This window comes from Bacillus sp. DJP31, from assembly GCF_049310945.1.
Lineage (GTDB): Bacteria > Bacillota > Bacilli > Bacillales > SA4 > Bacillus_BS.
Genome location: NZ_JBMERO010000018.1, coordinates 1 through 55,036 on the forward strand (window position 1 = coordinate 1; position 55,036 = coordinate 55,036).

The 55,036-nt window shown below is 37.8% G+C and carries 67 protein-coding genes, 1 tRNA gene and 3 pseudogenes (1 of these 71 cut by a window edge); 27 read left to right on the forward strand and 44 right to left on the reverse strand.

Features of this window, described 5'->3' with window-relative positions; translation table 11 throughout:
- The first annotated feature begins 404 nt into the window (after positions 1-404).
- Positions 405-593, forward strand: coding sequence for a hypothetical protein (locus tag ACOI1C_RS15385; RefSeq protein WP_422511390.1), 189 nt, complete (start codon positions 405-407; stop codon positions 591-593).
- A 7-nt stretch (positions 594-600) separates the two neighbouring features.
- On the opposite strand, the gene ACOI1C_RS15390 is transcribed toward ACOI1C_RS15385, so the two are convergent.
- Positions 601-1,503 carry a DMT family transporter gene (locus ACOI1C_RS15390; RefSeq protein ID WP_422511391.1) on the reverse strand — a complete coding sequence of 301 codons (903 nt, stop codon included), beginning with the start codon at positions 1,501-1,503 and terminating at the stop codon, positions 601-603.
- A 110-nt stretch (positions 1,504-1,613) separates the two neighbouring features.
- Here ACOI1C_RS15390 and ACOI1C_RS15395 point away from each other — a divergent pair.
- Positions 1,614-3,281: pseudogene (locus ACOI1C_RS15395) on the forward strand (AMP-binding protein).
- Positions 3,282-3,302: 21 nt separating this feature from the next.
- Here ACOI1C_RS15395 and ACOI1C_RS15400 read toward each other — a convergent pair.
- Together ACOI1C_RS15400 and ACOI1C_RS15405 are read right to left on the reverse strand one after the other, a co-directional pair.
- The gene (locus ACOI1C_RS15400) at positions 3,303-3,617 is read right to left on the reverse strand and encodes a hypothetical protein (RefSeq protein WP_422511392.1); all 315 of its coding nucleotides are present in this window, start codon (positions 3,615-3,617) and stop codon (positions 3,303-3,305) included.
- Positions 3,618-3,738: 121 nt separating this feature from the next.
- On the reverse strand, positions 3,739-4,041 hold the full coding sequence (locus ACOI1C_RS15405) for a DUF4359 domain-containing protein (protein WP_422511393.1): 303 nt from the start codon (positions 4,039-4,041) through the stop codon (positions 3,739-3,741).
- Positions 4,042-4,165: 124 nt separating this feature from the next.
- On the opposite strand from ACOI1C_RS15405, the gene ACOI1C_RS15410 reads away from it, so the two are divergent.
- Positions 4,166-4,238 (forward strand) — tRNA-Ala (locus ACOI1C_RS15410).
- Positions 4,239-4,713: 475 nt separating this feature from the next.
- Here the strand turns inward: ACOI1C_RS15410 and ACOI1C_RS15415 are convergent.
- Both ACOI1C_RS15415 and ACOI1C_RS15420 read right to left on the reverse strand, forming a co-directional pair.
- Complete coding sequence (locus ACOI1C_RS15415) at positions 4,714-5,532, reverse strand: alpha/beta fold hydrolase (protein WP_422511394.1); 819 nt, start codon at positions 5,530-5,532, stop codon at positions 4,714-4,716.
- Positions 5,525-6,067 (reverse strand): PadR family transcriptional regulator, encoded by a 543-nt coding sequence (locus ACOI1C_RS15420; RefSeq protein WP_422511395.1) that lies wholly within the window; start codon positions 6,065-6,067, stop codon positions 5,525-5,527. The genes ACOI1C_RS15415 and ACOI1C_RS15420 overlap by 8 nt, the downstream gene beginning before the upstream one ends.
- 326 nt (positions 6,068-6,393) lie before the next feature.
- On the opposite strand from ACOI1C_RS15420, the gene ACOI1C_RS15425 reads away from it, so the two are divergent.
- The gene (locus ACOI1C_RS15425; protein ID WP_422511508.1) at positions 6,394-7,005 is read left to right on the forward strand and encodes an HD-GYP domain-containing protein; all 612 of its coding nucleotides are present in this window, start codon (positions 6,394-6,396) and stop codon (positions 7,003-7,005) included.
- Positions 7,006-7,100: 95 nt separating this feature from the next.
- Here the strand turns inward: ACOI1C_RS15425 and ACOI1C_RS15430 are convergent, their stop codons facing one another.
- The 5 genes from ACOI1C_RS15430 to ACOI1C_RS15450 form a co-directional block, all read right to left on the reverse strand.
- Entirely contained in the window at positions 7,101-7,682 is a 582-nt protein-coding gene (locus ACOI1C_RS15430) for a hypothetical protein (RefSeq protein ID WP_422511397.1), read from the reverse strand.
- A 177-nt stretch (positions 7,683-7,859) separates the two neighbouring features.
- Complete coding sequence (locus ACOI1C_RS15435) at positions 7,860-9,299, reverse strand: aldehyde dehydrogenase family protein (RefSeq protein ID WP_422511399.1); 1,440 nt, start codon at positions 9,297-9,299, stop codon at positions 7,860-7,862.
- Positions 9,300-9,422: 123 nt separating this feature from the next.
- Entirely contained in the window at positions 9,423-10,670 is a 1,248-nt protein-coding gene (locus ACOI1C_RS15440) for an EAL and HDOD domain-containing protein (protein WP_422511401.1), read from the reverse strand.
- A gap of 162 nt (positions 10,671-10,832) precedes the next feature.
- Positions 10,833-11,012, reverse strand: coding sequence for an H-type small acid-soluble spore protein (locus tag ACOI1C_RS15445; protein WP_422511402.1), 180 nt, complete (start codon positions 11,010-11,012; stop codon positions 10,833-10,835).
- 89 nt (positions 11,013-11,101) lie between these two features.
- Positions 11,102-11,242, reverse strand: a complete 141-nt coding sequence (locus ACOI1C_RS15450; RefSeq protein ID WP_422511404.1) for a hypothetical protein — start codon at positions 11,240-11,242, stop codon at positions 11,102-11,104.
- Positions 11,243-11,376: 134 nt separating this feature from the next.
- On the opposite strand from ACOI1C_RS15450, the gene ACOI1C_RS15455 reads away from it, so the two are divergent.
- Complete coding sequence (locus ACOI1C_RS15455; RefSeq protein ID WP_422511405.1) at positions 11,377-11,646, forward strand: atypical membrane-integrating protein (Mistic protein); 270 nt, start codon at positions 11,377-11,379, stop codon at positions 11,644-11,646.
- Positions 11,643-12,635, forward strand: coding sequence for a potassium channel family protein (locus tag ACOI1C_RS15460; RefSeq protein ID WP_422511406.1), 993 nt, complete (start codon positions 11,643-11,645; stop codon positions 12,633-12,635). Before ACOI1C_RS15455 ends, ACOI1C_RS15460 begins: the two co-directional genes overlap by 4 nt.
- On the opposite strand, the gene ACOI1C_RS15465 is transcribed toward ACOI1C_RS15460, so the two are convergent.
- The 3 genes from ACOI1C_RS15465 to ACOI1C_RS15475 form a co-directional block, all read right to left on the reverse strand.
- Complete coding sequence (locus ACOI1C_RS15465) at positions 12,632-13,039, reverse strand: YugN-like family protein (RefSeq protein WP_422511407.1); 408 nt, start codon at positions 13,037-13,039, stop codon at positions 12,632-12,634. The genes ACOI1C_RS15460 and ACOI1C_RS15465 overlap by 4 nt on opposite strands.
- Before the next feature lie 340 nt (positions 13,040-13,379).
- Positions 13,380-14,729, reverse strand: a complete 1,350-nt coding sequence (locus ACOI1C_RS15470; protein WP_422511409.1) for a glucose-6-phosphate isomerase — start codon at positions 14,727-14,729, stop codon at positions 13,380-13,382.
- Between the two features lie 152 nt (positions 14,730-14,881).
- Positions 14,882-16,045 (reverse strand): iron-containing alcohol dehydrogenase, encoded by a 1,164-nt coding sequence (locus ACOI1C_RS15475; RefSeq protein WP_422511410.1) that lies wholly within the window; start codon positions 16,043-16,045, stop codon positions 14,882-14,884.
- A gap of 159 nt (positions 16,046-16,204) precedes the next feature.
- Between ACOI1C_RS15475 and ACOI1C_RS15480 the strand changes: the two genes are divergently transcribed.
- A complete protein-coding gene (locus tag ACOI1C_RS15480; RefSeq protein WP_422511412.1) occupies positions 16,205-16,438 on the forward strand; it encodes a DUF378 domain-containing protein in 234 nt (77 codons plus the stop codon).
- A gap of 50 nt (positions 16,439-16,488) precedes the next feature.
- Here ACOI1C_RS15480 and yugI read toward each other — a convergent pair whose 3' ends face one another.
- Positions 16,489-16,878 carry a S1 domain-containing post-transcriptional regulator GSP13 gene (yugI, locus tag ACOI1C_RS15485; protein ID WP_422511414.1) on the reverse strand — a complete coding sequence of 130 codons (390 nt, stop codon included), beginning with the start codon at positions 16,876-16,878 and terminating at the stop codon, positions 16,489-16,491.
- Between the two features lie 300 nt (positions 16,879-17,178).
- Here yugI and ACOI1C_RS15490 point away from each other — a divergent pair, with 300 nt between their 5' ends.
- Complete coding sequence (locus tag ACOI1C_RS15490; RefSeq protein WP_422511416.1) at positions 17,179-18,009, forward strand: alpha/beta fold hydrolase; 831 nt, start codon at positions 17,179-17,181, stop codon at positions 18,007-18,009.
- A 35-nt stretch (positions 18,010-18,044) separates the two neighbouring features.
- On the opposite strand, the gene ACOI1C_RS15495 is transcribed toward ACOI1C_RS15490, so the two are convergent.
- Both ACOI1C_RS15495 and ACOI1C_RS15500 read right to left on the reverse strand, forming a co-directional pair.
- On the reverse strand, positions 18,045-18,299 hold the full coding sequence (locus ACOI1C_RS15495) for a DUF1871 family protein (RefSeq protein WP_422511417.1): 255 nt from the start codon (positions 18,297-18,299) through the stop codon (positions 18,045-18,047).
- 105 nt (positions 18,300-18,404) lie between these two features.
- On the reverse strand, positions 18,405-18,956 hold the full coding sequence (locus tag ACOI1C_RS15500) for a superoxide dismutase family protein (RefSeq protein WP_422511509.1): 552 nt from the start codon (positions 18,954-18,956) through the stop codon (positions 18,405-18,407).
- Positions 18,957-19,415: 459 nt separating this feature from the next.
- Here ACOI1C_RS15500 and ACOI1C_RS15505 point away from each other — a divergent pair.
- The 3 genes and pseudogenes from ACOI1C_RS15505 to ACOI1C_RS15515 form a co-directional block, all read left to right on the forward strand.
- Positions 19,416-19,697: pseudogene (locus tag ACOI1C_RS15505) on the forward strand (NIPSNAP family protein); the annotation flags it as partial.
- Between the two features lie 586 nt (positions 19,698-20,283).
- On the forward strand, positions 20,284-20,583 hold the full coding sequence (locus ACOI1C_RS15510) for a hypothetical protein (RefSeq protein ID WP_422511418.1): 300 nt from the start codon (positions 20,284-20,286) through the stop codon (positions 20,581-20,583).
- Positions 20,584-20,598: 15 nt separating this feature from the next.
- On the forward strand, positions 20,599-20,901 hold the full coding sequence (locus ACOI1C_RS15515) for a hypothetical protein (RefSeq protein WP_422511420.1): 303 nt from the start codon (positions 20,599-20,601) through the stop codon (positions 20,899-20,901).
- A 33-nt stretch (positions 20,902-20,934) separates the two neighbouring features.
- Here the strand turns inward: ACOI1C_RS15515 and ACOI1C_RS15520 are convergent, their stop codons facing one another.
- The 3 genes from ACOI1C_RS15520 to ACOI1C_RS15530 form a co-directional block, all read right to left on the reverse strand.
- Positions 20,935-21,648 (reverse strand): protein rep, encoded by a 714-nt coding sequence (locus ACOI1C_RS15520; RefSeq protein WP_422511511.1) that lies wholly within the window; start codon positions 21,646-21,648, stop codon positions 20,935-20,937.
- Positions 21,649-21,983: 335 nt separating this feature from the next.
- Positions 21,984-22,190 (reverse strand): hypothetical protein, encoded by a 207-nt coding sequence (locus ACOI1C_RS15525; RefSeq protein WP_422511421.1) that lies wholly within the window; start codon positions 22,188-22,190, stop codon positions 21,984-21,986.
- A gap of 29 nt (positions 22,191-22,219) precedes the next feature.
- Positions 22,220-22,954, reverse strand: coding sequence for a peptidylprolyl isomerase (locus ACOI1C_RS15530; protein ID WP_422511423.1), 735 nt, complete (start codon positions 22,952-22,954; stop codon positions 22,220-22,222).
- Between the two features lie 100 nt (positions 22,955-23,054).
- Here ACOI1C_RS15530 and ACOI1C_RS15535 point away from each other — a divergent pair, with 100 nt between their 5' ends.
- The gene (locus ACOI1C_RS15535; protein WP_422511425.1) at positions 23,055-23,435 is read left to right on the forward strand and encodes a kinase-associated lipoprotein B; all 381 of its coding nucleotides are present in this window, start codon (positions 23,055-23,057) and stop codon (positions 23,433-23,435) included.
- Between the two features lie 270 nt (positions 23,436-23,705).
- Positions 23,706-24,915, forward strand: a pseudogene (locus ACOI1C_RS15540) (MFS transporter).
- Between the two features lie 178 nt (positions 24,916-25,093).
- Here the strand turns inward: ACOI1C_RS15540 and ACOI1C_RS15545 are convergent.
- Complete coding sequence (locus ACOI1C_RS15545; RefSeq protein ID WP_422511427.1) at positions 25,094-25,480, reverse strand: hotdog fold thioesterase; 387 nt, start codon at positions 25,478-25,480, stop codon at positions 25,094-25,096.
- Between the two features lie 112 nt (positions 25,481-25,592).
- Here ACOI1C_RS15545 and ACOI1C_RS15550 point away from each other — a divergent pair, with 112 nt between their 5' ends.
- The 4 genes from ACOI1C_RS15550 (at position 25,593) to ACOI1C_RS15565 (ending at position 28,565) form a co-directional block, all read left to right on the forward strand.
- Positions 25,593-26,246: a hypothetical protein gene (locus ACOI1C_RS15550; RefSeq protein ID WP_422511428.1), complete on the forward strand. Its 654-nt coding sequence runs from the start codon at positions 25,593-25,595 to the stop codon at positions 26,244-26,246.
- A 73-nt stretch (positions 26,247-26,319) separates the two neighbouring features.
- Positions 26,320-26,988 carry a response regulator transcription factor gene (locus ACOI1C_RS15555; protein WP_422511429.1) on the forward strand — a complete coding sequence of 223 codons (669 nt, stop codon included), beginning with the start codon at positions 26,320-26,322 and terminating at the stop codon, positions 26,986-26,988.
- Complete coding sequence (locus ACOI1C_RS15560; protein WP_422511431.1) at positions 26,985-28,319, forward strand: sensor histidine kinase; 1,335 nt, start codon at positions 26,985-26,987, stop codon at positions 28,317-28,319. Before ACOI1C_RS15555 ends, ACOI1C_RS15560 begins: the two co-directional genes overlap by 4 nt.
- A 75-nt stretch (positions 28,320-28,394) precedes the next feature.
- Positions 28,395-28,565, forward strand: coding sequence for an asparagine synthase (locus ACOI1C_RS15565; RefSeq protein ID WP_422511433.1), 171 nt, complete (start codon positions 28,395-28,397; stop codon positions 28,563-28,565).
- A gap of 85 nt (positions 28,566-28,650) precedes the next feature.
- Here the strand turns inward: ACOI1C_RS15565 and ACOI1C_RS15570 are convergent, their stop codons facing one another.
- Positions 28,651-28,812, reverse strand: coding sequence for a hypothetical protein (locus ACOI1C_RS15570; RefSeq protein ID WP_422511434.1), 162 nt, complete (start codon positions 28,810-28,812; stop codon positions 28,651-28,653).
- A 54-nt stretch (positions 28,813-28,866) separates the two neighbouring features.
- Complete coding sequence (locus ACOI1C_RS15575; RefSeq protein WP_422511435.1) at positions 28,867-29,439, reverse strand: GNAT family N-acetyltransferase; 573 nt, start codon at positions 29,437-29,439, stop codon at positions 28,867-28,869.
- A gap of 212 nt (positions 29,440-29,651) precedes the next feature.
- Between ACOI1C_RS15575 and ACOI1C_RS15580 the strand changes: the two genes are divergently transcribed.
- Both ACOI1C_RS15580 and ACOI1C_RS15585 read left to right on the forward strand, forming a co-directional pair.
- Positions 29,652-30,575: a DMT family transporter gene (locus ACOI1C_RS15580; RefSeq protein WP_422511513.1), complete on the forward strand. Its 924-nt coding sequence runs from the start codon at positions 29,652-29,654 to the stop codon at positions 30,573-30,575.
- Positions 30,576-30,690: 115 nt separating this feature from the next.
- Positions 30,691-30,876 (forward strand): hypothetical protein, encoded by a 186-nt coding sequence (locus ACOI1C_RS15585; protein ID WP_422511436.1) that lies wholly within the window; start codon positions 30,691-30,693, stop codon positions 30,874-30,876.
- Between the two features lie 516 nt (positions 30,877-31,392).
- Here the strand turns inward: ACOI1C_RS15585 and ACOI1C_RS15590 are convergent.
- The 10 genes from ACOI1C_RS15590 to ACOI1C_RS15635 all read right to left on the reverse strand — a co-directional run bounded on the left by ACOI1C_RS15590 (position 31,393) and on the right by ACOI1C_RS15635 (position 39,856).
- The gene (locus tag ACOI1C_RS15590; RefSeq protein ID WP_422511438.1) at positions 31,393-31,701 is read right to left on the reverse strand and encodes an MGMT family protein; all 309 of its coding nucleotides are present in this window, start codon (positions 31,699-31,701) and stop codon (positions 31,393-31,395) included.
- A 16-nt stretch (positions 31,702-31,717) separates the two neighbouring features.
- A complete protein-coding gene (locus tag ACOI1C_RS15595) occupies positions 31,718-32,317 on the reverse strand; it encodes a sulfite oxidase-like oxidoreductase (protein WP_422511439.1) in 600 nt (199 codons plus the stop codon).
- Between the two features lie 19 nt (positions 32,318-32,336).
- Positions 32,337-33,137 carry an SDR family NAD(P)-dependent oxidoreductase gene (locus ACOI1C_RS15600; RefSeq protein WP_422511441.1) on the reverse strand — a complete coding sequence of 267 codons (801 nt, stop codon included), beginning with the start codon at positions 33,135-33,137 and terminating at the stop codon, positions 32,337-32,339.
- Positions 33,134-33,523, reverse strand: coding sequence for a MaoC family dehydratase (locus ACOI1C_RS15605; protein WP_422511442.1), 390 nt, complete (start codon positions 33,521-33,523; stop codon positions 33,134-33,136). Before ACOI1C_RS15605 ends, ACOI1C_RS15600 begins: the two co-directional genes overlap by 4 nt.
- Positions 33,520-33,921, reverse strand: coding sequence for an FAS1-like dehydratase domain-containing protein (locus ACOI1C_RS15610; RefSeq protein ID WP_422511444.1), 402 nt, complete (start codon positions 33,919-33,921; stop codon positions 33,520-33,522). Before ACOI1C_RS15610 ends, ACOI1C_RS15605 begins: the two co-directional genes overlap by 4 nt.
- 12 nt (positions 33,922-33,933) lie before the next feature.
- Positions 33,934-35,070, reverse strand: coding sequence for a thiolase family protein (locus tag ACOI1C_RS15615; protein ID WP_422511446.1), 1,137 nt, complete (start codon positions 35,068-35,070; stop codon positions 33,934-33,936).
- Positions 35,067-36,488 (reverse strand): AMP-binding protein, encoded by a 1,422-nt coding sequence (locus ACOI1C_RS15620; RefSeq protein ID WP_422511447.1) that lies wholly within the window; start codon positions 36,486-36,488, stop codon positions 35,067-35,069. Before ACOI1C_RS15620 ends, ACOI1C_RS15615 begins: the two co-directional genes overlap by 4 nt.
- A gap of 72 nt (positions 36,489-36,560) precedes the next feature.
- A complete protein-coding gene (locus ACOI1C_RS15625; protein ID WP_422511448.1) occupies positions 36,561-37,130 on the reverse strand; it encodes a biotin transporter BioY in 570 nt (189 codons plus the stop codon).
- A gap of 781 nt (positions 37,131-37,911) precedes the next feature.
- Positions 37,912-39,411, reverse strand: coding sequence for a leucyl aminopeptidase (locus tag ACOI1C_RS15630; RefSeq protein WP_422511449.1), 1,500 nt, complete (start codon positions 39,409-39,411; stop codon positions 37,912-37,914).
- 64 nt (positions 39,412-39,475) lie between these two features.
- The gene (locus tag ACOI1C_RS15635) at positions 39,476-39,856 is read right to left on the reverse strand and encodes a DUF309 domain-containing protein (RefSeq protein WP_422511514.1); all 381 of its coding nucleotides are present in this window, start codon (positions 39,854-39,856) and stop codon (positions 39,476-39,478) included.
- 92 nt (positions 39,857-39,948) lie between these two features.
- On the opposite strand from ACOI1C_RS15635, the gene ACOI1C_RS15640 reads away from it, so the two are divergent.
- Positions 39,949-40,434, forward strand: coding sequence for a divergent PAP2 family protein (locus tag ACOI1C_RS15640; RefSeq protein ID WP_422511450.1), 486 nt, complete (start codon positions 39,949-39,951; stop codon positions 40,432-40,434).
- Between the two features lie 7 nt (positions 40,435-40,441).
- The gene (locus tag ACOI1C_RS15645; RefSeq protein WP_422511451.1) at positions 40,442-41,254 is read left to right on the forward strand and encodes a cobalamin-binding protein; all 813 of its coding nucleotides are present in this window, start codon (positions 40,442-40,444) and stop codon (positions 41,252-41,254) included.
- Positions 41,255-41,285: 31 nt separating this feature from the next.
- Here ACOI1C_RS15645 and ACOI1C_RS15650 read toward each other — a convergent pair whose 3' ends face one another.
- From ACOI1C_RS15650 to ACOI1C_RS15670, 5 genes are all read right to left on the reverse strand, one after another.
- Positions 41,286-42,008 carry a 3D domain-containing protein gene (locus ACOI1C_RS15650; RefSeq protein WP_422511452.1) on the reverse strand — a complete coding sequence of 241 codons (723 nt, stop codon included), beginning with the start codon at positions 42,006-42,008 and terminating at the stop codon, positions 41,286-41,288.
- 196 nt (positions 42,009-42,204) lie between these two features.
- Positions 42,205-42,528, reverse strand: coding sequence for a YuiB family protein (locus ACOI1C_RS15655; RefSeq protein WP_422511454.1), 324 nt, complete (start codon positions 42,526-42,528; stop codon positions 42,205-42,207).
- Between the two features lie 256 nt (positions 42,529-42,784).
- Positions 42,785-42,907 (reverse strand): YuiA family protein, encoded by a 123-nt coding sequence (locus tag ACOI1C_RS15660; protein WP_422511455.1) that lies wholly within the window; start codon positions 42,905-42,907, stop codon positions 42,785-42,787.
- Between the two features lie 156 nt (positions 42,908-43,063).
- Positions 43,064-43,552 (reverse strand): NUDIX domain-containing protein, encoded by a 489-nt coding sequence (locus tag ACOI1C_RS15665; protein WP_422511457.1) that lies wholly within the window; start codon positions 43,550-43,552, stop codon positions 43,064-43,066.
- Between the two features lie 93 nt (positions 43,553-43,645).
- On the reverse strand, positions 43,646-44,860 hold the full coding sequence (locus ACOI1C_RS15670) for an NAD(P)/FAD-dependent oxidoreductase (RefSeq protein WP_422511459.1): 1,215 nt from the start codon (positions 44,858-44,860) through the stop codon (positions 43,646-43,648).
- 450 nt (positions 44,861-45,310) lie between these two features.
- Here ACOI1C_RS15670 and ACOI1C_RS15675 point away from each other — a divergent pair, with 450 nt between their 5' ends.
- On the forward strand, positions 45,311-46,300 hold the full coding sequence (locus ACOI1C_RS15675) for an NAD(P)/FAD-dependent oxidoreductase (protein WP_422511460.1): 990 nt from the start codon (positions 45,311-45,313) through the stop codon (positions 46,298-46,300).
- A 196-nt stretch (positions 46,301-46,496) separates the two neighbouring features.
- A complete protein-coding gene (locus tag ACOI1C_RS15680) occupies positions 46,497-47,720 on the forward strand; it encodes an MFS transporter (protein ID WP_422511462.1) in 1,224 nt (407 codons plus the stop codon).
- 48 nt (positions 47,721-47,768) lie between these two features.
- On the opposite strand, the gene ACOI1C_RS15685 is transcribed toward ACOI1C_RS15680, so the two are convergent.
- Positions 47,769-48,122, reverse strand: a complete 354-nt coding sequence (locus ACOI1C_RS15685) for a HesB/IscA family protein (protein ID WP_422511463.1) — start codon at positions 48,120-48,122, stop codon at positions 47,769-47,771.
- A gap of 73 nt (positions 48,123-48,195) precedes the next feature.
- Complete coding sequence (gene dapF / locus ACOI1C_RS15690) at positions 48,196-49,053, reverse strand: diaminopimelate epimerase (protein ID WP_422511464.1); 858 nt, start codon at positions 49,051-49,053, stop codon at positions 48,196-48,198.
- A gap of 221 nt (positions 49,054-49,274) precedes the next feature.
- Here dapF and ACOI1C_RS15695 point away from each other — a divergent pair, with 221 nt between their 5' ends.
- Positions 49,275-49,976, forward strand: a complete 702-nt coding sequence (locus tag ACOI1C_RS15695) for a DUF2225 domain-containing protein (protein WP_422511466.1) — start codon at positions 49,275-49,277, stop codon at positions 49,974-49,976.
- A gap of 39 nt (positions 49,977-50,015) precedes the next feature.
- On the opposite strand, the gene ACOI1C_RS15700 is transcribed toward ACOI1C_RS15695, so the two are convergent.
- Together ACOI1C_RS15700 and ACOI1C_RS15705 are read right to left on the reverse strand one after the other, a co-directional pair.
- Positions 50,016-50,252, reverse strand: coding sequence for a YuzB family protein (locus tag ACOI1C_RS15700; RefSeq protein ID WP_422511467.1), 237 nt, complete (start codon positions 50,250-50,252; stop codon positions 50,016-50,018).
- A 132-nt stretch (positions 50,253-50,384) separates the two neighbouring features.
- Positions 50,385-50,930, reverse strand: a complete 546-nt coding sequence (locus tag ACOI1C_RS15705) for a GNAT family N-acetyltransferase (protein WP_422511468.1) — start codon at positions 50,928-50,930, stop codon at positions 50,385-50,387.
- Positions 50,931-51,312: 382 nt separating this feature from the next.
- Here ACOI1C_RS15705 and ACOI1C_RS15710 point away from each other — a divergent pair, with 382 nt between their 5' ends.
- Positions 51,313-52,377 carry an NAD(P)/FAD-dependent oxidoreductase gene (locus ACOI1C_RS15710; protein WP_422511469.1) on the forward strand — a complete coding sequence of 355 codons (1,065 nt, stop codon included), beginning with the start codon at positions 51,313-51,315 and terminating at the stop codon, positions 52,375-52,377.
- 37 nt (positions 52,378-52,414) lie between these two features.
- On the opposite strand, the gene ACOI1C_RS15715 is transcribed toward ACOI1C_RS15710, so the two are convergent.
- Complete coding sequence (locus ACOI1C_RS15715; RefSeq protein WP_422511471.1) at positions 52,415-52,738, reverse strand: YuzD family protein; 324 nt, start codon at positions 52,736-52,738, stop codon at positions 52,415-52,417.
- Between the two features lie 132 nt (positions 52,739-52,870).
- On the opposite strand from ACOI1C_RS15715, the gene ACOI1C_RS15720 reads away from it, so the two are divergent.
- On the forward strand, positions 52,871-53,098 hold the full coding sequence (locus tag ACOI1C_RS15720) for a NifU family protein (RefSeq protein WP_422511473.1): 228 nt from the start codon (positions 52,871-52,873) through the stop codon (positions 53,096-53,098).
- A 55-nt stretch (positions 53,099-53,153) separates the two neighbouring features.
- Here ACOI1C_RS15720 and yutH read toward each other — a convergent pair whose 3' ends face one another.
- Entirely contained in the window at positions 53,154-54,158 is a 1,005-nt protein-coding gene (gene yutH / locus ACOI1C_RS15725) for a spore coat putative kinase YutH (protein WP_422511475.1), read from the reverse strand.
- A gap of 138 nt (positions 54,159-54,296) precedes the next feature.
- Between yutH and ACOI1C_RS15730 the strand changes: the two genes are divergently transcribed.
- Positions 54,297-54,806 carry a phosphatidylglycerophosphatase A gene (locus tag ACOI1C_RS15730; RefSeq protein ID WP_422511476.1) on the forward strand — a complete coding sequence of 170 codons (510 nt, stop codon included), beginning with the start codon at positions 54,297-54,299 and terminating at the stop codon, positions 54,804-54,806.
- A 45-nt stretch (positions 54,807-54,851) separates the two neighbouring features.
- Here ACOI1C_RS15730 and ACOI1C_RS15735 read toward each other — a convergent pair whose 3' ends face one another.
- On the reverse strand, positions 54,852-55,036 hold the 3' end of the coding sequence (locus ACOI1C_RS15735) for a TIGR01457 family HAD-type hydrolase (RefSeq protein WP_422511477.1). Its footprint extends 586 nt past the window's final position; the window shows 185 of its 771 coding nt (coding positions 587-771); the start codon falls outside the window, past its right edge — the gene reads right to left on this strand; it ends in the stop codon at positions 54,852-54,854.

The following is a 55,036-nucleotide window of genomic DNA, read 5'->3' on the forward strand; positions in this document are numbered from 1 at the left end:
TCACTAACAGGATTGGTCTGTCTATTTTTGGATAATCAACACGCCTGAGAAATTGTTTCTATCTTTAGATAGTAAAAATTTATTCATTTCTCTAATTGGACCTCTCGTATTTCCTTTAGCTTAATAGAATTTCCCTAACAGTCCTCCATCTATATGACAGGAAATTGAAAATTACCTCAGGCTACTAAAGTTATACATTTTAAAGCAGAATTTTTTTCTCCACCCTCATTTATTCACTGGTAATGGTATGTGAATTAATAACTTGTCTTAATAGGGTGAACAATTTTTGGGTAACTGCAATCTATCTGTTCATAACTTGTGGAGTAAACTATCTTGGATTTTTATCATATTCTTGTTTACTCTATCATACGATTTACTAGAGAATTTCTTTGGGAGGATCATTTATGATATTTCAAGCAACTATGATGTTATCTTTTATTATGTCAGTTTTCTTATTTTTACTTGGTTACTGGGAAGCTATGAAAATTAGTGATGAACAAGGACGCGTTAGAGGAGGAACCATGATTTTCTGTTTTGTAATGGGGCTTATATTTGCCATGTTTGCTCACTCTTTCTCGTCTACAGTCGCCTAGTTAAATACTAGGCGATTTTATTTTCCGCTTGAATCTTCTCTTCTTTTTGCCAAAACATAAATAGACAGATCCCCAAAATCACAACTATTCCACCTATAATCTGGTGGAACAAAATCGACTCGCTTAAAATATAGTAAGCTAGAATTGAGGCTCCTATTGGTTCAATTAAAATCGTTACCGATATGATAGATGTGCTCACCCAACGTAAGGCAAAGTTAAACATGGTATGTCCTAGCAAAGTTGGAAAGATGGCTAATAGAATAAAATACATCCACTGCTCTTGCTCATATGGTATAAAAGGATCACCACTTATTAGCACATAAATGAATAGAGTGACTGCACTTACTAGATAAACAATAAATGTATAAGTTACAAGGGATAATCTACTTCTTACATTTTGTCCAAACAATAAATAGATGGTTACTAGAATGCATGCGATTAATGCGAGGATGTCTCCCCATAGAGCTAATCCACTTATTCTAAAGTCACCCCAGCTAATGATCAAACTCCCAACAACAGCTAATAGGCCACTAAGTATAGCTGACACTGTTAACTTCTCTTTAAAAAATAAATAAGTTCCTAAAAAGGCAAATAAGGGCTGCATGGTCACAAGGACAACAGAACTAGCAACTGAAGTAAAGCGCAAGGATTCAAACCACAGCACGAAATGGAGTGCGAGAAAGATCCCGGCTATTGTGGAAAAAATCCAATCTCTCTTCCCTATTGTTTTGAGTTCCTTTACGTATTTCGCAAAGAATATAGGTGCCATGATTAAAACTGAGAAGAATATTCGGTAAAATGCAGTAACAGATGATGGAGCATCTGCAAGCTTGACCAATATGGCTGATGCAGAAACGGTAATTACTCCGATGACTAATGCAAGATAGGCTTTTGCTAGATGTGATTTCATTTTTCTCTCCCATATAAATATTTTGAAATTTCTAAAATATTGTTTATAATTATATATACCACATTGAGCTACTTTCATTCTAATCTTTTCTAACAATAAGGGGGAAGAAAATAATTCAGCTAAAAAATGAAAACATTGGGGAACTTCTCTATAATTCTGTTCAGAGATTTGGCGATCATGAGTCCTTGGTATATTCCAAAGAAGAAGTTCGGTATACATACCAGCAATTCTGGACTGAGACATCTCGGGTTGCCAAAGCACTTATGGGCTTGGGTATAAAAAAGGGTGAGCACATTGCGATTTGGGTAAAAGAATGTTCCGGAAATGGGTTATTCTTCAGTTTGCATCCGCTCGAATAGGTGCTGTTCTAGTAACGGTCAACACTAGTTATCAATCTAGTGAATTAGAGTATTTATTAAGGCAGTCTGATAGTACCACCTTGTTTTTTATAGTTGGCTTCAAAGGTACTTCTTTTCCGGAAGTTTTATCTTCAATTATTGATGATTCTCCTAATGGAGTTCCTCTACTGAAAAATCTTATTTTTATCGGCAAAGAATTTACCCCTTTAGGTATGATGAGCTGGACTGATATGCACGAGCTACATCATGGTGTTTCCGATGAAGAGCTATATGCTAGAGAACAAGAAATTCGACCTACTACTGTTATTAACATGCAATATACTTCTGGAACGACTGGATTCCCGAAAGGTGTCATGCTAGCCCACCACGATATAGCAAATAACGGTTACCTTGTTACCAGCGCAATGAAGCTAACGAATGAGGATCGTTTATGTATTCCGGTCCCTTTCTTCCATTGTTTCGGTTGTGTCCTTGGGGTTCTTGCATGTGTTTCAGTTGGTGCAACCATGTTACCAATTGTTGAGTTTGAACCTGAAATCGTATTGCGAACAACCGAAAAGGAACGCTGCACAGGATTACACGGTGTCCCAACAATGTTTATTGCTGAGTTAAACCATTCTCGTTTTAAGGACTATGATGTTTCTTCTTTGCGGACTGGTATTATGGCTGGTTCCAATTGTCCCATTGAAGTCATGAAACGAGTTATGAGCGAGATGTCGATGTCAGATATCACAATAGCCTATGGACAAACTGAAGCCTCTCCCGTAATAACTCAAACGGTGACAGATGATTCGATTGAAAGACGTGTTCAATCTGTCGGTAAGGCACATCCTTTTGTTGAGGTAAAAGTAATCGATCCTTTAACAGGAAAAGAGGTGCCTAGAGACACTCAGGGTGAATTGTGCACCAGAGGGTATCTTGTAATGTAAGGGTATTATAATATGCCTGAGGCCACAATGGATACCGTGGATCAAGATGGATGGTTACATACTGCAGACTTAGCAACAATGGATGCTGAAGGAAACCTAGCTATTACTGGCAGGTTAAAGGATATGATTATTCGCGGAGGAGAGAATATCTACCCTAGAGAGAGTGAGGATTTTCTTTCTTTACCAGCATTCAGCAATCGTTGATGTGCAAGTGATTGGTGTATTAGACGAGAAGTATGGGGAGCGCGTTGGCGCCTGTATTAAATTAAAAGTTGAATATTATATAGAAGAAAGTGATATGCGAAAATATTTTAAAGGCAGATTATCATTCTATAAAGTTCCTGAATATATCAGGTTTGTTGATGACTACCCTATGACGGCTTCTGGTAATATTCAAAAGTATAAGCTTCGAGAATGGGTCGTTGGAACAAAGAGAAAATCTAGTGGTAGTCAGAAGCTCGTTTTAAATAGATTTACACAAAAAGCATAGAGGTACAGCCTCTATGCTTTTTTATGGTTTCTGAATGTGGTAGCGTAAGTAATTAAAGTTCGAGGTTGCTGCACTTTCTATGATTTCACCTTCTTCATCCCGAATGACTTCAAATTCCTGATAGGTTTCTAGAATGTAGCCATCAATAATCTCTTTTTTGACGAGCTCCGTTTCTAAGCTTACTATACCGACAGCTTCCAATTCTGCCTCAGCCTCTGGCTCAGTCGCTGCAGGAATACTACTGTAAAAATCGGCTCTTTCGTGTTCTAATGCCAAAGGAGATTCTATAATAGCAACAATTCCCAAAATTAGTAATGGCACGATTATTTTTTTCAACTGAATTTCCCCCATCCACATACTTCTATTCATTTTATGCATGTCCGGTTGTGACATATTCCATTTTTTATAGTAGGATGTGGTTTGGTTGTATATAAAAAACGAAGCCCGATGGACTTCGTTATTTTTTAAAGGCTATGCTTTTAATTGGGATAAACTGGTTCATGACCCCTAGTGTAATAATATCTTTGTCCGATAACAAATTTGTATGATAGACAGAAAAAAAGAAGTAATCGTTCTTTGTTGTGGAAGAAGCGATGATTGGTTTTGCAAGATAATCTACGCCGATACTTACTAAAATCCCTTTATCCTCTTTAATACGTTCAGCGACCCACGAAACATATTTATCTTGACCTGGGTTAAAAAACACCATAATTACTACTAAAATAGAAGTAATTACCCCAAAGACATATCTTTTTTTCAAAAATAGAACCCCCTACTTGTATAGTTGGTGTCATTTTTTCCAAAGAATTAAAGCTTTAAACATTTTTAAAAAAATCAGATTGTACAATATCCTCTAGCATGCTATAATTTTTTCATTACCATTCGGGGGCTTAGCTCAGCTGGGAGAGCGTTTGGCTGGCAGTCAAAAGGTCAGGGGTTCGATCCCCCTAGTCTCCATCTATAATTTACTATGTTTTCTTAGCAACCAACTCAACTTTTGAGCGGAATACCTCAACACTTCCATTATTCTAAATAGGAAGTGTTTTTTTATGTTATTTTGAGTATAAGAGCCTGTTCAAAAAGGAGGACAAAAAGAGCAAAGAAGTTCAAGGAAGCGAAGTCTTGAGCTACCTGCGCGTATGTTTTGTATACGTGAGGAGCGGAAAGACGAGCTGACGAAGAAATTCGAAGCTATTTTTGCCGGACTTTTTGAACATCCTCTATAAGAATAAATTTCAAGAAAGATAGCTGCCTATTGAAAAGCATTTTAGTGAATAAGCTAAAGTGGGTAGTCATATTCAAATGTGAATACCCTCTTTATCAACCTAGTAGCCTGACTAGAAGTCTCGTAGTGGACAGGATTTACCTTATTTAACTTGTAAAAATATCAGCGATGGATTATTGAGCAAGTTAATCAGGTATGATTTCCCATTTAGCCATTATGATTGGCACTAGATAATAAGCGGATTTCGGATAAAAATTTTTCTGCTATTCCGTTGAATTTATCGGGAACATCTACATTTGCACAATGACCAGCACCCTGCAAAAGCACATATTGAGAATGCTTTTCTAATGCATGCAGTTTGGTAGCGGACTCTTGAATAAGCTTTTGATCATGTTCACCAACGATAATTAAAAGAGGGTATGATATAGGAGTATCCTTATTTATAAAAAAGGTATTAATACCAGCCATTGCGGCAAAAGACCTTCTTTTAAAATGCTTGGTCCCGCTAGCGAACAATTCACGACAAAGATCCGTGTGACTTGAAACTGAAGTGACATATCTTCTAAAACTCTTCATTGAAAATAGAATATAAAGTATCCATTTTAAACCTTCCCTTTTTTGAGACTTCAGAATATCCTCATTCGCTTTATGGATCGAATATCCTCCCACAATAATGACTGACATTACCTGATTAGGATATCGGGCAGCAAATGCTTGTGCAACTAGAGATCCCAATGAGACTCCAATAAGATGGCAGGAAGCGATGTTGTTTTCGAACAATATTTGGTTTAAAACCTCAGGCATATCACCAATTGTAGACTTAGATCCCTTGACTTGTCTTTCACCATGACCAGGCAAATCCAATAGTATCAACTGATATTTTTCTTTAAAGTATTCTGTTTGAAACTCGAATATTTTATGGTCAGTAAAGGCAGGATGTAACATCAAAATTGTTTCTTTTCCCTTATTCTCGATGATAAAGTAATTACTTCCTGATTTTGTCGTTTTGTTACTAATCTTACTCATATGGTCTTTCCTCCAATTCAAGTAAAAGATTCTGAAACCATCCCAACATACTTTGGTGATAAAAGAGTCCCAATTCTAAGGTTTTTATCTGGTATTTCACTACATGCTTTAAATGTTCTGGTACTTCTTTCAGGTTGGCATCAAGGGAGGCGGATTGGAATTCAAGAACGGTGGTTTCGAGCCCGGTAATGATTTCTTCGACAATTGCATGACGGTCGGCTATAGTCATATGTCCTAAGAAGAACAGTCGTGTTGTCGCATCCTGCTCTAAACGATTTGGTGCAATTGAAGACAGCATCCAATCCAAAAAATACTGTTTTCCTAATTTGTTTATTGTGTAGATTTTTTTTCTTCGACCATTTTCGACCACTTCGTTGAGTTCTACATGACTGTTGCCTTCCAATTTTTTTAGGGCTGCTTGAATACTTCCAAGGCTGGCACTAAAAAAAGGAGATACTTTCTGTTGCAAGGCATTTCTAATATCATATTGTGTTAAATTACGAATCATCAGAAGCCCCAAGATTACAAACTCCAATGCATCACTTCCTTACATATATTCATGAATAAATAATAACATACCTATTAGGTATATAAAAAGAGTTATATATATTTCTCGAGTTTTGGTTTTATCTACTCATTCCTTTTTAGAAAAATCTTCAAAAGTCTCCCCTTTTTCCATGCAGGATTAAAGAGAATTTTGTCGAAAAAAGAAAATGATCATTGTATATATCCTTACTAAATAATAACCGTCTTTACAGGAGGGTCACAAATGCGTCTCATAGCTTTAGATAGGTGTAAGCCAGGAATGAAATTGGGTAAACCCCTTTATAAAATGGTCTACCTTTAAAAAATATTGAAGAAATCGGTTTAGGTGCCATATTGCACGATCTAGGAAAGATGTATATTCCTCTTGAAGTTTTAAATAAAGTTGAGCCTTTGACGGCTGAAGAAATCGAGTTAATACAATCACACTGTATGTCAGGATTTGATACTTTGAGAAAAGTTCCTGAAATTCCTTTGACAGTTGCTCACTGTGCATTTCAACACCACGAAAGAGTCGACGGCACTGGATACCCTCGAGGTTTACAAGACAATGAAATTCATAAATACGCAAAAATAGTAAGTGTTGCAGATGTTTTTGATGCCGTCACAACTCCGAGGTCTTATCGTCCGGCTCTCTTACCGCATAAAGGACTTGAATTACTTTATACTGGTAGTGGAACCCAATTTGAAAGTGATCAGATCCATTTGTTTAAAGGTTGTATCGCTATTTATCCTGAGGGACTAACTGTCAAATTGAATGACGGTCGAACCGGAATTGTATCCAAGTATAATTTCAATGCTGTTGGACGACCTGAGATCAGGATTACAAGAAACGAAGAAGAACAAGAAGTGATACCATATGAAATCGACTTATCGTCGAGTATGTATTTAAACCTAGAGATAGTTGAGGCAGACCCTTTATTATACTAATAAGAAAAAACACAAATCCTAAGCTAGAATTTGTGTTTTTTAGGTTGCACCATCTGTTCTATGCTCTAAAAAAGCAGCCGTATCATCTGAGATTATTACTTCACTTTAATGCTTTGTAAAATATACTGACCTTTTTCATTCTCGTAGTAGTCTATAATGACTTGAGCATTTTTTTCAATGCTACTCCAGTCCACACCTTCTACGCCTCCAACATTTAAAGCCAAGGTTTTAAATTCAGTATTCACTTCGATTGAATTCATATCAATCTGGCCAACATAGGCGCCTTCTTCTATAATTGCTTTCATTTTACTCACTGTTGCGACATCAATATTTGTTAATATATGCTGACCATTTTCATTCTTGTAATACTCAATGACAACTGGTGCATCCTTCTCAATGCTGTTCCAATCTACATCTTTTACTTCTCCAATCTGTAAGGCTAAAGTTTGAGACTCCGTATTTACTTCAATTGAGTTACTATCAATTTGACCTGCGTATGCGGCTTCTTCGGTAATAACTTCTTCTTGTGAAGTATCAGTTTCTGCGTTTGACGAGCTATCCTCTACCCCATTCACAGCAGTAGAATTTTCAATTGTTGAATCTTCATTAGCGTTTGTTCCACAAGCTGCTAGAGCCATTACTAACAATAAAACGGGGATATACTTGAACCATTTCATATTTATTCACCTCATGTTTTTTTGATTTCAACTATGTGACGTATTCCTTTTCATAATGTTACAGGTTGAGGAAAAAATAGTAACCTGAGCGAAATTTATATATATAAAAAAAAGAACAAGCTTCATTACGAAACTTGTTCCTATCAATATATGTCCTTAAATTTCTGATAAATAAAACTAGCCTCTATTTATAATAATTAGCTTCAATTCAGTCATTTCCTCAATTGCATATCTAATTCCCTCTCTACCCGTTCCACTATTTTTCACCCCACCATACGGCATATGATCAACCCTAAAAGTTGGAATGTCATTGATTAGAACAGCACCCACATAAAGCTGTTCAGCTGCGTCAAGTGCAACATGAATGTTCTCTGTATAGATTCCAGCTTGTAGACCAAATTGTGAGTTATTTACGTAATCCATTGCTTCTTGAATAGAAGAAACACTATTGATTAAAACAATTGGAGCAAACACTTCTTGGCAGGATACATTTGAGTCTTTTTGAACATTTAACAAGACAGTAGGATGTAGGATATTCCCTGTAGACTCCCCACCTATCGCTATTGTAGCTCCGTTTACGACCGCTTCTTGAATCCATTTCTTTGCTCGTTCTACATCATTGTGTGAAATTAAAGCTGATAAATCCGTCGCTTCATCAAGTGGATCTCCTAGTTTTAGTTTTCTTGCTGCAGCCACAAACTTTTCTACAAATTCTTCATATACATTTTCATGTACATACACTCGCTGTATCGAAATACAAACTTGTCCTTGATAAGCGAAAGCTCCTGTTACACATCGAGAAATCATCTTATCTATTGGCACACCTTGATCTACTATAAGTGCTGAATTGGAACCAAGTTCTAGTATAACTCTTTTTAAACCAGCTTTATTTCGTAAAGCAATTCCAACAGTAGGACTACCTGTAAAGGTTACCATCTTGACAAGGTCGTGTTGAACTAAAGCGTCACCGATGATACTCCCTTTTCCTGTAATGACATTCAAAGCACCTTTTGGAAGACCTGCTTCTTCTGCTATTTTGGCTAAAAAGAAAGCAGAAAGCGGAGTTTGTGAGGCAGGCTTTAATACAACTGGATTTCCTGCTGCAATTGCTGGCCCTACTTTATGTGCGACTAAATTCATTGGAAAGTTAAAAGGGGTAATCGCTGCTACCACCCCAATCGGCTCACGGACTGTGTAGGCGATCCGGTTTTCCCCTCCAGGCGCAGCGTGCATTGGAATGGTTTCACCATGTATTCGTTTTGCTTCCTCTGCGGCGAATTTATATGTTTGAATGGTTCTAGATACTTCACCTTTTGCTGTAGTAATGGGCTTTCCTGCTTCTTTCGCAATAATTTCAGCTGCCTCTTGGAATCGGTCTTGAAATAGTTGGGCCATTTTCTCTAAAATGGATGCACGTTCGTGGGCAGGCATTTTCCTCAATGTTAGCTTTGCATTTTCTGCTGCAAGGGCAGCAAGGTTTACATCTGCTAAGGAAGACACGGGTATTTCAGCCAAAGCTTCACCACTATATGGTGCATAAAGAATGGAATACTCCTTCGTTTCCATCCATCTACCATTAATAAAAATTTTTTCTTTCTGAATCTGATTTGCCGCCATTCGCTACACCTCAGGTTTTTATTTTAGTGCATAGGATTTTATTCATTTATATGATTAGAGTTCTTGATCAACAACTGAAACGGTTTTTTTCCAAACAAAAAACACCTATTTATAGTAGGTATTTTATTTTTCCATATCCAAAGCATCACCCATAAGCTTGTCTGCCCAGACATTTGCTTCAGCGTATAATTCAAACATTTTTATCTCGTTCATAGTCGGTGATAAAGCAGTTACAGTCTTACTAGTAAGTTGCATTCTTTCAACTGATTTCATCAAATCTAATAGCTTCTTCAAATCGTTTTCTTGCCCTAGCAGAGCCTCTTTTATTTCAACAGCTAATGGCAATTCATCCATGATCTTTTCAATTGGAACTTTTAGAATCGTATCAATTAATGAGAACATTCCTAATAAGAAATATTTCGAGCTAGTTAATGGATCCTTCGTTTTTCCGATGAGTTCACCTAGCTTTGCTCTCGTTAAACTTAAATGGATTACTTCCCTTGAAGCAACATCATTTTTATCCGTGTTAATTCCTTTAATCGACAGTACATAAATCCACTTATTGATTTCAATCAGACCTAAAAGCACAATTGCCTGTTTAATAGAACTAACCTCATATTTAGGGCGTATAGTAGGAGAATTAATTAATTTTAGAAGTTTATACGAAATAGATAGATCCTTTTCAATAACCATTGTTATATGATCAATATCTGGAATCGGCATATCTAGTTCCTTCAGCACGAGCAAGTATGAATAATAGTAAGGGGGAATATCATGACCTTGTAAAATGACAGGCTTACTAAAGAAGTATCCTTGGAAATAGGTATAGCCGTCTAACACTGCTTGCTCATATTCTTCTCGTGTTTCTACTTTTTCAGCTAAAAACTTTAAACGATAGGTTTGTAAGTATTCCATTAGCTGGTTCCTGGCTTCTCTTGTAGTTGATCTAAAATCAATTTTCACATAGTCAACATAGTGTAAAAGTTCGAGTACATTTTCATCTCCATGTAATAGAAAAAAATCATCTAAAGCAATTGTATAGCCAAACGACTTCAATTCCTTACATATAGCAATTACCTCTTTAGTTGCTTTTACATTCTCTAAGATCTCTACCACTATAGAAAGTGGCATGAAATAGGTAGGAACCTTTAGCTTGAGGAGGTTTTCCGTGAAGTTAATAAAACAAGGTTTTCCCTTCGATAGCTCACCAAGGCCAATATTCAAGAAGCTATTTACAATAACATCTGTCGTTGCTTTATCACCGTCAGTGTGGGAATACCCATTAAAAGCGCTGTTTCTATACAGCAATTCATATGCAATGACTTCTTCCTTTTCATTGAAAATAGGCTGTCTTGCCACAAACACTTCCATTAACAGTCCCCACCCTTCTAAGAAAAAAAATCTAGTACCCCCATAATATATATTCTGAGAAAGTTATGTAAAATAGTAGGGTTGGAATTAATTACCTAGAGTATTCTCATGCATTCTCCAATTTTCTAAAATAAATGGCCCCGCTAACTGCGAGGCCTTACGTTATTCTTCGGTTAATTCACCGGCTGCAACATCCATCTCATCATCAGGATTCGAACGTGCATACACTCTCGCAGTATTTGCATTCTCATCATAGCCTTGAATCCAAACGGGTACTCCGTTGTATTTGACGATGATTTCTTTTGGTGAAGAGACAACTTGTTTAATTCGATTCATTTCCATTGTAATCACTCCAGTTTCATTTTTAAAATAGTACGTAGGTAGTTTCCAAACTAGGGTTTTCGGGGCTGATCATGGCGCTTCCGCTTTTCTTATGATGTTGATGACGATCCATCACTGTCGCCGCTATTTCCGCCTGTCTCATTTGCATCAGGACTATCTGAATCAGAAGCGTTTGTGCAGCCTGTCATGATTACACCAAGCGCTAACAGTAAAAGTAAAAGTTTCTTCATGGTATGTACCTCCTTTTTAGCAATTAACAAGTATAGTATGATTCACAATTTACTTCTTCATGCTCAATCATCGTCAAAAGGATAAAGGTTATGAGGAAAGAAAGAAATGGCAACACTAGAATCGAGGTGAGCGTATGAAAGTGAACGAGCAGGAGAAACAAACATTAAGTGACGCCATTGATAAGCTAAATGAAGGCCTTGATGTATTCATTCAGCTATACAATGATGCAGACAAGGACTTGCCATTGATCGTATTTGAAGAGGATACCATTCAAATTATCGAAAAAGCAAAAAAAGTATATGGAGCAAGTGAAATTAATGACCGTATTAATAAAATACTGAAAGAGATTCTGACACTCTTACCTATAAAAGAAGGTTCTTCTAAGAAGGATGATTCAAAATGAAGCTGTACCCGGTCGTAGTTTCTTATTTAAGACTTCCAATCGTTTTACGGCTTGTATTACTTACACTTGCAACGATTACTGTATTTGGAGCCCTTATTCATTTTGTCGAACCACAAAATTTCACTACCTTGTACGAAGGAATTTGGTGGGCAATCATAACGGTCTCTACAGTAGGTTACGGGGATTTTTCTCCAACCACAAGTCTAGGCCGTTCAGTTGGTATTCTGTTAATCCTTGGTGGAACTGGCTTTATGACCTTCTATTTTGCCTCCATTGCTGCCGCAACTGTAACGCGGCAAAATTCATTTTTAGATGGAATGTCCACTTACAATGGAAAAAAGCACATTATTCTAGTCGGCTGGAATGAACGGATTCGTGAAACAATCAATCAGCTCCAAGCAAAGAAAAGACTACCTATTGTATTAGTTGATGAAACCTTGAAACAAAATCCTGTAACGTATTCAAATGTTACATTTATAAAGGGCAATCCCACTCACGATGATACGCTTGAACGGGCAAACATTATGCATGCAGAAATCATTATTATATCGGCGGATCAGAGCAAGAACGAAATCCATTCAGATATGTCTACGATCTTAACTTTGGTCACTGCAAAAGGGTTAAATCCAGACCTCTACACCATTGTTGAAATGTTAACAAAAAAACAAATTTCAAATGCCAGTCGAGCTGGTGCTAATGAGATTATCCAAACAAATAAACTAACAAGCTCTGTCATGACGAATAGTATTGTCTCAAATGGAATGTCTGAAACACTGCTTGATATGCTTGATAACCTAGCCGGTAATAATCTAGAGTACCTTTTGGCGACCGCAAAAAATGAAGGTCTTACCTATCAGGAATGCTTAAATAAACTCATAAGCGAAAATATATTGGTGATTGGAATTAAAAGAGGGGAAGAGTCTTATATCAACCCACCCCCAACCTTTCAAATTACTGAATTTGATGAATTGCTCGTCATTAGACATTAATCATCTAAAAGTGAGTCTTCAAGTTCCTTTACAAGTGATTTACCAAGGTCAACATACTTCTCTGGAAACTGGGCGTCAGGGTCCTGAGGCTCTGAAAACTGGTTGAACGAAGCGGATTTATTCCACACCAGCGCATTATCATCAAGCCCTATTTGATATTTGTGGGAAAGAAGAAAAGGTCGCTTTACTTCTACCGTTGTATTCTGCGAATCTAATTGGCCATCAATCGCCTTAAATGGAACACGTAGGAATTGATATCCTACTTCATCATCAATCTTATAATCAAAATATCCATGATCGTAATCCCAATTCCCACCGATCACATAGCCCAAAGGCTTTAAAGTCTGTTCAAGCTTATATAAATTAAAAGAACGACCTTCAAGTTCTGAAGGGACTTCAATCATATGACCAACTCCTTAATCGGTATATCCTTAGGTTATCCAGTTCAGGGGAAAATATTGATTTGGTTGTTAGTTTTGATTGGCTATGGAGAGAAATGTGAATTCTTTGTTGTATATCGTCATATTTCGAAAAGAAGTGAGAAGAAAACCTAGTGAACTGCCGTATATTAGCTATTTTCCATTTATTTCAGCGATTATTCAAATATATCGTCGATTTTTTATTTTTATCAGCGATTTTTAGATTATATCAGCGTTAATTGACATTTATCGGCGATAAGACATATTACCCCATTTTACCCCACACAAAAAGACGGAGTGAGTTTATGCACCTCACTCCGTCTTATTATTTTAATCTCTTCTCAAGCTCAGCTTTCTTCTCTTCAAAGCCAGCCTTTCCAAGTAATGCAAACATATTGACCTTATATGCTTCTACCCCTGGTTGGTCAAAAGGATTTACGCCAAGCAAGTACCCACTCATTGCACAAGCTTTTTCAAAGAAATAGACAAGATAGCCAAACGTGTAGGCATCGAGTTCTGGAAGTTCTATGATTAAGTTTGGAACTCCACCATCTGTGTGTGCGAGCATCGTCCCTTGATAAGCTTTTTTATTGACGTAATCAATTGATTCACCCGCTATATAATTCAATCCGTCTAAATCTTGTTCTTCTGATTCAATCGTTAACTCATGACGGGATTTTTCCACATATAAAATGGTTTCAAACAAATCACGACGACCTTCTTGAACGTATTGACCTAATGAATGCAGGTCTGTCGAGAAGTTTGCTGATGATGGGAAGATACCCTTTTGATCCTTTCCTTCACTTTCTCCAAAAAGCTGCTTCCACCATTCAGAAAAATATTGCAAGCCTGGCTCATAGTTGACGAGCATTTCAATCGTCTTACCCTTATTGTAAAGAACATTTCTTACAGCAGCATATTGATAAGCCGCATTATCTTCAAGTTCAGAATGGCTGAAATCCTCACTTGAAGCAGCTGCACCCTTCATGATTGCCTCGATGTTTGCCCCACTAACTGCAATTGGAAGTAACCCCACTGCTGTTAACACAGAATATCGTCCGCCAATATCATCTGCTATGACAAATGTTTCGTAGCCTTCTTCACTTGCTAACGTTTTTAAGGCTCCGCGTTCTTTGTCTGTTGTCGCATATATACGCTTTCTTGACTCTTCTTTTCCGTACTTTTCTTCTAATAGCTTACGGAAAAGTCGGAAAGCAATGGCCGGCTCTGTGGTTGTACCTGATTTAGATATGACATTAATAGAGAAATCCTTCCCTTCAAGCACATCCATTACATCTTTCATATAGGTAGAACTGATGTTATTCCCAACAAAGATAACCTGTGGGGTCTTCCTTTGCTCCTTAGTTAAAGCATTGTAGAATGAGTGATTTAATAGCTCAATGGCAGCACGTGCACCAAGATATGATCCCCCGATTCCTACTACTAATAAGACGTCTGAATCAGCCTTGATTTTTTCAGCACTTTTGACAATTCTTGAAAATTCTTCTTTATCATATTCTGTTGGGAGATTAATCCACCCTAAAAACTCACTCCCTGCTCCTGTCTGTTCATGTAGAGAATGATGCGCAACCTTTACAGCATCTCTTAAATATGTAAGTTCATGCTCCCCGAAAAAGGATAATGCCTTCGAATAATCAAATTTAATATGGGTCATCAACAAAAGCCTCCTAATAATAAAAATCCTGCCTCTTTCACTTTACCCGAATATACTTATTCAAATCAAGAAGCCAAAGTCACATGAAAGCGTGTACATCACTTTTTTTACAGAAAATTAGCGGCCCTTTTTTGAGAGCCGCTTTGATTTTTTTATAAAGATGCACGTAGTATAGCTAATACGTCTTCTTTTTGTAATGGCTTGAAGTTTCCGAATTCACCGCGTGTCATCGCCTTATCGGCCATTAATTCGAGCTGGTCGTCACCAATTTCATAATCAGCCAGTCTAGTTGGAGCTCCGATACTAGTCCAGAATGCGCGAACTTTCTCAATGCCTTCTAGTGCAACTTCTCTATCTGTTTTACCTTCAGGATTAACATTAAATACTCGAACAGCAAGCTGTACAAAACGATAAACATTCGTATCTAAGGTGTGTTTCATCCAATTCGGGAACAGAATAGCTAGACCACCAGCGTGCGGGATGTCATATACAGCCGAAACAGCATGCTCCATATTATGGGATGCCCAATCTCCTCGATATCCCATGGAAACCATACCATTCAAAGCCATCGTGCCACAATAAAGAATCGTTTCGCGAAGCTCATAGTTTTCTAAGTCGTTTACTAATTGAGGTCCAACTTCCATAACTGTAAGCAAAATAGATTCACACATACGATCTTGAAGAGGTGTGTTTGTTGCTGTATGGAAATAATGCTCAAATACATGTGACATCATGTCAACGATACCATAGATTGTTTGATCTTTTGGTACTGAGTACGTATGTACGGGATCAAGTATTGAAAACTTAGGGAATGTTGCTGGGCTACCCCATCCATATTTCTCATTTGTTTCCCAATTAGTAATAACAGACCCAGCGTTCATCTCTGAACCGGTTGCAGCAAGAGTTAGAACTGTACCAAATGGTAATGCCCCTAAAACCTCAGCTTTATGTGTTACAAGGTCCCATGCATCCCCGTCATATTTTGCACCCGCTGCAATGAGCTTTGTGCAGTCAATTACACTTCCACCGCCAACAGCTAAAACGAATTCAATGCCCTCTTTTTTACAAATCTCAATACCTCTTTTAGCAGTCGTTAATCGAGGATTTGGTTCCACACCAGCTAATTCATGAACCTCTGCTCCAATTTCTTCTAAAAGTCCAAGAACTTGATCATATAGTCCATTACGTTTAATACTTCCTCCACCATAGACAAGCAATACTTTTTTTCCGTACACTTTAACTTCTTCTTTTACATGCTCTAACGTTTCTTTCCCAAAAATGAGCTTTGTTGGATTATTAAAGATAAACTGTTCCACGAATTAAATTCCTCCTATAAAGTTGATTACCCTTATTATGTAGTACTGAAGAAAACATTGTAAAGAAATGTGACTCCTTAAGAAGTATGCATAATTTTGTAGGAAAGTACTCATCCTAAAAACGTAGTAATAGCTTTCACTATTAAGGAGGGAAACCTTGTGAGTACAATTCAACGACTTGCATTAGCTCTTACGATAATTGGGGCGATCAACTGGGGATTAATTGGATTTTTCCAGTTCGATCTAGTCGCAGCCATCTTTGGCGGACAAGATTCAGCACTTGCTCGAATCATTTATGGTTTAGTTGGAATTGCGGGTATCATCAACCTTGGCTTACTGTTTAAGCCTTGGAAAGAAGTAGAAACAAGTCCAGAACCAAGAGCTTCTCGCTAATTTGTATAAAAATAAAAAAGGTAGGAATTCCTACCTTTTTTATTTTCCCATTATTTCTTTAAAAGATTTTCACGATTACTTGATTGCTCGATCCACTCTTCTAGCTTATCTTTTAACGTATTAAAGCCTTGTACTTCAACATCAGACTTTTCATTGTTCTTCTTCATAATTTTTTGAAGTGGAGCCTTCTCTGGTGCTTTTTCTGTTGCACGAATTGAAAGACTAATTTTCCCTTTTTCTTCGTTTATAGAAAGAACCTTTACCTTTACTTCGTCACCAACTGTTAAATGCTCACTTACATCTTTAACAAAACCATGTTTAATTTCAGAAATATGCACAAGACCTTGTGTATTTTCATCTAAAGCAACAAACGCACCATATGCTTGAATTCCTGTTACTTTTCCCGTTAAAACACTACCAACTTCAATTTTTTCTGTCATTCAAAAACACTCCCAATGATATATTTTTTATCCCTTTATATACGTTTTATATACGCAATATAAAATTATACCACATTAGAGGGTTTAAAGCAAAAACAGAATGAAATATGCTTTTACTCCTTCTTATTATCTACAACTGCCTCCTATTTAAAATCACCAAGTTTTAAAAGGTTGTAGTAAGCACTAAGTATAAGCTTTCTAGTTTCCCCCCTTTTTTTACGTTCATTTTCCAACACCTACTAGGGTGAATTTAACCATAATGGGTAAACTAAGTTACAAATAATGGTTGGAGTGAAGGATATGACATTAGAGAAAGACACACAATTCACCATTTCCATCCAGGGGGTAAAGGTGCATTATGAAGTGTACCATCAAGATGCAAGTAAATTTAAGCCGACTATTGTTTTAGTTCACGGTTTCCTTTCTTCGACATTTAGTTTTCGCAGGCTAATCCCTCTACTTGCTAAGGAATATCGGGTCATTGCATTAGACTTACCACCCTTTGGCAAAAGTGAGAAATCTAAAAATTTCTTCTACACATATAATAACCTCGCAAATATTGTTATTGAGTTACTAGAAGCATTAAAAATAAAGGACATCGTTCTAGTTGGCCATTCCATGGGTGGACAAATTTCATTACATGTGGTCAAAAAACGTCCTGAACTTGTTCGACGGGTTGTATTATTATGCAGCTCTAGCTACTTGGACAAAAGCAGGCTAAGCTTAATATTTTCAACCTACATTCCGTTCTTCTCGTTTTGTTTAAAAAGCATTATGACAAAACAAGGGGTGAAAAGAAACCTCTTAAATGTTGTATACGACCAATCCATGATTGATGAAGAGATGATGCTTGGCTATGAACAGCCTTTTTACGATAATCAAATTTTTAATGCGCTTGCCAGAATGATTCGGCACAGGGAAGGTGATTTAAGTTCAAGTGAGCTACAATCATTAGATACGAAAAGCTTGCTTATTTGGGGGCGAGAGGACAAGGTAGTACCACTTCAGGTAGGAGAACGATTACACGAAGATCTTAGATATTCAAAGCTCATCACATTCGATCATACAGGACATCTTTTGCCAGAAGAGAAACCACAGCATATCCATGAAAACATCCTACAATTCATATAAAAAAACTGGAGATTTTTGCTCTCCAGTTTTTTTATTTAAAGTGAACAAGATTCCTCATTTTTTAGGTTTAAAAGAATCATTGTCATTCTGATACACTCTTCATCTGTTGGGCTATTTTCAAAAGAAAATTCAAATATTCCCTTTATTTTTTTTACAATGATAGATATATCATCACATTCATGTAAAACTGCAATAATATCCGATATTTCCGGGTCATAATTACCGGGGCCAATCTGAAACGGATCCCAGTAGTATAACGTATCATAAATCTTACTATTTACTTCATTCATAAGTAAGTAACTCACCTTTAAGACTATTTTTGCCTTAATCATACCATAGTTCAGGTCAAGCCGAGAACATTTTCACAGACAAAAAGCACATGACCTAAACATGTGCTACTCCTTTTCCTCGGATACTTTCTTCTTAGCGTCTCCTGCTTTTTTCGTTTTCTCTTTATCCTGTTGCTCTTCTAAGTTGATGACTCCACAAGCAATGCGTTTGCCTGCATTTCCTGCCGGCTGACTCATTCCATCATCCGCATTTTCATGAATAATAAGAGAAGTGCCATCCTTTTTATATAAAGTTGTTTTCCCTTCCTTTAACGTCACACCTGCCGCCATAAGTTCAGCAGCAACAGTTCCATCCGGTTTTGCCACAATGTTTGGTAAATCTCCTGCATGTGCCCCATCTTGATTGAGAAGACCATGGTCTTTTTCCTCGGGATTATAATGATCTCCAGCAGATTCAAACTCAGGTGGCTCACAATCCCCATTCGCATGAAAGTGAATGCCATGCGGGCCTGGCTCAAGTCCATTCAAGGCTAGGCTAACTTTTACACCAGAAGCCTGTTCTTCTAGTGTCGCAGAACCCATACTGTCACCATCGGGATTTTTTATATCTACCTCTATTTTTGATGGTCTTACCTCAGCACAAGCACTTACTAACATCGCGATTGAAACAATCAAAATCCACTTTTTCACTATTGTCCCCCCAAAGTCCCTTTTTTCGTAGCATCTCCAATTCCGATTTTGTTTAAACAAGTGGGGGGATTAGGAGGATGTTGCACTTCTGAAAAAATTCGTTGTCTCACAAAATATGAATATATGGCAAAAGTTATTATAAAAAAGAAAGCCCTACCAGTAGGTTAAGTAACTCGGATAACTTGGAGAAACAATAGAAATAGCATCGCAATTAATCAAGTTTCTATTTCAGTTTCTATTTTTGGTTTAAAAAGTAAATCCTCATACAAAATAGGTGATTTATGTTAAATTAAAGATAGAATTAGTGAAAGTCTTATTAAAAATACGGACCGTTTAGTTTATTTGCAGTTATTCCTAAATTAAAGACATGTATATAGTTAGAATCGTAAAAATCATTCATTATTTTCAATAAAAAGGAGAGAAACTATGTTTCATAGAAGAAAGTTCTATATTGTAAAAAGAGAGTTTGTCGAAGTCTTTAACACTCACTTCAATGAAACAAACTTACCCTAACCAACTTAAATACGGTTCACGTCTAATAGGTCGCTGGATGAAGGATAATAATGACGATACCGTAGAAATATTCGCTATCTGGGAATACGACAGTAATGAGATCTATGCAGAAATTGAAACTAAAATTAGAAATGATGAGGATCATATTAAACGTATTAAAGACTGGTATGAAAAAATGGTGGAAAAGAGTATGTGTATAAGAGCCTGTTCAAAAAGGAGGACAAAAAGAGCAAAGAAGTTCAAGGAAGCGAAGTCTTGAGCTTCCTGCGCGTATGTTTTGTATACGTGAGGAGCGGAAAAGACGAGCTGATGAAGAAATTCGAAGCTATTTTTGCCGGACTTTTTGAACATCCTCTATAAGAAATACATTTTAGATGTGAAAAACGAAACTTTAGTGTCAACTGTAAAAAGAGACTACTAACATAATAACAAGTTAATCCAAGTCTTCACTATTCAAACAACGGTAGTTAATGGAAAGGCGATGATAAAACAAGGCTCTTTTCTAAAAGATCGTTTCTTTTAAATAGGTTTGTGAAAGCCATGTCTCAACTTGATAAACAGAGTATGAGAATACCAATTCAATATAATTGGTTTTTACTAAAAAAATGTTTTTAAAAGGGATAATATGTTAATGTTATGAGGCTAACTAGACTAACCATCAGTAGATGTAAATACACTACCGAATACTGGTGAAACTACTTTTAGTCCTCAGGCATCTAACACTGGCGAGTTCCAGACTTATGGTTTAAGTTTTGCAAGAGGGACTATTAGTTGTTATACAATGAGTTCAAACGCTTATTGCCCATGGACTATTCAAGTTGGCGGTGACGTTATTACGTATAGTAATGTAATTGTATACCTAGAAAGATATGAGGGATTCCTAAGTGGTGGTTGGGAACGTTATTCCACTTTTAAGTTTCAGTATCCCGTGAATATTGCGACTTCCACAATAAGAAATGAGGCATCTTTCAACCTGCCAAAAGGATCTTATAGAGTTAAACTTGGAGGAAATTTCACAACTGCTAAAAATGGTGTATATTCCGCAATTGCCAATGGTCCATCTTATTTTGACATTAAGTAATTAGGCGGTGAAATTTTGAGTAATGAACAAGGATATGTTGATTTTAAGCCCACGGGAATAAAAATCGATTACACCCATGTTGATCTATCAAAAAAGCAAGTTACAGCAATAATTTCTTGCGACAATGAAGTTCAAATGACTTTAATTACTGATTTGACTCTGAACCAGGTAAATAAAAACGGGTCTTTTGAGAAAGTATTTGCTGTGTTACCTGATAGAGACGAAGAATCATATCTTGAAGAAGTTAATGCTTGGGCTAAAATATTTATCGATAATAAAATCACTGACCCCAAGAAGTATTTCGATTCGTTTATGTAATCTCTTAATAAAAAAAAAACAGAGTAATCTTCCCTACTCTGTTTCTTTTTCCTTAATTAATTCTTTTTGAAAATAATCGGCTGACACTTCCTGTATTTCTTTCTGTATGTATGTTTTTTCGCCCCATTGATACAAAATCAAATAAACATATTCCGTTGTGTCCTCTTTCATGTACTTATCCAATTCACCTTTTTTAAATCTATCATTCGCATCTTTGAACATTCCAGAGAAAACTAGCAATCTACGTCCCTTTAAAGCACCATAAAAAACCTCAAATACTTCACTTGATGCTAGATAATCACCATCTTTAGCCGAATACTTCGCAATTTCATTAATTTCTGATCCCTTTTGATGCTTCTTAAATTTCCGAATATCAACTTGTGTAATTGAATAATCACCAGTAGATTCTTGCCATAATTCAAGCCAGCGATCTCGAGATAAATAAACTCTATTATTAGTAAAATAACTTTTATCAACAGCAATCAATACATGAAAGTGAGGATGATACTTCCCATAGTTTGGATTATCATCGCCGAACTTCAAGCCTCGCCGATCATAGTAATCACTTTTTCTCTTATACATATTTTTCGTAATAAAAACTTGATCATCATATTTAACTTCTAACTTACGAACATACCCTTTTACAAAATCTTTCAGTTCTTTTCGCTCGAACATTTTCTTAAATGATTTATTAAATTTATCAATCTGTCCTCGTAATTCATCAGCCGAAACCGTTGATCCGTTGATAAATAAGTTGAGCGGAAGGTGCGAGACTTCTTGCTAGATGTGAGACCCCGCAATGTGCAAGCCGAGGAGGCTCACCGCCCGCCCCCTTGAAATGGTGCATCCTGGAGCGGAGAACAACCACTCCTCTTTTTGGGTAAATAGCAACAAATTTTACGAAAAGAGCCTAAAGCAAAAAGCTCAGAGCATAGAGACTCAGAGCTTTTTGTGTGCTATTTACAATGTAATTTATTTACTACTTGCAAGGTTGTTTATTCTGCTATTTGATGGTTCCCCACACTAACTGAACTACTTACCATGAGCTGGATCTTCTATTTAAGAACATTTTATCTCTCTAGTTAAGAGTCACTCGAGTTTTCTTCATTATATTTCTTCATTCTTTCTTCGACTTCTTTTGCTTTTTCTAATTCTTTACTTGAGGTGACAATGATCAGCCTCATGACGAGTATAGCCAATATGAGAAAAATGACAAAGGTAATTCCAGCTGGGATATATTCACTTTTATCTTCGGGAAAATATAAAAATAAGCCTACTATAAAATGCACTGCATGACACTCCTTGAATGGTTCAATATTTACTCAATTACATTTATCTTTTCGATTAATACAGGTTTCTTGGGCACTTCTCGAGCACCAACTTCGACTCCTGCAATGGCATCTAAAATATCAAGACCCTCTATCACATGTCCAAAAACCGTATGGTTATTATCTAACCAATGTGTACCACCTAGTTCACTATAGGCCTTACTAATTTCTTCAGGATACCCTAATTTCTCAATTTCTTGCTGAAGGTCTGGTTCGACACTCTTCTTCTGGACAATGAAGAATTGACTCCCATTTGTATTTGGTCCAGAGTTTGCCATGGAAAGTGCTCCTCTTAAGTTGTAAACCTCATCTGAGAATTCATCTTCGAAATCTTTTCCGAATATACTCTCCCCACCACCACCAGTTCCAGTAGGGTCACCACCTTGAATCATAAAATCATTAATCACTCGATGAAAGCTCAATCCTTCATAGTAGCCATTTTTGCTATGTGTTAGAAAGTTCTCTACAGCCTTTGGCGCGACATCAGGATATAACTCAAGGATTATGGTTCCTTTAGACGTGACCATTTCAACCTTCGGATAATCTTTTGTTCCAGGTGTTAACTGGCGATATTCACCATTTGTTGTTGGGTTTTCACTACCGCTTTGTTCTTGAGTTGACTTTGTTTTTTCATCTTTTGATTCAGCAGTTTGCTCTTTTGCCGTTCCACAAGCTGTTAATAAGAACATCAACATTACCACTACTGCAAATTTTATTTTCATCATTCATCACTCTCCTACTATCATTACCACCATTATATTGTATGCTTGTCCATTATGGTACTATGAAGAAAGGAATACATCAATGAAAGAAGGTGGACAAAATATGACAGATTCCTTACAAATTGGTGATATCGTCAAGGCACCTTACAAAACAGGTGTGTATATAGGGGAAATTACTGCTGTGAAACCCGAGCTTTATTTAGTAAAGGTGCAGGCGGTGAGTAAGCACCCCACACAGGGCGATCTACACAACCCGAAGCAAGTTCAGGTGGCTCTCTTTCATGAAAGACGAGCATTAGCTGAAAGAGAACAAGCGAATATTCCAAAGGGAATGGTAAAAAAATATGATGGTGAAGTTCCTTCTTATAAACATTCCTTACTTGATGCTCTTACAAAGATGAAGAAAGAGCTTCAAGCAGAAAACAGTGAGTGGTCCATGCTTTGTGTAGAAAAACTTAACACTCTTGAAAAAGAATACTTCTAATCCAACACCTTTAATAGGTGTTTTTTTCTTAAACGGTTAAAACAACGCAATACCTTAGTTTATAGATAATCAAAATGGTGGTTTATTTCCTCTCCAGGATGCACCTTCCCAAAGGGCGGGCGGTTAAGCCTACTCGACGCTCTTTGCGCCTCTCGTGAGTCTCACCTGTTCCGCTGCTCTAAGCAGGAGTCGAATGCCTTCCTTGAAAAATATAATAAACTATTATAATATTTAGGGAGACGAAATAATTAAAGACAGAAGGTGACGTTTATCCAAACAATGAAAAAGAACCTTGTCATTATGTGGATTGCGAATTTTTTTGTCGCAGCAAGTGCAACAATGGTTCTTCCATTCTTATCGCTCTACATTGGTACATTTGGGGACTATTCACAGGACTATGTACAGAGGTGGTCTGGATTCGTATTTAGTATTACGTTTCTAACCGCTCTTTTTTTCTCACCCTTATGGGGGCGAATCAGTGATAAACATGGCTACAAAAGAATTCTAATGATCACTGGATTTGGAATATCAGCCAGCATTTTCTTAATGGGATTTGTCCAATCTGTCGAGCAACTCTTTTTCCTTAGACTAGTAATGGGTATTGTTACTGGATTCATTCCGACCTCTATTGCATTCATATCCTCTCAAACTCCAAAGGAATCCGCTGGAAAAACGCTTGCCACTCTTCAAACAGGAACAGTAACTGGTGCTCTATTGGGACCTTTAATTGGTGGACTTATTGTAGATATGGTTGGTTTTCAGTATACATTTATTATCACTTCGAGTTGTATAGCTGGGGCAGCCTTGCTTGTCACCATTTTCATCAAAGACCATAAACGTGTAGAAAAACAGTCTGAGAAAAAGTTAACGAGGAAGGAAGTTTTTTTGGCAAATTGTACACTCACCGTTGCTACTGATGACGATGATTCTTTCTTTAATTATCCAAGTTGCTAATTTTAGCATTCAACCTATCTTAGCTATGTATGTCACACAGTTAGGAACTGGAGAGAATATTGCCTTACTCGCAGGCCTTGCTTTTTCCGTTACAGGATTAGGGAATTTACTTGCAACTAGGCAGTGGGGACAACTTGGGGATCGAATCGGTTATGAAAAGGTACTGCTTTTCTTAACTATAATGGCAGCGGTATTCTTTATCCCGCAATCATTGGTTACATCATTATGGCAGCTCGTCTTACTAAGATTCTTCTTCGGGATGGCACTGGGCGGGATGATTCCGTGTATGACCGCTTATATTCGTGAACTTGCTCCTTCCTCCATTCATGGTGAAATACTGGGCTACAATTTGAGCTTTCGCTTTTTAGGAAATGTGATCGGACCAACCTTAGGGGGAATTCTTTCTGCGTTTTTCGGCATTTCAAGTGTTTTTGTTATCACTGGATCTCTTTTTATTGTGGCAGCCATTTTCTTATGGTTTACATTAAAAAAGGAAGATGAGGCGAAGCATTCTGTACCAACTTAAGAGTCTACAAACGGAAAAAGACGCAAAGATTGTATCACAAATCCTTGTGTCTTTATTTCTCTTTAATTCCAAATTGCATGTAACATACTTAAAAAAAGGATGTCTATGAAGTGGTCACCAACTGCAATGAGAAGTAAACTTTTACGTGTTGTTAAGTCATGTTCAAAAAAAGAATACATTATTTTCTAATCTTAATTACGGCCATCGTACATCTCGAAACACAAATTAATCGTTCTTCTTCGTCGACAATTTTTATATCCCAAACCATGGTCGTTCTTCCGCGGTGTAGAATCGTTGCAATGGCAGTTACAACGCCATCTTTCTTTGCTTTTAGGTGGTTTGCATTAATTTCTAGTCCTGCACAGCTTTCAGTTTCTTGATCAACTAAATGATACGTTCCGACACTAGCCACTGTTTCAGCAAGTGCAACAGACGCACCTCCGTGTAGAACTCCGAATGGCTGATGTGTTCTCTCGTCAACTGGCATAGTTGCCATAACTTTTCCGTCCTCAAGTAAGGTAATCGTTATTCCGAGCGTTGCAATTAATGTTTTGGATGTATCCATAATTCCCATCTCCTTTTCTCGTCCCATCATTTCACATAATTTCTCCATTATTCTTCTAAAATCCTTCTTTATATTTAGTAGTGTACTATAAATGCAAAAAGGAGAGATGTAAATGAAGAAGATGAGCTTAGTTGCAGGTGCAGTCGCGATTACATTGCTTTTACCTGGAGTCGGAATGGTGAACGCAGCAATGAATAATGAAACTTCATCTGCTTTTGATGAAATTAGCACAACAGGTTCACTCCAAGAAAGGGTAGACAAACGTAAACAGCATTTTGAAAAGAGAGAGCAAGTGATCACGGAAGCAGTTGTTAAATATGCTCCAGAATTAACAGATGATTGGAATCAGGCTTTTCAAGAAAGAGAAGCGTTACTTAGTGAGTTAGCATCACAAGAAGTTCGTGAAGAAATGAAAGCAGGGAAATATTCAAAACGCCATGAGGTCAAAGCACAGTTTCAGGAACTGAAGGATCTTTTCAAAAATGGGGAAATAACTAAGGAAGATGCAAAAAAACTGATTAAAGAAAAACGAGAAGAGCTTAAAGTTACTCGTGTAAAACGTAAAACGGAGAGTAAAGAAATCAAATCAGCTTATGTAGCCAAGTGGAAAGAACTTAAACATGCTGTTAAACAGGACGATGCAGCAAAGGTGAATACACTTCTAAATGAGTACTTAGACTTTTACACGAAGAAGACAGATACAGTTGGAAAAAGACTTGAACAATTTCAGAATGGTATAGAGTCTGATACCGACAATACTTTATAATAAAGCTAGCCAACAAAAGGGACGAATCAAAACGTCCCTTTTTCTTGCATCTTCTAAATTAGGAGGAACACAGGTGACCTATTCCATTTATCTTGTAGAGGATGAACAAGAATTAAATGCGATTCTCACGACCTATTTACAAAAAGAAGGATGGGAAATTAAATCCTTCCATAATGGAGGGGCGGCACTAGAGGCGATACCTGAACGGCCAAATCTCTGGGTTTTAGATATCATGCTGCCTGACGTAAATGGTTACGAACTTCTTAAAGCGATTAAGGAAGATTCATCAAGTATCCCGGTAATTTTTATTTCAGCGCGAGATGCCAATCTTGATCGAATAATCGGCCTTGAGCTTGGAAGTGATGACTACATAGCGAAACCGTTTCTACCAAAGGAGCTCGTACTTCGTTCAAAAAAACTTTTACAGCGCACCTATCAGCTTCCCGCTAAACAAGAAAAGATGAAATATGGACCATACGAAGTCGACTTATTAAAAAGAAACGTACGAGAAATGAATTCTGAAATTATACTAACTTCTAAAGAGTACGAACTTTTTAGCTTCTTACTATTCAATGTAGGACAGGCGTTTAGTCGGGAGCAAATCCTACAAAAGATTTGGGGCGATGATTATTTTGGCTCGGATCGTGTTGTAGACGATTTATTAAGAAGGATGCGAAAAAAGCTACCTGCTCTTCGAATAGAAACCTTGTATGGTTTTGGATACAGGTTGATAGAAGGATGAAAAAACTTCCTTTATTTACTCAGCTTCTTTTCATGTTTGGTTTTATATTGTCACTTCTTGCACTCTTACTTTTTACAACGATACCTGGAACATTGCGAAGCTTTTTTACCCACGAAATGTACACAACCATTGAGGATGCCCAGCAGCAATGGACGTCACAAGACATCTTGAAAGAGGATTCTTTCATTAGCAAAGCCCAAGCTAAGCAGGATAGACGAACTGTTAGTCATCTGTTTTTGAATGAAAATGGCAAATTGCTTCGTGGTAGTAAATTGCCTGATGTTATTCGTGTTGAAATGTATGAGCAAGCAATTTGGCAAAATAAAGCGACCGAACGTTATAAAGGAAAAATAGAAAATGAAGATATATTTTATGTTATTAGAGAAATATCTATCGGAGCAAAGAGCGTTTATCAGGTCTCTTACATGTTTGATTCCTATCAACAGGATCTAGTCAAAACCTTATCAAAACGGCTTTTTTTTCTTATTTCTATCATTAGTATAGCTTGTATCTCTGTCGCCTACCTTTTTTCAAAGCGATTATCAAAACCTATTATTGAAATGGAGCAGCATGTTCATAAAATGGCGGCCAGAAATTTGGATACCTCTTTACTGTTATATCGGCAGGATGAACTGGGCTCACTTGCAAATTCTATAGAAGAATTGAGGAAGCAGCTCAAGCAAAAGGACCAAGCTCAGGCAACCATGCTTCAATATGTCTCCCACGATTTAAAAACACCTGTAATGGTCATACGCAGTTATGCCGAAGCGTTTAAAGACGGTATTTATCCAAAAGGTTCAATCGAGGAATCTGCAAATGTAATCCAAAAGGAAGCGGAGCGACTTGAGGGTAAAGTGGGTGATCTTCTTTACTTATCAAAGCTAGAGTATTTAAATCAAACTGCTCAGGAAAAGTACCCAGTAGATGTTGATGTTATCATTCAAGATGTTGTAGACCGTTTTAAAACGAAGAGAGATGATCTGGTTTTCACTCTAAGTATTCGACCCGTCCAGTTACTTGCAGTTCAAGAACAAATTCAAGTTGCGCTGGAAAATTTATTGGATAACGCGATCCGCTACGCAGACAAACAAGTACAGATTTCATTGGATAATAGTGAGAAGCAAGTCATCCTTCGCATTTGGAATGATGGTGAAAAGCTAACCGATGCCGACCTCAAAAATATGTTTAAAGCATTTCATAAAGGGAACAACGGCAATTTCGGGTTGGGTCTGGCCATTGTGAAAAGAATTGTGGATTCCCACCGTGGTTCCATTTACTTTAAAAATACAGACATAGGTGTAGTAGTGGAAATTATACTACCACAACAATAATAAAGTTTTACCAGCCATAAACGAATTTCATTTGGTCATGATAATAGAGAATTCCAATTCTAAGGAGGGCTTACAATGGACATTCGTGAAGGGTTAATTCCAACTGTGTTAGGAGCTGCGGTAACCGCTACTGGTTATGCACTAAAACATAGTCGTAAGGTAAGTCCTATGGTATCCAATACCATTTTCGGTTTTGGCTTAGCACATGTGGTGCTCGGCGCAATTGACTTAGTCGAGCATAGATAGACACTAGGAATTCGTTTTTGATTTAAAAAAAGAGCCTTTTCGGCTCTTTTTTGTTTAATACAAGCTCAAAGTGAATAGATTTTGCTCACGTTGTGCCATTTTCATCGATTTTCTGTTTCGTTGAGTCAAATGAATTTCCCATTCTCAAATCAAACCCGTCATCATACTGGCTATAGTGAATAAAATCTTCTCTAGCACCCACAATACTGGCATCTCTTGCATCATCTAAACTGTCTTTTTTCTTCATGTCTCTTTACCTCACTAGGTTTTGTCTTGAATATATTTCCCGTTTCGTGAAGTACTATGTATATTCCGGCCTTAAAAGTGAATAAACAATTGTATCGTGATACCTTTCCCCGTCAAAATCTGTTTGTCTCAATTGTCCCTCTTTTTTGAATGCAAATTTCAGCAGTAGCTTTTCAGACCCTTCATTACCTTCAAAAATATCTCCGACAATGCGATTCAATCCTAACGTCAAAAATCCAAACTCTAGCACCTTTTCAAAAACCTCTGTCATGACTCCTTTATTTTGGTAGGCCTTTTTAATCACTGCACCCATCTCTGCTTTTCGGTGCCATACATGTACCTTATGGAAGCGGAACATTCCTATTAGTTCACCATTCTCTTTATTCAAAATAACCCACGGAATCTCTTTTTTTGATTGGAATTGAGCCAAGCTAATCACTATGTTTTTTTGAACCTCTTCAATGCTTTGAACCGGATGTGGGGTGATAAACATCATTGTTTTTTTATCTGATAAAAATGTAAAAAGTTCTGCTCCATACTCTTTGGATAGTGCTTTTACTATATAATTCTCTGTTTCTATCACTGGTGGTTCATCTAGCCAACCATTCTTCTCTAAAATTGGTTGCAACTTGCACTCTCCGTTCTCAGATGAATTTTGTTACTACCCTTTTATTCGGTTAATCTCTTATACACCCTCTTCATTTGATGAATTTATTTGTAGACTCTCCGACATGTCCTAGATAAGGATTGCTTCCATACTTTTGATACAGAAAAATGAATAAGCTTTTATTCCGAACATATAATGTATCGTTCGGACAACCCCTACACTTACCAATGGATGTGATCTCTTTGGAAAAACGTTCCTCCCTTACCGCAAGTCTTTATGCGTTTCTCTCCATTACATTTTGGGGTGTTTCATTCGTTTCAACAAAAGACTTATTAGAAAGTTTAGATATATATACTATCATTTCCATGCGATTCGGAATTGCAGCTATCTTTTTATTTCTTCTATTACTTTTACTCAACAAATCAATAAAAATTCAGATTAGGCATTTTCATTACATTCTAATACTTGCAGTTATTGGTGTATTTGTACACCAGTTGGTTCAAGCATCTGCCCTCTTGTATATTGATGCATCCGCAGCAGGGTGGATTATTTCCTTTTCACCAGTATTTACAGTGATTTTATCAGTTCTATTTTTATCTGAGCGTTTCAGTTTTGCAAAGTTAATTGGGTTGACTATTGCCATAACAGGGGTGGTGCTCGTGACCACACATGATACGAGAGCGTTTCAGATACTTCCTAATATTGGCTATATTCTTATGATTTTCAGCACCTTAAACTGGGCTGTTTATTCCATCTTAATTAAGAAATTCAGCTTGCCTTATTCTTCTTTAGCGATTACTTTTTGGACGAGTTTGACTGGTTTTATACTAACGATTCCTTTCTCAATTCGAAGTAAGGGGTGGATAGCCTTAACAAGCTTACCAACACACGACTGGATTCACCTTATCTTTTTAGGAGTCTTCGTTTCGGCCATCGCTTACTGGTACTGGGGAAAAGCATTAGAAGTGTTAGAGGCTAATCAAGTATCTGTTTTTATGTATTTAGAGCCCCTCGTTACCCTTATTGCAGCAATGATCCTACTAAAAGAACACGTTGTACTAACCTCTATTCTAGGAGGAATATGTATTATACTCGGGGTATCAGTCTTCAATAATCAAGTCATACGCTGGGCTAAACACTTCTTTTTTCGGAGGTAGTTTATTCCTTTTCCCCTTAAAAAATGCCCCAATAATCCTACTAAAAGGGGCTTGTACCATTTTCCCAAAATTCAATCAATAAGCATATATTAATAAGGAAAGGAGGGAAAAAATTATGGAACTAATTTTCTTGTTTTTAGCAGCTGTACTTTCTGGATTTGCATTAATACTTGTACCTCTAGCTGGCACACCATTGGCTGGTTTAGCAACTATCTTGGGTCTTATTGGGATTGTTGTTGTCATAGTGTTCGCTATTGCGATTATCTTCAAAGGGGTAAAAGCACTGCTTCATAAGTGGTAATTGTAAGCGTGTTCAATTGAAAGCGAAGCGACTTGATGTCCTTCGCTTTTTTATTTTCTATGATTCATCCTGAAGTTCATGGCCCTATGCATTAAATCCAGTTGTCGTTGTAATCCTCAATATAGGTTTTTATTTTAGTGGGTTGTTTTCCGGTTATTCTTATGTAATCCTGTGTAATTCCTTTAGCAAGTCCAAATTTTGTTGGGAAGTGTATCCCGACGACAACATTTATGAAATTCTTGTCTACCCCGTTTGAAATCATAAACTCCATCATTCCAAACAGAGATATGGGCTTTTTAGGAAGAGTTCTATAACTGACGAGAATAGTAGCGTGTGGATTGCAGATCAGAATGGAAAGCATGCAACTGAGTGCTTAAAAAGGGAAAAAAACACCCAGTTATAAATGGAAGGAGGAAAGAAATAATTTCAGAAACAATCAGAAATTATCCTGAGTATTTTGCCAGCAGCGATTATCTTGCACTTAGCCTACAAAAGGAATCCACCCTTATCTTTTTCTTATGCTGGATGATACTGATATTTTTCAAGATCAATCATTTTCATTCCCTTAAAAATAATTCCTTCACTTTCCAACATCATTTTTTGAGTGAAGAAAGCCTCTTCATCTTGTATTCCAATTTCCCCTTTGGCATTAATAACTCTGTGCCAAGGGAGCTTGTATTTTTCTCCCATTGTGTGGAGAATTCGAACAACCTGCCTAGCCCCTCTTGGACTACCTGCAACTCTCGCTATTTGACCATAGGACATGACTTTTCCTGACGGGATACTTAGAATAATTTCAAGCACCCGTTCTGTAAATCTTTCCACCTATCTCAGCTCCCTTTTAATCCCAACTAAAACGTTCTTCTTTGAAAGGGTCTCCGTAATTGTGATACCCATTTTTCTCCCAAAATCCTGGTCTATCTTCAATTGAAAATTCTATGCTTCTCACCCACTTGGCACTTTTCCAGAAATAGAGATGCGGAATGACTAACCGAAGTGGGTAGCCATGCTCAGGTGTTAGAGGTTCCCCGTTATGTGAATGGGCAATTAAACTTGTTTCACGCATGAAATCTTCTATTGGGACATTTGTACTCCAATCTTCTTCAGCATGTATGATGACATATTTTGCTTCTGGCATTGGTCCCGCTTCTTTGACGAGTACCTTAGTCTGAATGCCGTCCCATCCATTATCAAGCTTGGACCAGCCTGTCACACAATGAATATCATTTTTAGTATTTGAAGGAGTTAATTTCAACAATTCCTCAAAGGTATAGGTAACGGTTTGTTCTACTTCACCAAAAATTTTTAAATCCCAATCTGACAAGTCTTTTTTGTAATAGGGAACATTTCCATGATGTAAAACGGGAAACGTGGTGGTCACATTTTGATTCGGTGGGACTCTACTCCCATCATTTTTAGGTTTGATTTTTCCGAAATACATACCAAATCCCCTTTTTAGTTTAGATTTCCCCGTTTGAAGAAATTTTTTCAAAAACAGGAGGTAGCCATCTTCCAATCTCTTTCCCATTCACCTGAAAAATTTGACCCGTCTCAAATTGACTCCGCTTAGCCAGCAACTGGATGATAAAACTAGCAACTTCATCTGCGGTCCCTATTTTCCAATAGTCAGGAAGGTCTTCCCCTAATCCAGTTGCTAGCTGTAGGGCTTTTTCAATATGTGGACGTGTCATATCCGTTATAGCAGCAGGAGCTACTGCAAAAACTTGTATGCCTTTTGCTTTTAATTCTTTTGCCAGTGACCACGTAAATCCTAGCAATCCTGCTTTTGCTGTACTGTAGTTGAGTTGACCAATCGCTCCTTGAAGTCCTGCCAGCGAAGTCATATTCATGATGGTTCCTTTTACATTGTTTTCGACCATATGCTGTATAACGGGAGAGGTTGCGGAAAAGGTACCTTTTAAGTGTGTGGAGAGAACTTCATCCCATTCCTGTTCTGTCATTCGATAAGATATTCGGTCTCTCACAACTCCTGCGTTGTTAACAAGAATAGTCACAACACCGAAGGCCTCGATTGCCGTTTCACAAAGTTTTCTACCTGTTTCCATCTCTTCTACAGGACCTGCGAAGCCAACAGCCCTTCCACCGAGATTGCGGATCTCCTGAACCGTGAGCTCAACGTCCACATTTTTTCTGGAATTAACGACCACTGCCGCACCTTCTCGGGCAAGGTGGAACGCCAAGCTTCTTCCGATTCCTTTAGTTGAACCTGTGATGATCACAACCTCTTGCGATAACGTCATGATAGGCTCCTCTTAAATTCTACTGAGCCCTGTATGACCTCTTGCTCGCCCATATAACCTGCTAATTTCATAATAACTTGATCTCCTTTGACCTCAGAGATACTTCCTTCAAGGCGAAGCTCTCCCCCAACCAATAACGGACCTTTAAACCGAGTTGAATGATTAACCACTATGTAACCAGCCTCTAAAAACGGAAAAAACAGCTTGGTGCTCATCCCCATTGTTAGCATGCCATGAGCAATTTCAGATGGAAATCCCGCGTCCATTGCTGCCACTTTATTTAAATGGATAGGATTATAATCACCTGAAACTTTTGCATAGTTAGAAATCATGTCAGGTGTTACGGTTCTAGTAAAAGATAGAGTTTCTCCAACATTGATACTCATATGCTAGCATCCTCCTTTTTTCCAATAATGATAAAGTTTGAAGAAGCCTTCGCAATCTCCTCGTCATTCTTTGTAATGAGTAAGTCATGCTCTAAAAATTGCAGGTTTCGCTTTTGGGCTGCTTTGTTAAAGGTGATGTAGCATTCATACGTTTCACCTATTATAAGTGACCGTTTGTATTGGAATTGCTGATCCCCATGTACCAAAGGCCCCTTTCCGTCAAGCCAAGGGACCGAAAAGTATGGCCAAAAGATGAATGGAAGAGTAGATGGAATGGTGAGTGTCTTTTGATGATCAAAGTCATCTATTGCCTGTAAATAATCCTTCACTAGTTGCTCTGTAATCGTAATTTGTATGGTTTCTGAATTCGATCCAACAAATTGTTCTTCTACAAACATTTTCTTTCCTCCTTACACTCTTTCGATTAAAGTAGCTACACCTAATCCGCCACCTATACCTAACGTTGCTAACCCACGCCCTTTCCCAAGTGTTACAAGTTCTGTAAAGAGCCTGGTAACTAGTATTGCACCTGAAGCACCATATGGATGCCCGAGAGCGAGGGCTCCTCCACCAAGATTTACAATCTTCTCGGGAATTTGTAATTCTCTTAAAGAAGCGAGCACTTGAGATGCGAAGGCTTCGTTAAATTCAACTAAATCTATATCAGTAACTCTGAGCTTATTTCGTTTTAAAAGTTTTTTCACCGCAGGCACTGGGCCGATACCTAACAGATTGGGATCAACTCCCACACTTGTCGAGTCAACAAAACGAGCAAGGGGAGTGAGACCTAGCTGCAAGCACTTTTCCTCTGACATCAGTAACACAACTGCCGCACCATCGTTAATAGGACAAGCATTTCCGGCTGTTACCGTTCCATTCTTCTTGAAAATGGGGTTTAGAGAAGATAGCTTTTCTAGGCTAGTATTTCCTCTCGGGCATTCATCCTTAGCTATGCCGTTAATGGGGACAATCTCTGAATCGAATCTACCTGATATCTGTGACTGTATGGCCTTTTGATGACTTCGCAAAGCATAAGCATCTTGATCTTCTCTTGAAATATGAAAGGCTTCTGCCACATTCTCGGCTGCCATTCCCATCTCAGGGTCACCAATCTCTTCAGGCGAAAACCTAGCCCTTGAATAGAACCGTGGCGAGCCGTAGATAGAGCGTGGCTTCTCCATTTTCCAAGGAGCTAGGCTCGTACTTTCGACTCCACCTGCCAGATAAATATCACCTGCCCCTGCCTGGATATGCCTTGCTGCCATGTTAATAGCCTCTAAGCCTGATCCACATTGCCTGTCGATTGTTACCCCTGAAACTTCATAAGGTAAACCGGCTGTTAGCAAGGATAGTCTGGCAATATTTCCACCCGGTCCAACCGTATTGCCTAGTATAACTTCATCAATTTCACTCACAGGTAAATTATATTCAACCACAAGTTCTCGTATCACGGACGCAGCAAGCTGTTCAGGAGGAATATTTTTCAAGACTCCTCCCACTTTTCCAATCGGTGTCCGTTTAGCAGCTACAATCATCACATTTCTCACTTTTTTTCACTTCCTAAAATACTAGAATACAAGTTTAACGTCTCTTTACGAGCTACCTTCCCGCTGGATGTGTAAGGAAAGTCTTCAACGCTATAAAATTCCTTCGGACATTTGTGCGCAGCTAGTCCTTGTTTACAACATTCTTTTAAATAGGAGTCTGTATGACTTGAACCTAGCTTCCATTTTATGAGTGCCACAACTCTTTCACCCCAATAGTCGTCAGCGATCCCGGTGACGACTACTTCCTCAACATCCTCTATTTTTTTCAAATACCCTTCAATTTCCTCTGGATAGATGTTCAAGCCGCCACTAATGATCATGTTTTTCTCACGTCCAACGAGGATTAGATAGCCCTCCTCATCCATAAAACCTAAATCCCCAACTGATAGCTCATCTACCTGCTTGATTTGAGGCTGATGTAAATATCCTGAATAGAGCATCGAACTTTTGATGTGTACTTGTCCGATTTCGTTAGGAGCCAGAGCGTTTCCATTTGTATCTTTTATCGTGATGTCTACACCAGGAAATGCTTTTCCAACAGAAGTTGGCCTCTTTCTAAAACCACGTTCATCCTGATAGGTGATAAAACTGGTTTCGGACGCACCGTAGAATTCTGTACGATTTGCGTTTGAAAAAATGAAGCCTATTTTTTCTTTTAGCTCAGAGCTCCATTTTGCACCAGAGGATAGGATATTCTTTACCTTTGGCAATGTGCCTACTTCATCGTCTACCATAGCTTGAAGCATAGTAGGTACAACAAAAAGTGTTGTAACAGAGGTATTCTTAATGATATTCTGTACCGCTTTTGGCTCGAATTTATCCGGAAGAACTAGCGTTGCCCCAATATGCAGGGCATACACGGCTGCAAAAAGGGATAACGAGTGACACAAAGGTCCAGGTGCACAATACACTTCCTCATTTGTTAGTTCAAAAGCCTTGCTACAGCCTTCGAAACTATCAATCCAAGAAGTGTGATGACGAAGAAAGCCCTTTGGTTTGCCTGTTGAACCTGAGGTAAACCCAATGTAGAAGATATCTGTTGGGACAGCCTCATACATAAGCTTCCTAGGCTCAACTTTCATCATTTCATCATAAATTTTATGAGTAACTAGTAAATCTGGCTTACTAGATTCAAGAGCACTATTCAGTTCGTTCCCGTTCCACTTTGGATCTAATGGAACGCAGCTATGTCCGAGCATGACGGCTGCAAAAAACACTTCTGGAAATGCAGGTTCGTTTTTGAATTGTAGGGCTATTCTAAGCTTGGGCTGGTTGCCAAAATGTTTGGTTAGATATTTCTGTATCTTCATAATGTTATACACGAATTGCTCATATGTAATCATTTGATTTTCAGTAATGATTGCTGGTTTTGAAGGTTGTATGGATTGATAGTCTTGTAGATGCTCCCCGATGATCATGTAAATTCTCCTTAACTTGTCTTTCCTTTATTCTAATCTGAAAAATAGAAAAAGTCTGCACATGGCAGACTTTTACGCAGCTTTTCTTTCACTTGATATTGTTTTTTGAATCATTGGGTAGGCCTTCTTTATTCTCAGTGCAACTATACATGCCACGATTGCTTTTATTAGGTCTCCTGGAATAAATGCTAAATTACCTGCAGCCACAGCCAACCACGGAGTATCTGTAACAATAGACCACTGAGTAATACCACCTAAATAAACAATGATAATTCCACCAATTAGAGTAAACACGATTAATTTTGCGAAGTTTAATTTATCCCAGAATCTCTCTGTCAGATATCCAATAACAAAGGCTGCAATTGGCCAGGATAGAATATACCCACCACTTGTTCCGACTAAAATACCTAAGCCACCCCGTCCACCTGACAAAATAGGTGCTCCCACGGCAACTAGTAAGACAAAAATAACTAGAGCCAAGCCTCCACGCTTTGCACCTAATACAGAGCCTGCAAGCATGACTCCTAATGTTTGTGCTGTGATTGGAACTGGAAGACCCGGCACTGGAATCGGTGGAATCAACCCTAACGCTACTACAACTGCCGCAAACATTGCGACGAACATCATATCCTTTAGCTTCATATCTATATCCCCTTTTGATGTGAATTTTTTCTCTATTATGAATATAGTAAAAGGTAGGATATATGTCAACTTGTTTTTATAATAGGTTTACATAAATAAAAATTAGTAAAATAGGAGATTAGTAAGGTCAACCAAATCCACGGTGTAAAAATGGACTAATTAAACAAAAGAAGAAAAACAGCTACATTTAAAAAGAGTGTTATTCCACGGTTCATTAAAGAGCACCTCGGTTTATTTTCAATGTAAGTTTATTACATTTTTTATTACCTAATAATAAATAAAACTGATTATCCCTTTAACTCAGAATGACATACTCCGAATCATTTGTTTTAAAAAAAGCTATATTCAGAAACTATTTTGCTTTTTAGAATAGGGGTTGATTGTAACGAGAGGATGCACCATTCCCCGGGGTGGGAGGTGAGCCTCCTCGGCGAGAACGCCATGCGTGAGTCTCACCTGTCCCACTGCTCTAAGCAGGTGCCCGAGCACCTTCCGTTCCAATCAACCTAATTATATTAAAGGTAAGATTTTACAAACTCATATTTAAAGAAACACCAACAAATAGGGGTTACGACTATTTATTCTGAGCTAGTGGGATAATCAGTTAAATAAATATCATATCGCGTTTCTCTTGGAGTAACTTCAGTTGTTTAATTTCAAAACAAAAAGAAACGAGTGAAAACCCCTCTTACGGTTTCACACTCGTTTCAATTAATTATTTCTTAAGTCTTCTAAACTGTACTGATTATCTATGAAAGCATCGTCTCAGTATAAATAAATCTTACTCTTCCCCAAACAGCTCAACAAACGCCGCTAGTGTTCTAGTCATAACTCCAGTCGCCCCTGATGGACCTAGGTCATAATCAGTTGCTGATGTTGCTGTACCCGCTATATCCAAATGTACCCAAGGTGTACCTTCTGCAAATTCACCGATAAAGGCACCTGCAAAAATTGCATGGCCATCACGACCTGGTGAGTTGTTTAAATCCGCAACCTTACTTTTTCTAACACGTTCCTTTACTTTCTCAGTGATCGGCAAACGCCAAATCATTTCTCCCACTTCATTTGAAGCGAGCAAAACCTTCTCAAAAAGTTCTTCGTTGTTCGTCATGGCACCCGTGATGTCGTGACCAAGTGCAATAATTACTCCACCTGTTAAAGTGGCAACGTCTACTAAATAATTCGCACCATGATGCTTAGCATACGTTACTGCATCTGCAAGGGCTAAGCGTCCTTCTGCATCTGTATTTAAAATTTCAATCGTCTTGCCGTTCATAGCTGTGATGACATCATCGGGCTTGAAGGCATTTCCACTAATCATATTGTCTGTTGAAGGAATCACAGCCACAACATTTTGGGCTGGCTTTAGCTGGCCTAGGATTTCCATTGCTCCAAGAACAGCTGCCGCTCCACCCATATCTGTTTTCATGCCCACTAAACCGTCTTTCGGTTTAATCGAGTATCCACCTGAATCATACGTAATGCCTTTTCCAACTAATCCGATTACATCTGTCCATTCATCTTTACCTTGATATTTTAGAACGATCATTTTCGGTGGCTCGACAGATCCTTGATTCACAATAAGAAGAGCACCCATTCCAAGCTTTTCCATATCTTCTTTTTCTAATATTTCATATTCCATCCCATACTTCCCTGCAAGTTCAACCGCGTAATTCGCCATATCTGTTGCCGTCAGCATATTGGGGGGAGTATTAACCAGTGTTCTAGCACTGTTTGTTCCTGCACCGTAGGCAGAACCAACTTCTAGGCCTGCTTCCACTTCCTCAACATCACTGCTTGTATAAACAATAATGGCTGATAGTTTTCGAACAGGTTCATTTGATTTTTGCTTATAATCTGCAAATTCATATGTAGCTAATGAATAGGCCTCTGCTAAGGCATGTGATACATCTAAAATATCAACCTTTTCAGTAACAAAGCTATCAAGAACGATTTCTATGTTCTCGAGTTTCGATCCCTTAACAGCCTTAAATAGCTTTCCAAATGAGCTTCTAGCACTTTCAAAACTGAAATCCTCTTCTTTTCCAAGACCGACAAAATAGACTCTACTAGCTTCTAATTTACCTAATGTATGTACCTTTGAAATCGTTCCTTTTTTCGCTGACACATCTCCTTCTTTAATAAGAGAAGAAAGCAGATCACCTAAAGCAACATTTACTTCTCGTAAGATCCCCACAAAAGAAGTTGTTTTTTCAAATAATCCGATTACTAGTGTGTGACGAGCCTCGTGAATGGTAAAATCATTTTTTACTGTAAACATTTCTGTACACCTCCAAATAGTTACTCTCTCCATTATAATCAATCTTACTAATTATTTCGAGTATCTAATCATCTTCAAGATATAGAAATAAGGAAGGTAAAGATGGCAATGTTTTTACCTTTTCAAAGGGTATCAGGTCAATATGTTGTGGTATAATGGATAAACATTGTTCTATAAAAGTATTTACATATTCTAAATCAACACCCCAAAAATCCGGCCTATATTTTTGGATATATCGGTGTCCTGCATTCATCATAACCCGAGCACCCTTAACATTTCCATACTCATAGTGATAGATGGCGACTGTCATTTGCAGAAGTCCTTTTAAGAAAAAATTATCTTTATCTGTCATCCAAATGTCTTCTAATAAATCATGACAGGTGTAATAATCGCCTTCATTAAATTTTATAAAAAATTCATAGTATTCCATTGGGTACGTCATTATTTATCCCCCAGTATACGTGGTACTACTATTATAGTAATACGAATTCTAAGAAAAGAACAATTCGTGTTTATATGAAAGGATTGAGTGACTAGATGAGCTTATTTACTAACTTTCCATTATGGGCTGCCTTATCCGCGATATTTTTCGCACAATTTGTGAAGGTTCCAATCCAATATATCGCCACGAGAAAAATCGATTGGTCCTTATTAACGAGCACTGGTGGAATGCCAAGTTCTCATTCAGCTGCCGTAACAGCCTTAACAACAGCTATTGGCATACAGCAAGGATTAGGGTCTCCCATTTTCGCTGTCTCCGCTGTATTTGCCATTATTGTTATGTTTGATGCAACAGGAGTTCGCCGCCATGCGGGAGAACAAGCAACTGTCTTAAATAAGCTCGTAACAGATTTCCATAAATTCATGGAAGAAGCCAAGCATTGGCAGGATAAAGGAGAACAAGAAAAGCGAAAAGAATTAAAGGAGCTTTTAGGCCATCAGCCCGTTGAGGTTTTCTTTGGAGGCCTTTCAGGAATTTTACTGACTCTTGTTCTCTATTATCTTTTTGTTTTGGGGGTATAATTAATTTATGCGACTCATCTCTATCTGCCCGAGTAATACAGAGCTATTAGCTTACCTAGGTCTTGAAGGCCACCTTGTCGGGATAGATGATTTCTCCGATTGGCCCGCGAGCATTTTGCATTTACCAAGACTCGGACCCGATCTTTCTATTGATATGGATAAGCTAGTTCAGCTTCAGCCGGATTTAGTGTTAGCCAGTTTGAGTGTACCAGGGATGGAGAAAAATGTTGAGGAGCTAAAAAGGCGGAATATCCCTCATCTTGTTTTAAATCCACAATCTTTGGATGATATAGCAGAGGACCTCTTAGTTGTTGGTCATCATACTGGGACTTCTGAGAAGGCTGAGGATGTGGTAAAACACTACAGACACTTTGTGAAAACATATCAAGAATTGTCTGGTAGGATTCAAGCGAAGTACTCTTTATATTGGGAATGGTGGCCAAAACCTATTTTTAGTCCTGGCGGTGTGAACTGGTTAACAGAAATCAGTAACCTATCTGGAGGTTGGAACATCTTTCAACATCTTCCTATTGCAAGTCATCAGTCGAATTGGGATGAAATCATTGAACTGGACCCTGAGCATATATGCATGGTCTGGGTTGGTATTAAGCAAGATAAAATGAAGCCATCCATCATAAAAAAACGCCCTGGATCAGAGAAAATGGATGCGGTTATTAGAAATCATATTCACGTTTTGGACGAACCGTTGTATTGCCGTCCATCTCCAAGGCTATTGTTGGGACTTAAGAAACTCGGAGCTATCCTACACCCCTCAGTTTTCCCTGTGGATGACGGGATAGATCCACTATTGGATAAATAAAACGGAGAGCGCTCAGGTTTGAGCGCTCTTTTTAACTTTTCGTATTTTTTAAGTATTGTTGGCGAAATACCTGCATGGATTCATCTTCATTAAGTAACGCTAGTTGTTCTTCAGTTAGTTTTCCATTACCTTTTTCAACAATATAAACTTCTACTTTCTTTTTACCCCATTCTTCATATACTTCTTGAACGGTGTCATAGTAGAGGTCAATTTTATTACCTTTAATCGCCCCACCCTTATCTGCAACAACACCGAAACCATAGCCTGGAATCCAGAGAATGGTTCCTATTGGAAACACGCGCGTATCCGCTGCCACCGTTGAAAATAAGTCTCTCTTTACTTTTACACCAGAAGCAGTAATCCCGTATTGTGGGTGGTCTGGCGATTTACCGGTTGATTCTACACCTGCTGTGTACCCAGTTGCCGTTACCGTAACGGCAGGGTACTGACCCCAATTTTGGTTTTCTAGTGTTAAAGATGATGAAACCGCATCACTTGAAGAAATAGATGTTTGAACAGATGAATATTTTTTTAATCCCTTGTAGCTTAATTTAGTTTGTCTAAGTGTACTATCCTCAGTATCTCCTGATATAGAGCCATAAAACTGTGAATAAAAGGGATGATCATAGCGATTCCACCATTGTGTAAGTTCCTCTGCTTGTACTCCAGAAATAGACGTATACGTTGCTGATAATGCTAATAAAACTAAAACAGACATAGTCGTTCTCTTTAGTAAGGTTTTTAACCTATTCATTTTTGAATTCACTCCTCTCACGAATCTATTCATTTCCAATTTTCCGTCAACTTATTCATGGAAATAAAAAAATCTGTGGAGGATTGTCCAAAAATCATTACCTTTTGTGGCTTAACTTTTCGATATATTATGGTGATTCTACCTGAAATAGCTAAAAAGCTCCATGCTGCAGAATCTGCAACATGAAGCTTTGGTCTTAAAACATTTGATAGCCCTTTGATCGTAAAGTTTTAATCACAAGGCCTGAACAGATGGCACCAAATAGCCCAGAGAGCAATATAATAATATCAGCCAATGCAAGTGATGTAATAATAGTTCCTAAGGAAGAAAAAGAAGTTTGAGCATTTGTGAAATATTCAATGAATCGAACCTTATCTACAATGAATACAAAAATAATCGGATAAATAATAGCCATTACCCATGTTGCTCGTAATAACATATTGAGTAGAAATCCAATTCCAAAAAATAGCACAAAAAATAATAACAAAGAAATCAATAATATTGGTAAACTCATACTCATTGCCTTCACCTCCAGCACAACTTCAAGTGGCAAATCTAGGATAAATAGATATAGGTATCTACTTATTTACCTTTAAGCCAATTTCAAGTGTACTAAAGTTTGGAAGGGATGGTCAATGTTCTTGTTCATAATTCACTGTTTTGTCATCTTTTATATGAGTTAGATTTTTTAAATTTATCTTAATTACTGCAGCTTAGGAATAAATTCAAGATCTCCGTTTTGCAGGAGAGAAACACCCGCGAGCTTTAACCTAACTCTATTCCTTCTTCCCAGTACCTGAACAACAAGTACACGTTTCAGAACCGCCAAGGAGAAGTTGAAAGTAACCTTTTCCAGAACAATATGGACAATCCTTCTTTTCATAGTTGATCGTTTTCATCTCAATTACCTCCTTTTAAATAATTCTTAATTTTCTGATAATATCATCAATTTATCAAAAAGAAAAGCCTTATTTTCCTCTAAAAAGAAAGATGAAAACGAATACATTCATAAATATCTCCATTTTTCGAGAGTTTCCTTATCTTTTCATAGCAAGTTAATAAAACAGCTTGTAAGAGGAATAGCCAAACTGATTACCTGGGTTAATAGAGTCATTCATAGAAGTTAGCTGTTTCTCTTGCATCTCCATATAAAACTGGAGGAGAACCGATGCGTCTGGGTTGATTTTAATGTCCTCAGGGTGCATGAATCTTGCCTCATAAAGCTCAGTTTGCTGAACGATGATTGATTGATCCCTTTCCATTTTAAGTGAAAAAATGATCATGTTGTCACTGATTTCATTCTTTATTACACCTGATCGGACGCCTAGGATCCCCTGGATTTTTCCATGAATTCCCGTTTCCTCGTGTACTTCTCTTAACACAGCTTCATCAATCGTTTCATTGGCTTCAACAAACCCCGCTGGTATTGACCACTTACCCTTTAGCCCACCATATTTCTTTTTTACGACGAGCCATTCTCCCGATGGAGCAATGACTAGACCCGCTACTGCTAGCCACACGTTTCCCCTTGTTTCTTTGCCCATTTCTCTCGACCCCATTTGTTTTACTACTATAACTATTCTAAAGTATGAAAAAAAGACAAGGACCATAGTCCCTGCCTTCAATAGGTTAATGAATTAAATAAAATTCCATTTACCTTTTTTAATGACCATTAGTGGCCCACCTATTAAAAATAACACACGGTTATCAATCACTTTTTTCATGACAGATGCTTTCCAGCCTACCATTTTACGACCGTAAACGGTTCCGATTGCATCATCATGACCAAGTGAGCAAACCGTTCCTTTAATATCTGGCTTAAATGCTTCTAGGTTACCCTGTTCACGAATTAGCACTGTGATATTGTTTGCACACGTCACACCTTGCTGCATGGCAATTTGTGCGGTTGGAGGATAGGGTCTGTCAATTTCCTCGTTGATAACTAATGATGAATCACCAACGATAAAGACGTTATCATGGCCAGGAGCACGTAAGTAAGGATCTACCTTAACACGGCCACGCATTGCTTCGAATCCAGATTCTTCAACAATGCCACTTCCACGAACACCAGCAGCCCAGATTACAGTAGCTGCCTTAATTTCCTCAACTTGCTCGTCTTTCGCAACAATAATTCCTTCTTCGGTACATTCTTTTATAGCAGTACCAATTCGGAACTCGATTCCTTTTCTCTCAAGATAGCTTCTTGCATAATCAACTAGCTCAGGATCAAAACCAGGAAGGATCATAGGAGCAGCTTCCACACAGATAACCTTTACTTTTTCGCGATCAATATCAAATTCATGACATAACTCCGGCACGCGGTTAGCTAACTCACCAATTAGCTCAATACCTGTAAATCCTGCACCACCTACAATAATGGTAAGTAGTTCGTCTTTCTTTTCCTTCATGTTAGAGTAAGTAGCAAATTGATATTCAATATGTTCCTTAATTTGACGAGCAGAATTGATATTGGCAATCGCAAAAGCATTCTCTTTAAGACCTTTTATACCAAAAGTTTCAGACTCATAACCTAGTCCAACAACTAAGTAATCGTAAGTAACTTCTCCGTTTTGCAAGATCACCTTTTTCGATTCTGGAACAATTTTCGATACAGTGTCTTGAATAAAATGAACCTTGTTTTTGTCAATGATATCTGAAATGGCGATACGAGAGCGATCGTGATGTAGTGTTCCCGCAGCGTTTTCATGTAACCAAGTGGTTTGGTAATGATAGTCATTGTTGTTAACTAGGGTAATATCTGCTTCATTTACCCCTAGCTTTTTTTGAAGATTTACGGCTGTCATAATCCCACCGTAGCCTGCGCCTAATATAACTATTTTCGGCTTTCTCAACTAGATCACATCCATTTAAAAATTTTATTTGGTATAGATAATCACAAAGTTATTCACATGTGTATAACTAAGTTTGGGTCGTTGGAATCTAGCTCCAGCACCCAGTCCCTCGAGGTCAAATAACCCTAAAAGAATCAAAGGGAAAGACCACCCTTTTTTTCTTTTAGGAACATTTGCTTGTGGGGACTAAACGGGGTGCTTCCGCTTTTTGGTCTTGTGATACATTTCACTAACTAGTGCGAAAAATGTCATAAAATCTTAATATAATGTCTATATTTCATATTATTCTTTTTCCGGGTAATTTTCAACCATAATTAACTAAGAACCTGTATACTCACAATGTTACTTCATAAGGCATAAAATCCATCTATCTTCACCCTTATTATATGTAGGAATTTCACATTCATTTATGCTATCATTAATTATAAAAATTTGGGGGAGGTAATCGTTATGAACTCAGATACAAATGTATATGATATTACCATTATCGGAGGCGGACCTACAGGATTATTCACTGCGTTTTATGGCGGAATGCGCCAGGCAAATGTAAAAATCATTGAAAGTTTACCTCAGCTTGGTGGTCAATTATCAGCCCTATATCCTGAAAAATACATATATGATGTTGCTGGGTTTCCAAAGGTTCGTGCTCAAGAGTTAGTTGACAACTTAAAGGAGCAAATGGCAAAGTTTACCCCTACTGTTTGCTTAGAGGAATCAGTTGATACAGTTGAAAGATTGGAAGATGGTACATTTAAACTAACAACGAACAAGCAAGAGCATCTTTCAAAAACAATCATTATTACAGCTGGTAACGGCGCTTTCCAACCAAGACGTATCGAGCTTGAATCAGCTGCTCAGTACGAAGGGAAAAATCTTCACTACTTTATTGATGACTTGAACAAATTTGCTGGCAAACGTGTGCTTGTTTGTGGTGGTGGAGATTCTGCAGTGGATTGGGCATTAATGCTTGAACCAATTGCTGAGAAGGTCATCTTAACTCACAGAAGAGATAAATTCCGTGCTCATGAGCATAGTGTTGAAACGCTTTTCAGCTCTAAGGTTGAGATCAAAACTCCATTCCAGCCGACTCAAATCATTGGCGATGGCTTGATCAAACAAGTGGTTCTTCAAGAAGTAAAAGGTGAAAAAGAAGAAGTCATTGATGTCGATGCTGTTATTGTCAACTTCGGATTTGTTTCCTCTTTAGGTCCGATCAAAGATTGGGGATTGGAAATCGAAAAAAATTCAATCGTAGTAAATTCCAAAATGGAAACAAAGGTAAAAGGAATCTATGCGGCTGGAGATATTTGTACATATGATGGAAAAGTAAAACTAATCGCCTGTGGGTTTGGTGAAGCACCAACTGCTGTTAATAATGCAAAAGCCTATTATGATCCAAATGCTAAACTACAGCCATTGCATAGTTCTAGTATGTTTTAAGGAAAAGTTTTACTGAGGTTATAGCAAAGTGCTATAGTCTTTTTTTTGCAAAAGTGTTAATCCACAAATCTTGGGCCATACCCTAGTTATTTTAAAAAATTGTAAAATTTTACTTGTTTACCTTTTTGTTTACTGAATTATAGATTAGAATGATAGCTAGGTTCCATAATGAAATGTCAGTTAAAGGAGTTTTTGCATGAATGTATCTAGTGGTGTAAAGAGCATATGGTCTAATAGACGCTTTACGTCCATATGGATAGCTGGCTTATTCTCTAGTTTCGCCATCTCGTTTTTCATGTTTGCACAATCTTGGTATATTGTCCAAACATTAAATCTAGAAGCATCACTTGGGATTGTATTTGTTGCAACGAGTGTTCCAAGACTGATTTTTATGATTATTGGCGGGGCCATTGCAGACCGATTTAGCAAAACAAGAATTATGCTTCTTTCCAATATATCGAGAAGCATTCTGATGATTGGACTAGTTGTATTATTAATGTCGAGCACCATTTCAATATGGACATTTGTTTTATTCGGCTTATTTTTCGGAATTCTTGATGCCTTTTTTTGGTCAGCTGATGGATCAATCCTTCCTCAGATTATAAAAAAAGATCAATTAACGGTGGGGAATTCAATTACCCATATGACAAATCAGATCACCCTAATTCTAGGTCCAGTAGTGGCAGGATTACTGATCAAATTTAGTAGCTATGAAGTCGTTTTTCTTATGACTGCTATATTTTTAATTTTATCCGCCTATTTTATTTCGAAAATAAAACTTCCTGAATATCAAGGCCATTCTGATCAGGATTCAATTGTTCAATCGATCAAATCCGGAATACAATATGTTCGAAAATCCTCCTTTTTAACAGGAGTATTAACTTGTAGTGTCTTCCTTTATATGTTCCTAATTGGTCCATTACAAATGGGATTGCCCTTGTTTGTTAAAAACACTCTTCACGGGGACACACTACATTTTAGCTTCTTAGAGGGGGCTTTTGGTGGGGGGATGTTACTTGGAGCCATAGCAATTGGTCTATCCAACTTACGTCGGAAGAGGGGCCTTTTCACCTTAGTTATGATTACCCTAGCTGGCTTTTCTTTTTTATTGTTTAGCTTCACTAACGAGCTTTGGGAAAGTATTGTAGTCATTTCCATTTTTGGTGCAACACTTGCGTTGGCTAACATTCCATTAATGTCGATCATCCAGTCCATTGTTAAAGAAGAAATGATGGGAAGAGTAATGAGTCTTGTGATGCTATCCTCGATGGGACTTATCCCCCTGTCCTATGCAATGACTTCAGTTGTACTGTCATTTGGTATTGACATACATGTGATTATGGGATCGGGTGCCATTCTCGTCTTGCTGTTTCTGATTTATGTGTATTTCCGGTTTCCCGTCATTCGGGCAATGGACTAGCACAAATATAAAAAGCTTCCCGCAGTGGCAGTGGGAAGCTTTTTATATTTAACAATCCTCGGGTGTCCCCTCAACCGTTGCCGTTCTAAACGATGAACCACACCCACACCCTGCAATCGCATTCGGGTTATCGATGGTGAACCCTCCACCCATCATGGATTCTTTAAAATCAATTGTAACACCGTTAATGATGGGAGCACTTTCTGAATCAATTAGGACCTTTATTCCATGCTGTTCTAGTTCTATATCATCTTCGTTCTTCACTTCATCAAAACCTATACCATAGGAAAGACCACTACAGCCTCCACCTTTAACACCAACGCGTAAGAAAACGGCGTCATTGCCTTCTTCTTTCATCATATCTTTGATTTGAAAGCCTGCTGCTTCAGAAATTGTAATCATGAATGGCACCTCCTTTAAAGCTTTTATTATATAGTATACAGAGGTTCCTACTCTGTCTCAAACAAAGTGACTTTTATTGATAAATATATTCACCTGTACAAACAACCTCTGCAGGTCCAGTCATATATACGTCCCCATCATGGCTCCATGTAATGTAAAGGTCTCCTCCAGCAAGGTGCACGGTAGTTTTCATTCCTCTTTTTGTCTTTCCATTAAGAACAGAGGCAACAACAGCTGCACAAGCTCCGGTCCCACAGGCCTGTGTGATACCTGATCCTCGTTCCCATACTCGAAAATGTAGTTCGTCATCCTTTACAACCTGGACAAACTCTACATTCACGCTTTCTGGAAACCTAGGATCTTTTTCAAATACGGGTCCCAGACTATTTACGGGAGCTTCATTTATATCATCTACATACATAATACAATGTGGATTACCCATTGATACTGACGTAATAAAATAAGGCACCCCTTCTACTACAAAAGGTTCGTTTACGATTGTTTCAATTGAATCCCCTAACATCGGTATAGCTTCTCTGTTTAAAGAAGGCTTCCCCATATTAATCGTTACAGAATCTACTACTTCATTTTGCTCATGTACGGATGCTTCTACAAGGCCAGACAGTGTTTCTATTTGAAAATGTCTTTCTTGGACAAGACCACTTTCAAATACATACTTCGCCACACAACGAAGTCCATTTCCACAGTTCTTTCCTTCGGAACCATCGCTGTTAAATATCCTCATTTTAACCGAGGCGTTGTCAGATGGACAGATCAAGATAAGCCCGTCTGATCCAATACCCGTATGAACAGAAGCTACTTTAATCGCTAAGTCTGCAAGTATCTCTTCTCTTAACTCCGTTTTAAATGTATTAACATATATATAATTATTACCTAATCCATGCATCTTCGTAAAGGGAATTATCTCCATTATTTCACCTACTATACTTTTTTTACTTATAGCTATTTAGATTAAGTATAAAAGTATTTTGATCGTTATACAAACAAACACTTTAATAATTAGTTAGTCATTATTTTCATGGTAAAATATACTCAATAACTTCAATCGCTTTATAGGAATATAGTTGAGTATTTTTCTATTTTTTAGTATATTTATAATAAGCATAAAGGACGGGATAGGGGGACATGAACATGGAAAATCAGGAAAAGCTTTTTGATAGATCCGTAGTTTGTACGATTTGCTCACAGAATCATACAACAAAAAAAGTTCGTTACCGCTACATTCGAGCATTACGTTCCGATTCGGATTTTTGTTCCTATTATGAAGATGAAGAAAATAGCCCCCTTTTATACTATGTGAGTGTTTGTCCTAACTGCGGCTACGCAGCGTCTGATGAGTTTTCCACCTATTTCCCACCTAACTCAAAGGTTGCGATTGAACATGCATTTAGTTCGGGGTGGAAAAATAAAGACTACGGCAAAAAGCGTTCAGTAAAGGAAGCTATTGAAGCTTATAAACTTGCCATTTATTGTGCCACACTTAAAAAGGAAAAACACATTGTCCTAGCTGGTTTATATATGCGTCTTGTTTGGATTTTGAGAAAAGAAAGCATGACCGACCAAGAAGTTCGGTTTATGAAGTTAGCCGTGTCAGAGTATGTTCAATCCTATAGTAACGAAGATTATGAGTCTACTGACATGAGCCAAGTGAAGTTATTATATTTAATTGGGGACCTTTACAGAAGACTAAACGATGAGAAGCAAGCCATTCTTTATTTATCTAGAGTCATTCAACATAGAGAAGAAACACTCGAAAAAAGAATGATTGAACTTGCCCGTGAAGCATGGAAAGAAATCCGAGAAAGCCAAAAACTCAATCTGAAATCGAGTTAAAAAATGCCCTCTATTATATTTATAGAAGGCATTTTCTTATTAAAACATCGGGTTTTCATCGATGTATTGATAGATATTTTTCACTAATTCTTCTGGATCATTGCCTATGACAACATCCCCATTCACTAAAGCATAGAGGGTGTCAAAACATTTTCCACAATACCCAAGGCATCCATATTCAACGATGTCAAAATTCGGATCACGTTCAAGTACTTCCCTCGCCTTTTGAGCACCACTTGCTAGATTACTTATACAAAACTCAATTATCGGTTTCATCCTATTCACCTCTACGTTTAAAGGCTACCCTTTTTTTATTTATTCGTCAATTGTTTCGTAGCATTTTTTCAGGGATGCTCTTTATGAAAGTACCATCTTCACCGTCACTTCGACAGTAAAACAACCCTTGATTTACTGTTCATCCCATTCATTTATCAAAATACTGTATAAAAGAGAATCACGCCATCCGTCCTTTAGTAATAAATCTTCACGCATTCTACCTTCCCAAGTCATTCCAACCTTCTCCAAGACCTTCGTCGATTTAACATTTCTTGGATCACATGTTGCATAAATACGATGCAAATCTAACACTTTAAAACCGAATTCTATTAGCAGCTTGGCTACTTCTGTTGCATATCCCTTTCCCCAATAATCTCGATTTAAAATATACCCAATTTCTCCTGCCTTATTGCTTACATCCCGTATATTTAACTCACCTGCTCCAATCATCTTCCCAGTTTCCTTAACAGTAACCGCAAAAACAAATCGACTCCTAGAAACTCTCTTAGCCTCTTCTATAACTTGTCTCACAAAAGCTTCAGATTCTTCCTCAGAATTCGGTCCCCATGGTTGGTATTGACACACTACTTCTTGTGAAGCATATGAATGAACATCTATCCAATCAATTTCCACAAATTCACGCAAAGTTACTCTTTCACTTTCAAAACAACTAACCATCAGGAAAAACCCACTTTCTATTACTACATGGTACCACTTTTAGTATTTATTTTTAAATGCACAATGACATTGATAAAGAAAACAATTCCCTACGAACACTAAAGGTTAAAACCAGAAGAAGGGAGGGCGACTTTAAAAAAACTAGACATCCTACTTTAGCAAATCAAAAGTTCTTCCAAACATCCCGCTCATCCGGAGCTCCCCCGAAATAAAATAATTCTCTATTTTCACAAACATATTGTGATTCCTCATGATTTTCGTTATACTTTTCAATGGTATTTTCTTATTCAAAACAGTTATTAAGTATTATTTTATATAGAGATGCTTATTCTTTTATTAACAAGTAATTTTAGAGAGACTGCCCCATAAAAGGAGATAAAACATGAAACATCTAGTGTTACTTGGAGGCGGCTATGGAAACATGCGAGTATTGCTTCGTTTGTTACCTAACCAACTGCCCGACGATGTACAAATTACATTAATTGACCGAAATCCTTATCATTGTTTAAAAACCGAATATTACGCACTTGCAGCTGGAACGATCTCAGATCACCATATCAGAGTGACATTCCCTGAGCACCCGAGGCTTTCTATTAAGTACGGTGAAGTATCGAAAATTGATATTGACAACAAAATGATCTACCTTAATCAAGACACAGTGCAGTATGATGACTTGATTATTGGACTAGGTTGCGAAGATAAATATCACAATGTTCCAGGTGCAGAGGCGTTTACCTATAGCATTCAAACAATTGATCGATCTAGACATTCTTACCAAGCATTAAATAATTTGGGTGCGAATTGTGTTGTTGGAATTGTGGGAGGGGGACTCAGCGGTGTCGAGCTTGCTAGTGAGCTAATCGAAAGTCGTCCAGATCTTCAAATCAAGCTCTTTGATAGAGGAGATCACATTCTTTCCATGTTCCCAGAGCGTTTAAGTAATTATGTTGAAAATTGGTTTAATTCCCATAAAATTGAAGTTATTAACCGCGCTAACATTACGAAGCTTGATGAGAAAACAGTTTACAATCACGATGAAGCTATCCATTGTGATGTTATTGTTTGGACAGCAGGAATCCAACCAAACAAAATTGTACGAGAGCTAGAAGTGGAGAAGGACCCACAAGGCAGAGTAATTATTACGAATCATCATAACTTACCCATTGATGAGCATGTTTACGTCGTGGGCGACTGTGCAAGCTTACCTCATGCACCTAGCGCACAGCTCGCTGAAGGACAAGCGGAACAGATTGTTCAAGTATTACAAAAGCGTTGGGCAGGCGTTGAGCCTCCTGCTGAGTTCCCACCAATTAAGCTTAAGGGTGTTCTTGGTTCTCTTGGGAAAAAACAGGGCTTTGGACTTTTAAATGATCGCCCGTTGATGGGCAGAGTACCAAGACTCTTAAAATCAGGTATTTTATGGATGTACAAACACCATAAAGGATGAAATATAAAAAATCCTTTAGACTCATGTCTAAAGGATTTTATTCTTTATAGCCATACTTTTCTAATTCAGCATAAATTGTTTTCAGTCTTGGGTTCCCTTCTCCAACGATCTCACCTTTTATGACAACCACTGGATAAAACATATCCTCCTCAATGACTCTTTGAGCGAATTCAGACTTATCTTCGTCCTGTGGAGGCTCAAATATATCTACATAAACAATTGAAAAAGCTTGACTCGGAAACTTTCTACTAATGGCTGCTTCAAGCCATTCATATGTTTCTTTTGAAGAAGGCATGTTCACACAGCTAGGACATAAGACAGCTGCCCCGTATACACAAACCTCAACTTGTTGAAATGTCATTTTTGCACTTCCCTTCCTCCCTATTTTAAACGAAACTAACAGAAAATGCCTTAACTTAAGTTTCCAATACGGAAAAATAGATTTTTTATGTAAAAGTCATTATAATAGAAGTATGGAAGGGAGTCGATAAAAATGGAAATGCAAGAGCAAGTATTAGAGGTATTAGATAAGCTTCGTCCATTCCTACTTCGTGACGGTGGAGATGTTGAATTAGTAGATATTGAAGACGGTATTGTTAAATTACGTTTATTAGGTGCTTGTGGTAGCTGCCCAAGCTCAACGATTACGCTAAAAGCAGGAATTGAACGCGCACTTTTAGAAGAAATTCCTGGTGTCATTGAGGTAGAACAAGTTTTTTAATACTAATTATTGTAGCGCTCTCTATTACTAGGGAGCGCTTTTTTTACAATGAAGTTTAGCCAAGCCAATTTATTTTAGGGATGTTTGTTCTTTTTGTTCGATAACCTATAATAAAATGCACCTCTCGAAGTAGCTTTTCAAAATCACTAGATCGTTTAAGCATCTGCTGAAGCTCGTCTTGCCTTATCATTTTTTGTTCTTCATCGTTTGTTTTATAATAGGCTTCAATACATTCAAAATAATGCACGGGAAACTGTAACCTCGAATAGAACAGTCTCCATGAAAACGTGGAAAGAGGACTAATGGTTTCATACTCGTTCACCAGCTGAAGATAGGATTCACCTGAACGCTGCTGACCCCAATAGGAGGATCTCACCCATTCAACTAAGTCACGGCTAGGATGGTCATACACCCAGTCTGTCGGTAGCTTGATAAATTGCTCAAACTGCCAGCATTCCGGATTGAAGCGGTGGTGACAGACTGTTCCAGCATCAATTTCCCCGGGCTGGTCATCCATTTCAGTATCAACTAAGTATTGTATAGCATTCTCTGTTAACCCTACATAATATGGAAAGGACTCAACAAAAAGTCTTTCAAAGGTTTCACTTGGGTGATTCCTAACTTTCATTAGCCAAAATTGTTCCATCTGATCCAATCGCTTCTCCCACAGAGATTTCCATTGCCCAATTCTAACTAAATGCTGAAGTGGAAACGACATTCGTTTTCCTCTCTTGTGGAATTTTGCAAGCTCTACTCCGAGCGATTGTTGTCTCACCATTATATTTGTTTCATATGGACATTTTAAAAGCACAAATAATAAATCATCTGCTTTATTAATGATCTCCCCTCTTTTGTTTTTGACAATGCTTGCCACATGATGATCGCCTTTTTGGAGGTAAAACTCACCCAATTGCGTCATTTCTTCTACTTCATCTGTATCTAAATGAGAAACAGGAACAACCAAATATGTAACATTACGTGACTTGTATTTTTCATACGAACGAAATGTTCCATTCGGTTCTGCCTTTAAGTTAAATAAAGTTTGTAAATGCTCCTTCATATTCCGTTTCCCCCTTTTAGGACATTTATATGTTATCTAAGGAGAAAACTTGTAATAAAAGTGTGCTTTTTAAGAATAAATTAATAGTCAACGGAAACTATGAGTAAGAAGTCATACTGTTATAGAAAGGTAGGTCCTATGGAAAATTCCAAATTATCCAAGCTAGAAAAGGCAGCGAGAAAGTGGTTAATTGAACGTGGTGTTACTGTTGAAGATATCGCAGATCTTGTTTATTTTTTACAAGTGAAGTATCATCCAGACCTAACAAAGGAAACTTGCATCCATAACGTTGAAAAGGTGTTGTCTAAACGTGAAGTCCAAAATGCAATTCTTACTGGAATTCAGCTAGACGTTTTAGCTGAGAAAAAACAACTTGAGGAGCCTCTACAGCACTCCATTGAAATTGATGAAGGGCTATATGGAATTGACGAAATAATCGCATTGTCGATCGTAAACGTTTACGGTTCTATCGGTTTTACTAATTTTGGTTATATCGACAAACTTAAACCTGGTATTCTAGGACTGCTCAATGATAAGTCAACAGGGAAGTGCCATACTTTCTTAGATGATATCGTCGGGGCCATTGCTGCGGCTGCCTCTAGTCGGTTGGCCCACAGTGCCGCTGCGAAGGAAGAAGAGAATCAGTAGTGATATAACAAAACGCTTGAGCTAAATCAAGCGTTTTGTTTACCTTTATATCTTCTCCATCCATTCCTCAAGAGAATGAATCACATATGTAGGCTGAATTTCTTCTTTACTAAGATGCTCTTTTGTCGTTACTCCTGTGTGTACAAGTAACGTATCTACCCCTGCTCTGATTCCTGCAAGGATATCTGTATGATAATTGTCACCGATCATTAACGTCTTTTTGGGATCGG

Excerpts from the sequence above, each read along its gene's own strand:
- ACOI1C_RS15385 (WP_422511390.1), top strand. The coding sequence starts at position 405 with ATGATATTTCAAGCAACTATGATGTTATCTTTTATTATGTCAGTTTTC.
- ACOI1C_RS15390 (WP_422511391.1), bottom strand. The coding sequence starts at position 1,503 with ATGAAATCACATCTAGCAAAAGCCTATCTTGCATTAGTCATCGGAGTA.
- ACOI1C_RS15415 (WP_422511394.1), bottom strand. The coding sequence starts at position 5,532 with ATGAGTAAGATTAGTAACAAAACGACAAAATCAGGAAGTAATTACTTT.
- ACOI1C_RS15430 (WP_422511397.1), bottom strand. The coding sequence starts at position 7,682 with ATGAAATGGTTCAAGTATATCCCCGTTTTATTGTTAGTAATGGCTCTA.
- ACOI1C_RS15435 (WP_422511399.1), bottom strand. The coding sequence starts at position 9,299 with ATGGCGGCAAATCAGATTCAGAAAGAAAAAATTTTTATTAATGGTAGA.
- ACOI1C_RS15440 (WP_422511401.1), bottom strand. The coding sequence starts at position 10,670 with ATGGAAGTGTTTGTGGCAAGACAGCCTATTTTCAATGAAAAGGAAGAA.
- ACOI1C_RS15445 (WP_422511402.1), bottom strand. The coding sequence starts at position 11,012 with ATGGAAATGAATCGAATTAAACAAGTTGTCTCTTCACCAAAAGAAATC.
- ACOI1C_RS15450 (WP_422511404.1), bottom strand. The coding sequence starts at position 11,242 with ATGAAGAAACTTTTACTTTTACTGTTAGCGCTTGGTGTAATCATGACA.
- ACOI1C_RS15455 (WP_422511405.1), top strand. The coding sequence starts at position 11,377 with ATGAAAGTGAACGAGCAGGAGAAACAAACATTAAGTGACGCCATTGAT.
- ACOI1C_RS15460 (WP_422511406.1), top strand. The coding sequence starts at position 11,643 with ATGAAGCTGTACCCGGTCGTAGTTTCTTATTTAAGACTTCCAATCGTT.
- ACOI1C_RS15465 (WP_422511407.1), bottom strand. The coding sequence starts at position 13,039 with ATGATTGAAGTCCCTTCAGAACTTGAAGGTCGTTCTTTTAATTTATAT.
- ACOI1C_RS15470 (WP_422511409.1), bottom strand. The coding sequence starts at position 14,729 with ATGACCCATATTAAATTTGATTATTCGAAGGCATTATCCTTTTTCGGG.
- yugI (WP_422511414.1), bottom strand. The coding sequence starts at position 16,878 with ATGACAGAAAAAATTGAAGTTGGTAGTGTTTTAACGGGAAAAGTAACA.
- ACOI1C_RS15490 (WP_422511416.1), top strand. The coding sequence starts at position 17,179 with ATGACATTAGAGAAAGACACACAATTCACCATTTCCATCCAGGGGGTA.
- ACOI1C_RS15495 (WP_422511417.1), bottom strand. The coding sequence starts at position 18,299 with ATGAATGAAGTAAATAGTAAGATTTATGATACGTTATACTACTGGGAT.
- ACOI1C_RS15500 (WP_422511509.1), bottom strand. The coding sequence starts at position 18,956 with ATGTTAGTAAGTGCTTGTGCTGAGGTAAGACCATCAAAAATAGAGGTA.
- ACOI1C_RS15510 (WP_422511418.1), top strand. The coding sequence starts at position 20,284 with ATGAGTTCAAACGCTTATTGCCCATGGACTATTCAAGTTGGCGGTGAC.
- ACOI1C_RS15530 (WP_422511423.1), bottom strand. The coding sequence starts at position 22,954 with ATGATGAAAATAAAATTTGCAGTAGTGGTAATGTTGATGTTCTTATTA.
- ACOI1C_RS15535 (WP_422511425.1), top strand. The coding sequence starts at position 23,055 with ATGACAGATTCCTTACAAATTGGTGATATCGTCAAGGCACCTTACAAA.
- ACOI1C_RS15545 (WP_422511427.1), bottom strand. The coding sequence starts at position 25,480 with ATGGATACATCCAAAACATTAATTGCAACGCTCGGAATAACGATTACC.
- ACOI1C_RS15550 (WP_422511428.1), top strand. The coding sequence starts at position 25,593 with ATGAAGAAGATGAGCTTAGTTGCAGGTGCAGTCGCGATTACATTGCTT.
- ACOI1C_RS15560 (WP_422511431.1), top strand. The coding sequence starts at position 26,985 with ATGAAAAAACTTCCTTTATTTACTCAGCTTCTTTTCATGTTTGGTTTT.
- ACOI1C_RS15565 (WP_422511433.1), top strand. The coding sequence starts at position 28,395 with ATGGACATTCGTGAAGGGTTAATTCCAACTGTGTTAGGAGCTGCGGTA.
- ACOI1C_RS15570 (WP_422511434.1), bottom strand. The coding sequence starts at position 28,812 with ATGAAGAAAAAAGACAGTTTAGATGATGCAAGAGATGCCAGTATTGTG.
- ACOI1C_RS15585 (WP_422511436.1), top strand. The coding sequence starts at position 30,691 with ATGGAACTAATTTTCTTGTTTTTAGCAGCTGTACTTTCTGGATTTGCA.
- ACOI1C_RS15595 (WP_422511439.1), bottom strand. The coding sequence starts at position 32,317 with ATGTATTTCGGAAAAATCAAACCTAAAAATGATGGGAGTAGAGTCCCA.
- ACOI1C_RS15600 (WP_422511441.1), bottom strand. The coding sequence starts at position 33,137 with ATGACGTTATCGCAAGAGGTTGTGATCATCACAGGTTCAACTAAAGGA.
- ACOI1C_RS15605 (WP_422511442.1), bottom strand. The coding sequence starts at position 33,523 with ATGAGTATCAATGTTGGAGAAACTCTATCTTTTACTAGAACCGTAACA.
- ACOI1C_RS15610 (WP_422511444.1), bottom strand. The coding sequence starts at position 33,921 with ATGTTTGTAGAAGAACAATTTGTTGGATCGAATTCAGAAACCATACAA.
- ACOI1C_RS15620 (WP_422511447.1), bottom strand. The coding sequence starts at position 36,488 with ATGATCATCGGGGAGCATCTACAAGACTATCAATCCATACAACCTTCA.
- ACOI1C_RS15625 (WP_422511448.1), bottom strand. The coding sequence starts at position 37,130 with ATGAAGCTAAAGGATATGATGTTCGTCGCAATGTTTGCGGCAGTTGTA.
- ACOI1C_RS15630 (WP_422511449.1), bottom strand. The coding sequence starts at position 39,411 with ATGTTTACAGTAAAAAATGATTTTACCATTCACGAGGCTCGTCACACA.
- ACOI1C_RS15640 (WP_422511450.1), top strand. The coding sequence starts at position 39,949 with ATGAGCTTATTTACTAACTTTCCATTATGGGCTGCCTTATCCGCGATA.
- ACOI1C_RS15645 (WP_422511451.1), top strand. The coding sequence starts at position 40,442 with ATGCGACTCATCTCTATCTGCCCGAGTAATACAGAGCTATTAGCTTAC.
- ACOI1C_RS15650 (WP_422511452.1), bottom strand. The coding sequence starts at position 42,008 with ATGAATAGGTTAAAAACCTTACTAAAGAGAACGACTATGTCTGTTTTA.
- ACOI1C_RS15655 (WP_422511454.1), bottom strand. The coding sequence starts at position 42,528 with ATGAGTATGAGTTTACCAATATTATTGATTTCTTTGTTATTATTTTTT.
- ACOI1C_RS15660 (WP_422511455.1), bottom strand. The coding sequence starts at position 42,907 with ATGAAAACGATCAACTATGAAAAGAAGGATTGTCCATATTGTTCTGGA.
- ACOI1C_RS15665 (WP_422511457.1), bottom strand. The coding sequence starts at position 43,552 with ATGGGCAAAGAAACAAGGGGAAACGTGTGGCTAGCAGTAGCGGGTCTA.
- ACOI1C_RS15675 (WP_422511460.1), top strand. The coding sequence starts at position 45,311 with ATGAACTCAGATACAAATGTATATGATATTACCATTATCGGAGGCGGA.
- ACOI1C_RS15680 (WP_422511462.1), top strand. The coding sequence starts at position 46,497 with ATGAATGTATCTAGTGGTGTAAAGAGCATATGGTCTAATAGACGCTTT.
- ACOI1C_RS15685 (WP_422511463.1), bottom strand. The coding sequence starts at position 48,122 with ATGATTACAATTTCTGAAGCAGCAGGCTTTCAAATCAAAGATATGATG.
- dapF (WP_422511464.1), bottom strand. The coding sequence starts at position 49,053 with ATGGAGATAATTCCCTTTACGAAGATGCATGGATTAGGTAATAATTAT.
- ACOI1C_RS15695 (WP_422511466.1), top strand. The coding sequence starts at position 49,275 with ATGGAAAATCAGGAAAAGCTTTTTGATAGATCCGTAGTTTGTACGATT.
- ACOI1C_RS15700 (WP_422511467.1), bottom strand. The coding sequence starts at position 50,252 with ATGAAACCGATAATTGAGTTTTGTATAAGTAATCTAGCAAGTGGTGCT.
- ACOI1C_RS15705 (WP_422511468.1), bottom strand. The coding sequence starts at position 50,930 with ATGGTTAGTTGTTTTGAAAGTGAAAGAGTAACTTTGCGTGAATTTGTG.
- ACOI1C_RS15710 (WP_422511469.1), top strand. The coding sequence starts at position 51,313 with ATGAAACATCTAGTGTTACTTGGAGGCGGCTATGGAAACATGCGAGTA.
- ACOI1C_RS15715 (WP_422511471.1), bottom strand. The coding sequence starts at position 52,738 with ATGACATTTCAACAAGTTGAGGTTTGTGTATACGGGGCAGCTGTCTTA.
- ACOI1C_RS15720 (WP_422511473.1), top strand. The coding sequence starts at position 52,871 with ATGGAAATGCAAGAGCAAGTATTAGAGGTATTAGATAAGCTTCGTCCA.
- yutH (WP_422511475.1), bottom strand. The coding sequence starts at position 54,158 with ATGAAGGAGCATTTACAAACTTTATTTAACTTAAAGGCAGAACCGAAT.
- ACOI1C_RS15730 (WP_422511476.1), top strand. The coding sequence starts at position 54,297 with ATGGAAAATTCCAAATTATCCAAGCTAGAAAAGGCAGCGAGAAAGTGG.